Here is a 56,543-nt window from a genome sequence, read left to right on the forward strand (position 1 = left end):
TACTCGTGGGAGGGCTCGGCAGCGCGGCGTACGCCGCGACGCCTGGCGTCACCCCGTCCCCGGCCTTCTCCGCGCACCCGCCGAAACGGGGCGAGGTGCTGTACGGCGAGACCGTGACGCGCGACGACGACGGCCGGACGACGGTGCGCAACCACCAGCGGGGCCGGATCACCGAGGTCGCGGGCATGTCGATGACGGTCAGGAGCGCCGACGGCACCAGCTGGACCTGGGTGCTCGACGGCGACACCGAGGTGCGCGCGGACGGGAAGGACGACGCGTCCGTGGCCGACCTGAAGGCGGGCGACGACGTCATGGTCGCCGGCACGCGCGCGGGCGGCAGGCGGACCGCGTCCTTCGTGACGAGTCCGCCGCCGGACCTCGGCGAGCTGCGGGAACGCCTGAAGGACCTGCGGAGGGGAGGCCTGCCGCACCCGCGTGGCCTGGACCTGCCCGCGTTCCGGTCGTGACGGCGGCCCCGTGGCGCGGCGGTTCCGCTCTCGCCGCGCCGCGGGGCGACGTCCCGCGATCGGCATGGCATCGTGAGACTCCTGGATGGCCGAGGAGAGGAGCCCGCGTTCCATGGCCGAGGAGATCGTGCTGCAGGACACGCCGCATCGCCGGGTGGTGCGGGTGGGCGACACCGTGCGCAGGCCGGTCCAGCCCTGGACGCCGGCGGTCCACGCGCTGCTCCGGCATCTGGAGGATGCCGGGTTCCCCTACGCGCCGCGGGTGCTCGGGATCGACGAGCAGGGACGCGAGGTCCTCACCTATCTGGAGGGCGAGTCCGGGCCGCGGAGCTGGGCGAAGGTGGTCGGCGACGCCGGGCTGGAGTCGTGCGCCCGGCTGTTGCGCGCCTACCACGACGCGGTCGCCGGTTTCGATCCGCCGCAGGAGCTCGTCTGGCACACGGGGCAGCGCGGGCTCGACGGCGGCGAGGTGGTCTGCCACGGCGACTTCGGGCCGTGGAACATCGTCTGGCAGGGGGACGTGCCGGTCGGGATCCTCGACTGGGACTACGCCCGGCCGGCGGAGCGCCTGCACGACGTCGCCTACGCCCTGGAATACCTCGCGCCCTTCCGCGACGACGCCGAGTGCCTGCGCTGGCTGCGTTACCCCGAGCCGCCCGACCGCCGCCACCGGATGGAGTCGTTCGCCGCCGCCTACGGTCTCGCCGGCGCCGCCGGCCTGGCCGACCGGGTGGTCGAGGTCCAGCGGGACGTGGCCGCCCTCGTCCGCACGATGGCGGAAGCGGGGCACCAGCCGCAGGCCCGGTGGGTCGAGGAGGGATACCTCGACGAGGTGGGCCGCAGGATCGCCTGGAGCGTGGCCAACCGGGCGCTGTTCGACTGACGGGGACGGCGGCGGCAAACCCGATGAGCTGGGAGAACATCATGCGTTTAGGTCCGGGTAGAGGGCGACCGTAGCCTGAAGAAACGGGGAAACGGTCATGAGCCGCATCGGAGAATGGCTGAAGAAGGCGGAGAACCTGGCCAGAGGGCACTCCAAGCAGGCCGACCAGGTGCTCGACCGCGCCGAGCAGTACGCCAAGGAGCGCACCGGGCACAAGTACGACGACCAGATCAGCAAGGGAGCCGACACGGTGCAGCAGCGCTACGGCGGCGGAGGCGCCGCGGGCTCGGAGGAGGAGCAGCGGCGCGCCCAGCAGGGGCAGGAGCAGGCCCAGGAGCAGGCGCAGCCGGGCTCGCAGGAGCAGCGCAGGCCGCCGCAGGGCTGAGGGCGCTCAGCGTTCCTCGACGAAGCCGAGATAACGCTCGGCCGAGCGGCGCACGGCCGCCGCGCCGTCCGTGTGGACGACGCGGTTCCACCAGCCGCCGTAGACCCGGTCGAACGCGTACGGCTCCAGCAGCGACAGGGCGCGGCGCACGGTGTGCGGGCGTTCGGGGATGTAGTTGGGATAGCTGTACATGAAGCTCACCCAGCGACGGTCCTGGACGACCTGGACGATGTCGCCCGAGAACAGGGCGCCGTCGCCGCCCGACCAGTGCAGCACCTGCCCACCCGCGAAGTGCACTCCCGCGTTGATCAGCGTCAGGCCGTCCGCGATCTGGTGGGTGTCGCCCTCCCAGAGGACCACGGCGTCGTCGGGGCGGGCCACCCACGGACGGTCGGCGGCGTGGATGTAGATCGGGACGTCGCCGAAGGCCCGCGACCATTCGATCATGGAGCCGTAGAAGTGGGGGTGGCTGATCGCGATGGCCGCCAGCCCGCCCAGCTCCCTGACCTCGGCGATCAGCTGGTCGTCCAGGTAGGAGACCATGTCCCACATGACGTTGCCCGCCGGTGTGCGGACGAGGAGGGCGCGCTGGCCGATGGCCGTCGGCGGGGCGGTGCCGATGCCCACCACGCCGGGGCCCTCCTCCGCCACACGTCCGCGATGGCCCTCGTCCGCCAGCCCGGCCATGGTCGTCCACTGCTGGCCGTCCCATCCCACGTACTGGCGTTCGTCCTCGCAGATCGGGCAGTCGGCGCGCGGCTCGCCGTACTGGACGCCGCAGGTGCGGCAGATGGGCAGGTCGGACGGCATCTGTCCAGCCTAGGGCCGGCGGGCGGCGTCCTCCAGGACCCGGCGCGCGTCGCGCTCGAACGACGCCCGTGCCCCGAGCGTGAGCAGGCCGCCCACGACCATCGGGATCACCAGCAGGTACATGCCGGACACCAGCGAGCCGAGCCGGTCCGAGGCGATGCCGACGATGAGCGAGCCGAAGGCGCCGCCCGCCGTGATGAGCAGCTGCAGCACCGCGAAGCCGAGGCCCCGCGCGGCGGCCGGCACCACGTCGGCCACGCACGCCATCATGTTGGGGATCGCGATCGACATCAGGGAGCAGGCCAGCAGCACGAGCGCCGTCAGCGCGCCGATCGAGTCCATCGACAGCGCGAGCGCCAGCACCAGTGAGCCCGCGGTGATGCCGCCGCCGCCCGCGAGCAGCCGGCCGCCCTTGCGGCTGCCGTGCCACTTGCGGCCCAGCCACGAGCCCACCAGGGTGCCCGTCAGCGTGCCCGCGACCGTGATCAGGCCGCTCAGCGAGCCGGCGGTGCCCACGCCGACGTCGAAGCCGCGCACCATGAGCGTGGGCAGCCAGTAGAAGATGCCGGCCAGGCCGAGGGTGAGGAAGGACAGCCCGATGCAGACGAAGATCAGCGTGGGGATGGCCAGCACCTGCCTGAACTGCCGCCAGAACGGCGGCTTCGGCTCCGCCGCGGGTGCGGCGGGGGCGGGCTCGCCCTGGGCCACCAGCCGGTCCAGCTCGCCGCGGCGCGGCTCGCGCAGGAACCAGACCAGCAGTGCCGTGAGGACGCCGGGGACGACCATGACGAGGAACGCCGTGCGCCACGAGAACATCTCGGCCAGCACGCCGCCGAGCAGCGTGCCGACGCCGCCGAGGTAGGTGGTGACGCGGGTCAGCCCGTACGCCTTGGCGCGGCTGACCGGCGGGTAGTAGTCGGCGAGCAGGCTGCCGGCGGCCGGGTTGTCGATGTTCTCGGCCGCGGCCAGGAGCACCCGCATCAGGTAGAAGATGACGAAGCCGGTGGCCAGGCCGGAGCCGAGCGTGGCGATGGCCCAGACGAAGACGACCACCGCGATGATCCGCGTACGGCTGAACCGGTCGGCCAGGTAGCCGGCGGGCAGCGACACGATCGCGGCGGCCAGGGCGGCGGCCGTCGGGATGGAGCCGGCGGCGGTGTCGCTGAAGCCCCATTCGCGCTGGACGAGGGGGAGCACGCCCGACAGGAGGTTGTGCTCGATGCGGTCGACGAGTCCGACGATGAACAGAACGATCAGCGGTGCCCAGCCGAATGGCGCGCGGGCCTGCGCGTCGATGGCGCCGGAGCGTGGCGAGCCCAACGTACCGACCATGCCCACCCTTTCCCTAGGGAACTCTAGAATTGCGTTCTAGGGTGATGTTCTAGCCAGAGTGGCAGAAGTCACAGCATTCGTAAATGGGGGGTTTCGCGGAAATTTCGTGATCGGTCGGCTCCGGTACGGTGCTCGCATGGTCAAGGGAGCGTTGCTGGTCGCGGGCACCACGTCCGACGCGGGCAAGAGCGTCGTCACCGCCGGCATCTGCCGCTGGCTCGCCCGCCGGGGCGTCCGCGTCGCGCCGTTCAAGGCCCAGAACATGTCGCTCAACTCGTACGTCACCGCCGGGGGCGCCGAGATCGGCCGGGCACAGGCCATGCAGGCGCAGGCCGCCGGCGTCGAGCCCGTCGCGGACATGAACCCCGTCCTGCTCAAGCCAGGCAGCGACCGCCGCAGCCAGGTCGTGCTCATGGGCAGCCCGGTCGCGGACGTCGACGCGATGGAGTACGGCGCGCTCAAGGACCTGCTCCGCACCACGGCGCTGGAGGCGCTGGGCAGGCTCAGGAAGCAGTACGACGTGGTGGTGTGCGAGGGCGCGGGCAGCCCCGCCGAGATCAACCTGCGCCGCGGCGACATCGCCAACATGGGCCTGGCCAGGGCCGCGAACCTGCCCGTGATCGTGGTCGGCGACATCGACAGGGGAGGGGTGTTCGCCGCGTTCTACGGCACGGTGGGGCTCCTGGACGCTGCAGATCAATCCCACATCGCCGGATTTGTCGTGAACAAGTTCCGCGGCGCCCCCGAACTGCTGCAGCCCGGTCTCGACATGCTCGGACGGCTGACCGGACGCCCGGTCTACGGCGTGCTGCCGTGGCTCGACGGGCTCTGGCTCGACGTGGAGGACTCGCTGGCCCTCGACGGCCGCAGGGTCGCCGCCGGCCCGCCACACGGCCGGCAGACCCTGCGGGTGGCGGTCGTACGGCTGCCCAGGATCTCGAACTTCACCGACCTGGACGCCCTGGCCGCCGAGCCGGGGGTGGTGGTGCGTTTCGTGACCGACCCGGTCGAGCTGGACGACGCCGACCTGGTGGTGCTGCCCGGATCCAGGGCCACCGTCGACGACCTGGCGTGGCTGCGCGCGACCGGCCTGGCGGCGGCGATCAGCGAGAGGGAGGGGCCCGTGCTGGGCATCTGCGGCGGGTTCCAGATGCTCGGGCGGGAGATCGTCGACACGGTCGAATCAGGCGCGGGCCGGGTCGAAGGGCTGGGGCGGCTGCCGGTGCGGGTCGAGTTCGCGCAGGAGAAGCGGCTCGACCGGCCGGAGGGCGTCGCGTACGGGCAGCCCGTACGCGCGTACGAGATCCATCACGGCCAGGCGACCGTGGAGGGAGGCGAGCCGTTCCTCGACGGGTGCCGGGCCGGGCACGTCTGGGGCACCACCTGGCACGGCGCCCTGGAGAACGACGGGTTCCGCCGCGCCTTCCTGGCCGACGTGGCCGATCGCGCCGGGCGGGCCTTCGTGCCGGCTCCGGGCACCGACTTCGCCCGGCTGAGGGAAGAACGGCTCGACGCGCTGGCCGACCTCGTCGAGCGGCACCTCGACACCGCCGCCCTGCTCCGGCTCATCGAGCACGGCCCTCCGGAGGTGCCCGTCCTGCCCCCGGGCGCCCCCTGATCCACCCGCGAGGGCTCTCGCCGGGGGGCGCTCACGGTTCATGGACCGCGCCGCGGACGTGGTCCAGGTCTCCCTCGACCGGGGAGGTCGCGGGCATGGCCGCCAGGATGGCCTGGGTCCGGGCGGTGATGAGGTCGATCCCCGCGCGGTCGGTGAGCACGTACAGGTCATTCGCCCGGATGGCCCCGATCACGAGGTCACCGACGGTGTCGGCGGGGACGCCGAACCGCGCCACGGCGGCGTCGATCCTGGGCATGAGCTGGTCGATCCTGTCCTGTGCCCGCCTGAGTTCGGGGCCGCCATGCTGGGTGGCGACCAGGGAGCGGGAGGACCGGGCGATGTTCGAGGCGACACCGCCGGGACACAGGACCGTGACGCCGACGGGATGCCCCGCCGTTTCGAGCTGGTGACGCAGCGACTCGGACAGGCCCACGACGGCGAACTTCGACGAGGTGTACATCGGGCCGACTCCCGCGCCGATCAACCCGGCGGCGGAGGCGGTGTTCACGATGTGCGCGGGCCCGCCGCGGCGGAGCATGCGGGGCAGAAAGGTCTGGACACCGTTGACGACCCCGCCGAGGTTGATGTCCAGGGCGAGGTCCCACAACTCGTAGGTCATGTCCGCGGGCCGCTCCGGGAACGCCAGCCCGGCGTTGTTGCACAGCACCGTGACCGGGCCGAGCCGCGCTTCGGCCTCGTCCGCCGCGCGAGCGTAGGCCTCACGGTCGCGTACGTCGAGAGGGAAGGCGGCCACCTCGGTCAGCTCGGCCAGCTCGGCGGCGGCCTCGCCGAGCGCGGCGTCGTCGATGTCGGCTATCGCGAGCCTGCCGCCCTGGCGGGCGAGGGCACGGGCGATGCCGAGGCCGATGCCTTGCGCTGCTCCGGTGATGAACGACGTGGTGTTCGGGAAGTCCATGCCCGCACCCTAACACCAGAGTAGAGAGTCTCTACTTTTAGAGACCCTATAAGGCGATGTTCGGCGAACGAGACGCTCGACCGGTGGGTCGCAGCCGAGCGTCGTTCGCGGTCCGGGGTGCGGTCCGCCGGGCATGGGCAGGGCGTGCCGGCTACCTGCGTACCTCCCGCACCTGGACGAAGGCCGCGCAGATCAGTCGGTGAACGCCAGGCGTACGCCGAAGCCGACGATGACGACGCCGGTCAGCCGGTCGAGGAACCGCCGCACGCCGGGCGAGCGCAGGAACCCGCTCATCATCGACGCGAACCAGATCAGCACGACGCTCCACAGCAGCCCCTCGACCACGTGAACCCCGGCCAGCAGCAATCCCATGACCGCGTGCGGCGCCTCCTCCGGGATGAACTGCGGCAACATGGCCACGTAGAAGACGCCGACCTTGGGATTGAGCAGGTTGGTCACCAGCCCGCGGCCGAACCCCTTCCTGAACCCGGCAGCCTGCTGCTCCGGCAGCGCATGCGCGCCCGCCCCGGTCAGGATCATGCGCAGGCCCATCCACACGAGGTAGGCCACACCCGCCCAGCGCAGCACCTGGTAGGCCGTCTCCGAGGCCGCCAGCAGCGCCGACAGGCCCGCCGCCGTGAGCACACCCCAGATCAGGGTGCCGAACTGGATGCCCAGCGTCACCCCCCCCAGGCCGGCCCCCGGCCCGCCAGCAACGACGTCCGGAGGATGAGGGCCGTGTCGAGGCCCGGGGTGAGCGTGAGCAGGGCGACCACGGCGGCGAACGATAACACCGATCCAGCGATGTCCATGCCCGTCAGGGTAGGAGGAGGAGCTTTCCTGTCGTGCGGCGGGCCGCGAGGTCTTCGTGGGCCTGACGCGCCTCGGCCAGCGGGTAGCGGCGCGAGATGGTGATCGGGAGCTGCCCCGCCGAGATCCAGCCGAACAGGTCGGACGCGCGTTGCAGCAGCTCCTCGCGCCGCGCGATGTGGTGCACGAGCGTGGGCCTGGTGAGGAAGAGCGAGCCCTTCTGGTTGAGCGTCTGGGGATCGAGCGGCGGGACCGGGCCGCTGGCGGCGCCGTACAGGGCCATGAGGCCGCGCGGCCGCAGGACCTCCAGGCCGCCGTCGAAGGTCGTTCTGCCGACCCCGTCGTACACGACGTCGATCTTGCCGCGCAGGGCGTCGGTGAAGTCGTCGTAGCCCAGCACCTCGTCGGCGCCCGCCTGCCGGGCCAGCTTGGCCTTCTCGTCGGTGGAGACCGTCGTGTGGACCGTGGCGCCCTTGAGCTTGGCCAGCCGGATCAGCAGCTGGCCCATGCCGCCCGCCCCCGCGTGAACGAGCACCTGGTCGCCCTCGCCCACCTCGTGGGTGGAGTGGGTGAGGTAGTGGGCCGTCATCCCTTGGAGCATCGCCGCCGTCGCCACGTCGGCCGGCACGCCGTCGGGCACCGGCACCGCACGGGCCGCCGGCACCACCACCTTGCCGCTGTAACTTCCCATGACGTCAGCCCAGGCCACGGTGTCACCCACGGCGAGGTCGCGCACCCCTGGCCCCACGGCCGAGACCGTGCCGGCGCCCTCCAGACCGATGGACGTGGGAAGGTTGAGCGGGTAGGCGCCGGATCGATGGTAGATGTCGATGAAGTTGACCCCGGCGGCGGCGACGTCGACCACGACCTCGCCCTCACCCGGCACCGGGTCGGGACGCTCGGCGTACTCGAGAACCTCTGGGCCGCCCTGGGCGGAAACGACGATGCTCTGCATGCCCCTAGTCAACTCCCTCGCCGCCGCTCCGATCCAACCGGCCCCGTGCGGGAGTGGACGGGACCCGCCCGCTGACGGGGCCCGCACAGCAGGCACGGACGGGGGCGGACCGGCCAGGAACCGAACCGCGGGGGTCAGGCCGGCGGCGCCGGGGACATGCGGGCCAGGGCGCCCGCCTCCAGCGCCACCCAGATCGCCCCGTCGGGCCCGACCGTCAGCCCGTGCGGCTCGCCCTTGCGCACGCCGTCAGGCCCGTGGGCGAGATCCTCAGGAAGGCGGGGGAGCGGATGGTGATCGATGACGCCGTCGATCGTGATGCGGCCGAGGCGGCCGGCAGCCCATTCGGTGAACCAGAGGGCGCCGTCGGGGCCGGTGATGATGGCGTGCGGGCGGGCCTCCCGGTCGGGAAGGGCGAACTCGCTGATGTCGCCGGCGGTGTCGATCCGGCCGATCTGGCCCGCGCCGATCTCCACGAACCAAAGCGCCCCGTCGGGCCCCGGCGTGATGCCCACCGGCGCGCCGCCCTCCGTGGGGAGCGGGTGAACGGTCACCTTGCCGTCCATCGACACGCGGCCGATGGCGTTGCCCTGGTTGATCGTGAACCAGAGGGCGTCGTCGGGCCCCGCCGTGAGGAATGCGGGCATGCCGCCCTCCACCGGCACCTGGAACTCGCTCAGCGTCCCGTCGGCCGCGATGCGCCCGATCCTGCCGCTCTGCATCTGGGTGAACCACATGGCGCCGTCGGGGCCCGCGACGATGCCGTAGGGGGAGTCGGCCGCGTGCGCCGTCACCTGCCCGTCGGCGGTGATGCGGCAGACCCGCCCGCCCTTGCCCTCGGTGAACCACAGGTCCCCGCCGGGACCCGGCGTGATCACGGTCGGCAGGCCGTCGGCCGGGTCGAGCTGGTGGATCACCGGCTCCTGGCCGGGCACCAGCCTGCCGACGCGCCCTTCGTGGACGAGCGTGAACCACAGGGCTCCGTCCGCCCCTGTCGTGATGCCGTACGGTGCGCCGGCACTGATCCTGGTCAACATATGGTTCCCCCGATGAGTTCGATGTCGTCGCCTCGGAAGCGCCGGGCGAGGGCGCGGTCGTGTGACACCACGACGAGCGTGCCGTCGTAGGCGTCGAGCGCCTGCTCCAGCTCCTCGGCCAGCACCGGCGACAGGTGGTTGGTCGGCTCGTCGAGCAGCAGCAGGTCGTGCTCCCGCCCCAGCAGCCTGGCCAGCGCGAGCCTGCGCTGCTGCCCGACCGACAGGGCGCCCGCCTTCTGGTCGAGGGTGTGCGGCCGGAAGAGGCCGGTGGCCAGCAGGGCGGCCCTGCGCTCGTCGGCGTAGCCGAGGCCGTAGGCGTCGAGCACGGTCTGGCCCGGGTCGAACGTGACCTCCTGCGGCAGGAATCCGACCCCGCTCCCCGCGTGCTCGGCGATGGTCTGCAGCAGCGTGGACTTGCCCGCGCCGTTGGGGCCCCGGACCAGCAGGCGGTCACCGGCCCTGATCGTCAGCGAGTCGACCCGCAGCCGCTCGCCGACGCGTACGTCGCGCAGCTCCACGACCACGCGGGCCGCCGCGGCCCCGGCCGGGCCGGAGGAGACGGGTGCCGTCGGCGCGGTGTCGTGCTCGCCCGCCGCGGCCCCGGCCGCGCCGGAGGGCATGCGTGCCGTCGGCGCGCCGCCGAAGGTGCCGCGGAAGCGCAGCGGCTCCGGCGGGCGTGGGACCGGGTCGGCCTCCAGCCGGCGCAGCCGCTCGTGGGCGTTGCGGACCCGGCTGGCGACCGAGCTCTGCACCCGCCCAGCGTCGCGGTCGTAGGCCACCTTGTTGTTGTCGCGCATCACCCGCCCGGCGGCCACCCGGTGCGCCGTGGTGGCCGCGCGCTCGCGCACCTGGCGCACCTCCTCGCACCACGCCGCGTAGGACTGCTCCCAGCGCGCCCTGGCCGCCGCCTTGGCGGCGAGGAAACCGGTGTAGCCGCCGCCGAACCGGGTGATGGCGCCCCGCTCGACCTCGAGCACCGCCGTCGCCACCCGGTCGAGGAAGATCCGGTCGTGGGACACGGCGACCACCGCGCCCCTGTGCTCGCGCAGGCGGTCCTCGAGCCAGGCGAGCGCCGGCGCGTCGAGGTGGTTGGTCGGCTCGTCGAGCAGCAGCACGCGGGGCGAGGCGGCCAGCACGCAGGCCAGGCCGAGCCGCGCCTGCTCGCCGCCCGACAGGCTCGACAACACTCGGTCGCGGCCCACGCGGGCCAGGCCCAGCCCGTGGAACGCCTTGTCCACCCGCGCGTCCGCCTGGTAGCCGCCGCGCAGTTCGTACGCCGTGAGCAGCTCGCCGTACTCGCCCATGACTTCGTCAGTGAGTGACGACTCCAGCTCGCGCATCCGGCGCTCCATGGCGCGCAGGCCGGCCAGCGCGGCGTCGATCGCCTGCTGCACCGTGTGGGACGGCGGCAGGCCGAGCGTCTGGCCGAGGTAGCCGGCGTCGTCGGGCACGGTGACCTCGCCGTCGTCGGGCGCCTCGACCCCGGCCAGCAGCCGGAGGAGCGTGGACTTGCCCGAGCCGTTGTCGCCGACGACGCCCACCCGCTCGCCGGGGCCCACGGACATGGACGCGTCGACGAGCACGGCGCGATCGCCGTAGGCCTTGGAAACTCTGCGGAGGCTGATCAGGATAGAACTCCAATCGCAACTGATGTAGCTTTAGTGTGGCATGCGGGGACAGTTAATGCAACTGGAGTAGATTTTGCAGTCGAACAAGCGTCCAGGAGGGCGGAGCGCACGCGTGCGTGATGCCGTACGCAGGGCGACGCTCGCCGAGCTGGGCGAGCGCGGCTACGCGGGCCTGACGGTGGAGAACATCGCCGAGCGGTCAGGGGTGCACAAGACGACGGTCTACCGGAGATGGGGCAACGTCGAAGGGCTGATCTCCGACGCTCTCGAGCTGGCCACGGACGAGCCGTGGCCCGTCCCCGACACCGGTTCGATCGAAGGCGATCTGCGGGGCATCGTGCAGTTGGTGCGCACCGGGTTCGACGATCCGGAGCTGGGGCCGGTCTCGTCGGCGTTCGTGGCGGCCGCCATGCAGAATCCCGGCGCGGCGCGGGCGCTGCACGAGTTCTTCGATGCGCGGCACGAGCAGTCGGCCGAGGTGGTCAGGCGGGCGATCACGCGGGGGGAGCTGCCCGACGTCATCGACGTGCGCGAGGTGATCAGGGTCGCGGTCGCCCCCGTCTACTACCGGCTGTTCGTCGCGCACGAGCCGGTGACCGAGCAGGACGCCGACCGCGCCGCCGACGCCGCGCTCGCCGCCGCCCGCGCCGGCGTCCTCTGAGCGGGGCCACGGCCCGCTGAACGGGCGCGCTCAGGGCTCCTTCTGGGCGCGCAGCTCGAAGTCGTCGAACGTCGTCTTCAGCAGCGACGTGCCGTCCTTCGCCGTACGCGCGAACAATCCCACATTGCCGTTGCCGATCCCGTTGGGGTCGTCCACCTGGTGCACCCGCTGGTCGTTCACCCACATCGTCAGCCGCACCGCCGTCCCCCGCTGCTCGCACGACGCCACGATGCGGGCGGGCTTGCCGGGCAGCCCGTCGACCTGCACCGGCTGGGCCAGCGTGCCGCCGGCGCCGTCGAAGATGCGCCGGATCCTGGCCTGCCCCTTCGTGTCGAGCCCGAACTCGTAGTAGGTGCTGTCCTCGGGGTTGTGGCAGTAGACGCCGTACTCGCCGGCGCCCGCAGACTTCTTGACCTCGGAGGTGACGGCGACCACGACGGACGACGGCAACATCGGCGTGGGCGTGGCCGAGGGGTCGGGCGTGGTCGTGGGCTCGGCGACGAGGAAGGGGATGGGCGCCTCCGCCCAGCGCTCCTCATTGTACTTCTCCACGTCCAGCCCGTAGGTGCCGTCCGTGCGATATCCGTAGCTGGAGCTCTGGTCCGGGTCGTAGGTGCCGTTCCAGCCGCCGCTGGTCTGCGTGAAGTCCTCGCGGTAGAGGACGCGCAGGTCGTCGGGCGGCCCATCGGGGCCGAGCAGCGCCCACGCGGTCACCCCGCCGGCCACGACCAGCGCCGTGGCCGCCGCGATCCCCGCGATCAGCTTGCCGCGCCCCTTCGCCGCGCCCGGCCGCACGCCGGTGTAGGCGGCGGTGGCGGCCTGCTGCCAGGTCACCTGTACGGTCTGCGCCGCCTGCTCCGGCGCGGCCGAGCGCCCGACGAGATGGTCGAGCAGCTGCTGCGCGGTCGGCCGGGCGGCCGGGTCCTTCCGCAGCGCGGCGCCGACCAGCTCGCGCAGGCCGGGTTCGACGGCGTCGAGGTTCGGCTCGGTGTTGAGGACCTGGTAGACGATCGACGGCAGCGTGTCGCCGCCGAAGGGCGCCCGCCCGCTGGCCGCGTACGCCACCAGGCACCCCCACGAGAACACGTCGCAGGCCGGCGACACCGGATCGCCGCGCAGCACCTCGGGGGCCATGTAGCGGGGTGTGCCGACCAGCTCGCCGGTGCCCGTGACGCCGCCGAGCGTGTCGAGCGCCCGCGCGATGCCGAAGTCGATCACCCGCGGGCCGACGGGGGACAGCAGCACGTTGGACGGCTTGAGGTCTCTGTGCACGACCCCGGCGCCGTGGATGGCGGTGAGCGCGGTGGCGACGCTGACGGCCAGCGCGTCGAGGCTGGACCCGCGCAGCGGCCCCGACTGGTGTACGGCCTCCTCGAGGTTGGGGCCGGGCACGTATTCGGTGACGACGTAGAGCTGGTCGCCGTCGAGAGCGGCCTCGATCACCGCGGCCGTGCAGAACCTGCGCACCCGCCGGGCGGCGTCGGCCTCCCGGCGGAACCGCATGCGGAACTGCTCGTGCTGGGTGAGCTCCGGGTTGATCACTTTGACGGCGACGCGCTGCCCGGCGGGATCCTCGGCCAGGTGGACCGTGCCCATCCCGCCTCGGCCCAGCACGTTCAGCAGCCGGTAGCGCCCGATCTGGGATGTTTCACCGCTCACGCCGCGCTAGCTTACCGATACCGGCCTGCTTGGCGTAGATCCGTAGAAATCCCGTGTGCGCCTCGCGTACGCCAGCGCCGCCACGGCCAGCCCGGCGCCCCACACGAGGTAGGCGGGCACGGCGACCCAGTAGAACGCCTCCGGCAGGCCGCCCGCGCCGAACGGGACGCGCCCGCTGAGCCGTTCGGCCACCATCTGCCCGAGCCCGACCCCGAAGTACGCGAGCAGACCGCCCGACACGGCGACGCCCGGCCACAACACCAGCCGGCGCGGCACGGAGCGGCCGGCGAGCCCGGGTACCCAGCGCGGCCACACCCGCCCCCACCGGTGCACGAGCGCCAGCGGCAGCACCGTCCCGGCCAGCAGGAACCCGGCCTCGAACACCGCCGTCCCGCTTGCGAGGGGGGTGTTCCCGAATCCGACCGCCGCCTGCGCCGCCACCCGCGTCAGGAAGCCGCCGACGGCGGCGTAGGCACCCGCGTACGCCCAGAGCGGCGTGTGGCCCAGCCCTTTGAGCTCCACGGGCCGGTACGCCCGCGCGGCCCGCCACACGAGCAGGCCGCAGCCGACGCAGGCCGCCTTGCCGGCGGCGCCCAGCGGATGGACCGGGATCCCGGACCCGGGGACGACCGTGCCGACGACGTCGAGCAGCAGCAGAGCCCCCGACACCACGAACGCGCCGCCCACTGCCCACGCCACGGCGGCGAGCGCCGTCCTGGCCGGGGCGGCCGGACGGACGGTCATCATGGCCACGAGCGTCCCCGCCGCCGCGCCGCACAGGGCCACGGTTCCCCAGCCGGTGAAGACGACCAGGTCGGGACCGATCGGCGACAGGCGCTGCGGCATGTGCCCGAGCTGCCAGTAGACCCGGATCCCTCCGTAGAGGAGCACGGACGTGAGGGCGGCTGAGAGCTTCCTCATGGCCGCCATCCTGCGACGGCCCCGCCGGCCCGCGCCTCCCCATGAGGGGGCGTTCCCTTCCCCCGTACGGGGGAAGAAGGGCCGCCTCGGGGCAGGGGCGAACGACTTGCGCTTCGGGCGCTGAGAACATATGTTCGATAGGTAAGCGCCCGCCTTCCCCCGGGCGGCTCCACATACAGACCAGAGCCGCGGGGAGAAGCATCTTGAGCAGACTCTATGGCGATCCGATAGAGGTGTGGACCAGGGACGGGGAGCCGACCCAGTTCGTCTGGCGCGACCGCCTCTATCTCGTGCGCCGGATCCTCGACCACTGGGTGGTCGCGCGCGAGTGGTGGAAGACCGGCGAGGGCGATCCGGGCGAGCGCCGGTTCTGGCGGGTCGAGGCGGGCCCCGGCCGCGAGGTGGGCTCCTACGAGCTGCGCTACGACACCGCCGGCAACGGCTGGCTGCTGCTGAGGGCGTGGGACTGATGGCGCCCCCGTTCCCGCACCTCAACGTGTGCTCGGCCTACTCCATGCGCTACGGCACCGCCTTCCCCCGCGCGCTGGCGAGCCGGGCGGCCGAGCACGGCATGGACATCCTGGCGCTGACCGACCGCGACGGGCTCTACGGCGCGATCAAACACGTCCAGGCGTGCGCCGAGGCCGGCATCGCGCCGGTGCTGGGCGTCAACCTCGCGCTCGACGTCCCGGCGCCCAGCCTGCTGCCGGGGCTGCCGCCACCCCGCCGCCCCAGGACCGGCCCAGGCGCGGAGGACCGCGTCACGGTGCTGGCCCGCGGTGGCGGCTGGTCCCGCCTGTGCCGCCTGGTCACGGCCGCCCACCACGCCGGCGAGCGGGGCGCGCCCAGGCTGACCCGCGAGCTGGCCGGCGAGTGGGCGGGCGGGCCGGGCGGCGAGCACGGGTTCGGCGCCGACGACGGGCTCGTGGTGCTCCTCGGCCCCAGGTCCGACGTGGGCCGCGCGGTGGCCGAACGCCGCGACGAGCAGGCCAGGACGCTGCTCGGCCTGTGGCGCGCCGCGGTGCCCGGCGTGGTGATCGAGCTGGTCGACCAGTACGGCTTCCGCGACGCCATCACGGCCGTGCGCATGCTCGGCCTGGCCGAGTCGACGGGCGTGCCGGCCGTGCTGACCAACGCCGCCCGCTACCTCGATCCGGCCGACCACCAGGTCGGCGACGTGCTCGACGCGGCCCGCCAGCTCGTCCCGCTGCACCCTCGCCACCTCGACCGCACCACCTCCCACGCCTACCTCAAGAGCGGCAAGGAGATGGCGCAGGTCGCGGCCAAGGTCTGCGGCGCCGACCAGGAGCGGGTGGCGAAGGTGTGGCTCACCACCAGGCGGCTGGCCGAGGCGTGCGCGATCGACCCGAACCGGCTGCTCGCGCTCCGGAACGACCCGCCCGACCTGCACCTGCCCGAGATCGGCCGCGACCCGGTGCCGCTGCTGCGCCACCGCGTCGAGGACGGCCTGCTCGCGCGCGGTCTCGACCGCTCCGCCGAGGCCAGGCGGCGCCTCCAGGACGAGCTGGCCATCATCGAGAAGAAGCGCCTGTCCGGATATTTCATCGCCGTGGCCGGCATCACCGACATGATCCGCGGCATGGGCATCCGCTGCGCCATCCGCGGCTCGGGAGCGGGCAGCCTGGTCAACCACCTCATCGGCATCGGCGAGGTCAACCCGCTCGACCACGGCCTGCTCATGGAGCGTTTCCTGTCGGAGGGCCGCATCGGGCTGCCCGACATCGACATCGACGTCGAGTCGGCCCGCCGCCTCGACTGCTATAAAGCCATCTTCGAGCGCTACGGCGAGGCGCGCGTGGCCTGCGTGTCCATGATGGAGACCTACCGGGCGCGCAGCGCCATCCGCGACGTCGCCGGCGCGATGGGCCTGCCGCCGCACGAGATCGACGCCATCGCCAAGGCGTTCCCGCACATCAGGGCCAAGCAGATCACCGCGTCGCTGAACGACCTGCCCGAGCTGCGCGAGAGCCGGCTCGGCGACGCGGGGCTGGAGCGGGTGTTCCGGCTGGCGGAGAAGCTCGACGGCCTGCCCAGGCACATCGCGCTGCACCCGTGCGGCGTGCTGGTCGGCAACGCGGGGTTGCGCGACAGGACGCCGGTGGAGCGCAGCCTGCTGGAGTTCCCCATGTCGCAGTTCGACAAGGAGGACGTCGAGGAGGCCGGGCTGCTCAAGCTCGACGTGCTGGGCGTGCGGATGCAGTCGGCGCTGGCGTACGCGCTGGGCGAGATCAAGCGGGTGGACGACGTCGTGGTCGAGCTGGACACCCAGCGGGGGGACGACCCCGAGGCCCAGTACGTCCCCCACGACGACCAGGACACCTACGACATGATCAGCGCCGGCCGCACCCTCGGCTGCTTCCAGATCGAGTCGCCCGGGCAGCGCGAGCTGGTCGCCAAGCTGGAGCCGCGCAGGATGCACGATCTGATCGTGGACATCTCGCTGTTCCGTCCCGGCCCGGTCAACTCCGACATGGTCACCCCCTACCTGGAGGCCAGGCACGGGTGGCGCAAGCCGTACTACCCGCACGAGAGGCTGCGGGGAGCGCTGAAGGAGACGCACGGCGTCGTGGTGTTCCACGAGCAGGTGCTCAGGATCATCTCGGTGATGACCGGGCGCGACCTGTCGTTCGCCGAGCTGCTGCGGCGCACCCTGGACACCCCGGAGGGGCGCGAACGGGTACGCAGGACGTTCGTGCCCATGGCCAGGGCCAACGGGTTCGGCGACGCGGCCGTCGAGCGGGCCTGGAAGGTGCTGGACGCGTTCGGGGCGTTCGGGTTCTGCAAGGCGCACGCGGCGGCGTTCGCGCTGCCCACCTACCAGTCGGCCTGGCTGAAGCGGCACCACCCGGCGGCGTTCTTCGCCGGCGTGCTCACGCACGAGCCCGGCATGTACCCACCGCGCGTCATCATCGACGAGGCCAGGCAGTGCGGCGTCAAGATCCTGCCGCTCGACGTCAACCGGTCGGGAAAGGACTGGCTGGTCGAGCGGCTCGGGCCGCGCGTGCGGGTGCGCGTGCGCCCGTCCGAGCTGGGCGACGGCCCGGCCGGGCGGCGGGGCTTCCGCCAGGAGGAGATCGGCAAGGGGTACGCGTTGCGGGTGCCGTTCTCGGCGGTCAAGGGGGTGAGCGAGGCGGAGGTCGAGCGGATGGTCGCCGGCCAGCCGTACACCTCGCTGGCCGACTTCTGGGACCGCGCCCGGCCCTCCCGGCCCACGATCGAGCGGATCGTCCAGGTCGGCGGCCTGGACGCGCTCCACGACCTGCACCCCGGCGGGCCCCGCTGGCGTCCGGGCGAGCTGACCCGCCGCGACCTGATCGCCCAGGTCGGCGCGCTCGACCGGGTCTCGGCGATCGGCGTGCGGGCGGGCCCGCGCAGGTCCAGGCGCTACGCCGCCCCGCCCTCCCGGGAGGAACACCCGTCCGTGCAGCTCCCGCTCGGTTTCGGCGAGCACCTCCCGCCGGGCGAGCTGCCCGAGATGACGGAGACCGAGATGGTCGAGGCCGAGCTGGAGATCCTGGGCATCGACGTCAGCCGGCACGTCATCAGCTTCCACGACGAGCTGCTCGACGCGCTCGGAGTGGTACGTTCCAGAGAGCTTCTCGCCCAGCGCAACGGCGCGGAGGTGCTGGTCGCGGGGGTCAAGGTGGCGACCCAGACGCCTGCCGTGCGCTCGGGCCAGCGGGTCATCTTCGCCACGCTCGACGACTCGACGGGGCCGGTCGACCTGACGTTCTTCGAGTCGGTGCAGGGGCGGTGCGCGTCGATCGTGTTCGGCTCGTGGCTCATGCTGGCCAGGGGAGTGGTCAGGCGCACGGGCACGCGGGCGGTGTCGATGCGCGCGGTCGACTGCTGGAACCTGGTGGATCTCGACGCGCTCTGGCGCTCCCAGGGCATCGAGGCGGTCCGCGCCGTCATCACCCGCACCCCGGACGACCACGCTGGGGTCGGGGGCCGCGCCATCGAATATGCCAACGGGTTCAGGCTCTCGCCCTACTCCGACCTCGCCCCGGCCGTCACCGAACCGCCCAGGCGGCTCTGGCACGCCAGCCCGGGAAGCTCGGGCCCCACCGCCGCCTAGGCCGATGTCTCCTGAAGAACCCAGCAAAGCGGCCTGAGCCGGCTCACCGGGCTCGCCATGCCCAGGAACTTGTAGTCGACGGTCGCGATGTCCGGGATCTTCAGCCGCTCCGCCATCGCCAACACGATCCCGTCCACGTAGCCCAATGGTCCTGACACGAGCCGCTTGGACAGCTCTGTCGCGCGGGCACGGTCCACTGGAACAGGCGAAACGATCTCAAAATCCCCGCCATGGGAGTGGGACTCCACGGCTTCGAGGAACTGCACCTCCAACGTGGGGCCGTTGCGCACGTTGTTACGCAGAAAACTGCATACCTCGCCGAGCACCGGCTCCGGAATGACGAGTCGGCCCTGCCATTCGGCTAGCAATCGACTGCAACGGAAGAACTCTCTGTCGCGGTCGTTAATGTGGCGATCAGCGGACCGGAGTCGCAGAGGAGCGGTTTCATGCACTTCGCCGGGCGGAGTCGATGGCCTCGACGATCATTCGGTCGCGGTGCGCCTCAGCCATGATCTCGCGGTATCTGGACGAGAGGTCCGGCTGGTCGATGCTGGCCAGGCCGACCCATGGAAAACGTCGCCGGACAGCCTCGAGATCGATGAGTTCCTCAGGGTCCATGACTGTCAATCTAGACGATACGGTTCTTACTCGCCCGATTCGCTGTGAAGAGAATGGCCGCTCTTCGCTCATGGTGCGCTACTTTACGTGATGGCGCCAGTGGGAGGCGACGGAATTGACGTTCCCGGGCCTAGCCCGTGCGTCCGATCGGGGTGGAGCCGGAGGCCGGGCGGGGCTGGGGAGCGAAGGCGCGTACGGTGCCGGGCTCCGCCGGCCGGGGAGCGCCGGAGCTCCGCTGGAGCCGGGTGAGCTCGCGTACGGTGGCCGCGCACAGCAGGGCGGCCAGCGCCGAGCAGGACAGCTCCAGCATCCCCACTCCCGTCAGGTCGAGCTCCGACGAGCCGAGCGGCAGCCGCACGGTGACCAGCGCCAGCATGGCCAGCCAGCTCAGCCACCAGCCCGTCAGCAGCGCCAGCCACCGGCCGCGGCGGCCGGCGAGCGGCCGGGCGCCGCGCCACACCTCGTCGACCAGCACCACGGGGGCGATCAGGTTGACGCCGGGGATCAGCCAGGCGGCCGCCACGGGGCCGGTGGCGGCCGAGCGGTCGTTGGCCTGCCTGGCCCGCACGAGCCAGGTGACGTAGGCCGCGGCGACCGCGATGGAGGTGCCCGCCACCAGCATCATCAGCACCGCGAACACCGTCACCGCCCCGACCACGGCCTCCGCGTCGGCACCGGTCGGCCGGCCGCCGAACGTGGCGAGCTGGACGGCGAGGTCACGGCCCCGCGCCTGCTCGAAGATCACGAGAGCGCCGAGGGAGAGGACCTGGGCGACCAAGGTCACGTGTACGGCGAGGGCGGCTCTCGCGGGCGATGCCTGGGTGTGGCGCACGTTGTTCTCCCCCCGGGCCATGCGCTGAGGTTCTGATTCACTTGTATCCCGCCAGCCCTTCGCTTAATCAGCTCACCACGCCGGATTCCCACGCCCACGCCGCGATTTCCACCCGGTTCCTGACGCCGAGTTTGGCGAAGATGCTGCCCAGATGCGTCTTGACCGTCGACAGCGACACGAACAGCTCCGCGGCCACCTCCTGATTGGTGCGTCCCCTGGCGATCAGGCGCACGACGTCCAGCTCGCGCCCGGTCAGCGGGTCGTTCACGGGGGCCGGGGCCCGCCGGGGCCGGGCCACGTGCTGGAGCAGCCGCACGGTCACCGAGGGCGACACCAGCGCGTCGCCCGCCGCCGCGGCCCTGACGGCTTCGATCAGCAGCGTGGGCCCGCTGTCCTTGAGCAGGAACCCCGTCGCGCCGGAGCGCAGCGCTCCGTAGACGTACTCGTCCAGGTCGAAGGTGGTGACGATGACGACCCGCAGCGGGCTCTCCACGCCCGGGCCGGCCAGGACGCGGGTCACCTCGAGGCCGTCGAGCTTGGGCATCCTGATGTCGAGCAGGCACACGTCGGGCCTGAGCCGGCGGGCCTCCGCGACGGCCTCGGCGCCGTCGGCCACCGCGGCCACGACCTCCATGTCCGGTTGTGCGTCCAGAATCATCTGAAAGCCGGTGCGTACCAGTTGCTGATCGTCGGCGATGAGAACCCGAATAGTCACGCACCAACTCTAGAGATCGGCCGTTCGGCCGATGCGGTCCTGGCCGCCCGGCCGATCCGCCGCACCCCCGGCCGGCCCGAGGCTGGACGCCATGAACGACGTACTTGTTGGACGAGCCCTGGCCAAGAGGTTCGGGCAGACGGTCGCCCTGGGCGGCGTGGACATCACGGTACGAGCCGGCGAAGCCGTGGCGATCATGGGCCCGAGCGGGTCCGGCAAGTCGACGCTCCTGCACTGCCTGGCCGGGATCATGAAACCGGACTCGGGGGAGGTGCACCTGCTCGGCCAGCGCATCGACGCCATGTCCGAGCGACGGCGCAGCGCCCTGCGCCGCACCCGCTTCGGCTTCGTCTTCCAGTTCGGCCAGCTCCTGCCCGAGCTGCCCGCCGAGGAGAACGTGGCGCTCCCGCTCATGCTGGACGGGGTGCCGCGAGCGCAGGCCGTGCGCCGGGCGCGCGAGTGGTTCGGGCCGCTCGGCCTGCAGTCCATGGAGACCAGGCGGCCCGGCGAGCTGTCCGGCGGCCAGGCGCAGCGGGTGGCCATCGCCAGGGCGCTGGTGAGCCGGCCGGCCGTGGTGTTCGCCGACGAGCCCACGGGCGCGCTCGACCAGCGGACCGGCCACGACACGATGCGGCTGCTCGCGGAGGCGACCAGGCACAACGACGCCTCCCTGATCGTCGTCACCCACGACCCGGACGTGGCCGCGTGGTGCGACCGCACGGTCGAGGTGCGCGACGGCCTGATCCTGCCGAACGGGGTGCGCGCGTGAACCTCGGCCTGACCTGGCGGCTGCTGAAGGGCGGCGGCAAGGGGATGCTCGGCACCTGGCTCACCCTGGGCGCCGTCGCCGTGTCCACGGCGCTGCTGCTGTTCGCCGTGGCCGCGAACTTCGCCTTCGAGGCCAGGGGCGAGCGCGGCGCCTGGCGCAACCCGGTCCCGGCGACGTCCGGCGCGGTGGCCGTCCAGGCGTCCCGTTTCGACTACGTACGCGACCAGGCGATCACCGTCGTCGACCTGGGCGCGCTCGGCCGGGCGCCCGCGCCTCCCGGCATGCCGCGCTTCCCCGCCCCGGGCGAGGTGTGGCTCTCACCCGCGCTGGCCGAGCTGGCCGCGCGGCTGCCCGCGGCCGAACTCGCCGGCCGGTACCCCGATCCCGCCGGCGTGCTCGGCGACGAGGCGCTGATCCATCCGGACGAGCTCGTCGCCGTCGTCGGGCACCAGCCTGACGCCCCCGCGCTGACCGCTGCCCGCAGTGACGACTGGGTCATCGCCAAGCCGCCGGTCACGGTGGCCGATCTGGCGGGCACGCCGAGCGAGGACTCGGAGGCGTACCGGGTGCTCGCGCTCATTGCGAGCGTGCTCATGGTGGTGCCGCTGCTGGTCTTCGGCGGCGCCGCGGCCAGGCTCACCGTGGCCAGGCGTGACCAGCGGCTGGCCGCGCTGCGCCTGGTCGGCGCGACGCCGGGGCAGGTCGTCGCCATGACCGTGGCGGAGGCGATGATCGTGGCGCTGGCCGGCGCCCTCGTGGGGACGGTCGCGTTCGCCCTGGCCGTGCCGTTGCTGGCGGGCATCGAGATGCAGGGCGGCCCGTGGTTCGCCGCGGACCTGTTCCCCGGCCCGCTGGTCCTGGCCGCGGTGCTGGTCGCGGTGCCGCTGCTGGTGGGGCTCTCCGCGGTGATCGGATTGCGGCGCGTCGTGGTGAGCCCGCTCGGCGTGGCCAGGCGGGAGACCCCGCCCGCCATGCGGTTCGTGCGGGTGCTCGCCTTGCTGGCGGTGCTGGCCGTGTTCCCCATGCTGACCCGGAGCTCCAGCGTCTCGATCGTCGCCGTGGCGCTCGGCCTGGCGTTCCTCTGCGTCAACCTGGCCGGGCCCTGGGTCGTCGGCATGATCGGCAGGATCACGGCCGCGAGCGCGCGCAGGCCCGCCCGGCTGCTGGCCGGCCGGCGGCTCGTGGACGACCCGCGCTCGGCCTGGCGCACCGTGAGCGGCGTGGCGCTGACCGGCTTCGTGGCGGGCTTCCTCGGCCTGCTCAGCCCGGGGGCGTTCGAGGAGCAGGCCGGGCCGCCCCAGCTCCGGGTCACCGCGCCCGCCGGGCAGGCGGCGAAGGCGACCGAGCAGGCCCGCGAGCGGCTGGCGACGGCCAAGGTGCCGGCCACCGTGAAGGCGTCGGACGGGGTCGTCGTCGCGGCTCTGGGCAGCACCGCCGACGCGGCGACCGTCGATCGGGCGCGCACCGCGCTCGCCGGGCTCGTTCCCGGCCGCACCCCCACGACGAAGGACGACGACCAGCGGTTCGGCACGCAGATCCTGGCCGACGTCCGCGTGGGCACGATCGTCGTGCTGTCGGTGTCGTTCCTCGTGGCCATCGCCAGCGCGGGCATCACGGCCGCGTCGGCGATCCTGGACCGGCGGCAGACGTACGGGCTGCTGCGCCTGGCCGGCACGCCGCTGGAGGTGCTCGACAGGGCCCGCCGCGCCGAGACGCTCATCCCGCTGTCGGTGATGGGCGGCGGCGCGATCCTGGTGGGGGTGTTCTGCGCGACGCCGTTCATGCTGGGCGGGATCAGCACGGTGGGCGCGGTCACGCTGCTCGCCTGCGTCGCGGTCGGCTTCGCCGGCGTGGTCGGGGCGGGGGCGCTGAGCCGGCCGCTGCTGCGGTCGGTCACCACCGACCCGGCGCCGCGTCCCGACTGACCGGCGTGCCCGTAGGGCCGGTCAGCCCAGGACGAGGTCGCGCACCAGCTTCAGCGAGGGCTCGTCGCGCGGGCCCATGACCAGCAGGCTCGTGACGGGGCTGGCCCGCCAGAGCTCCAGCCGTTCCTTGATCCGGCCGGGCGGGCCGACGAGCGAGATGCCGTCGGCCAGCTCGTCCGGGATCGCCCGGAACGCCTCGTCCTTCTTCCCGGCCAGGTACAGCGACTGGATGTGCTCGGCGGCCTCGGCGTACCCCATCCTGCCGATGATGTCGGCGTGGAAGTTGCGGTGCTTCGCCCCCATACCGCCGATGTAGAGGGTCAGCATCATCTTCACGCCGTCGAGGGCGGAGCGGACGTCGTCGGAGATCACCACCATCACCATGGCCGCCACGTCGAAGCCCTCGGGGGCGCCCGCCAGCGACGCGCCGTACATCTCCTCGATCTTGGAGGGGAACGCGAACAGCGGCAGCCAGCCCTGGGCGATCTCGGCGGCCAGGGCCACGTTCTTCGGGCCCTCGGCCCCGAGGTAGACGGGGATGTCGGGGCGGAGCGGATGGGTGATGAGCTTGAGCGGCTTGCCCAGCCCGCCCGCGAGCGGGAGCGGGTAGTGCGGGCCGTCGCTGGTGACCGGCTCCTCGCGGCGCCAGACCTTGCGCATGATCTCGACGTACTCGCGGGTCCTGGCCAGCGGCTTCGCGAACGGCCGGCCGTACCAGCCCTCCACGACCTGCGGGCCCGACGCGCCCACGCCGAGCAGCAGGCGGCCGCCGGTGAGGTGGTCGAGGGTCATCGCCGTCATCGCCGTCGTGACGGGCGGCCTGGCCGAGATCTGGGCGATCGAGGTGCCCAGCTTGATGCGGCTGGTGCGCGCGCCGTACCAGGCCAGCGGGGTGAAGACGTCGCTTCCGTACGCCTCCGCGGTCCACACCGAGTCGTAGCCGAGCCGCTCGGCGGCGAGCACCGACTCCGTCGCGTCGTCGGCGCCGCGCTGCCAGTAACCGAGATTCAGGCCGAGCTTCATGATCCACCTCCGGAGGTAGATTCCATTCACCCCGGGGCGCTCCTCCGTGTCAATGGACATCTCGGGGGAAGTGGAAGCCTGTGCTGAAGGCCCTGTCACGACTCGTCTGCCTGCTGCTTCTCCTGCCGGCGGGCGGGATCGCGACGGCCGAGGGCGGCTCCCGGCCGAACATCGTGTTCGTGCTGGCCGACGACCTCGAAACCGGGACGCTCGGCTATTTCCCGAACATCACCCGGCATCTCCTCCACCGGGGCGCCTCGTTCGAGCGGTATTTCGCGACCAATCCCTGGTGCTGCCCGTCGAGGGCGTCGACGCTGCGCTCGCAGTACGTCCACAGCCATCGCGTATGGACCAACACCGCGCCGGAAGGCGGGTTCGACCGCTTTCATCGGCAAGGTCTGGAACGTTCCACCATCGGGACCTGGATGAAGCAGGCCGGCTACCGCACCGCCCTCATGGGTAAATATCTCAACCACTATCCCGGCGCCGCGGCCCGGGAGACGTACGTGCCGCCCGGCTGGGACGAGTGGGCCGTGCCGGTGCGCGAGCTCTACCAGGAGTACGGTTACCGGCTCAACGAGAACGGCCGCGTGGCCGACTACGGCTGGTCGGAGAACGACTACCTGACCGACGTGCTGTCCCGCAAGGCCCGCGACTTCGTCACGAAGTCGAAGCAGCCGTTCTTCCTCTACCTGGGGGCCATCCCGCCGCACAACCCGGCCAACCCCGCGCCCCGGCACGCCGGCGCCTTCCCCGCCGCCAAGGCGCCGCGGACCCCGTCATTCGATCAGGAGGACGTCAGCCGCGAGCCGCTGTGGATGCGCGAGCTGCCGAGGATCGGGCCGGCCGGGGAAAGGCGGATCGACGAGCGGTTCCGCGCCAGGCTGCGGGCCATGCTCGGCGTGGACGACCTCGTGGGCTCGCTGGTGAAGACTCTGCGCGAGTCGGGCAAGCTCGACGACACCTACCTCTTCTTCGCCTCCGACAACGGCTTCCACCTGGGCACTCACCGGCTCAAGCGAGGCAAGACTACCCCGTTCGAAGAGGCGGTCAGGGTGCCGCTCGTCGTCCGCGGCCCCGGCGTGGCCGCGGGCTCCAGGGTCTCGTCCCTGGCCTCCGTGGTGGACCTGCCGGCGACGTTCGCCGCGCTGGGCGGGGCCCCGCTGCCGCCGTTCGCCGAGGGGCGCTCGCTGGTGCCGCTGCTCGGGGGCCGGCCGCCGGCACAGTGGCGCAGGAACGTGCTCGTCGAGTTCGCCAGGCCGGCCAACAGGGAGTCGGCCCGGCAGACCCCCGTGCCGGGCTATCGGGCGTTGCGCACGGACCAGTACACCTATGTCCGGTACGACACGGGGGAGCGGCAGCTCTATGACCTGCACGAGGATCCGTACCAGTTGGACAACCTCGCGGGGAGCGCCGATCCCGCGCTGGTGGCCGGTCTGGAGCGGCGGCTGCAGGCGATGACGGCCTGCTCGGGCGCCACCTGCCGGCAGGCGGACATGGCTCAGTGACCGAACAACGACGGATACGCGTGCGCCAGGTGCTCCGAGACCGCCCTGGCGGCCTCGTCCGCGTCGCCTGCCTCGATGGCCCGCAGGATGCGTACGTGGCCGGCGCGCAGGATCGTGGTGTCCCCGAGGCGTTCGACCGCTTCGACCGCGTACCTCCGCATCGAGTCGCGTAGCGAGCGCATGATGGCCGCGATGAGCCGGTTGCCGGACGCGTCCGCGATCGCGCAGTGGAAGGCGGTGTCGTGCTCCACGAACTCCTCCGCCGTTCTCGCCCCGTCCATGCCGGAGAGCGCGGCGGCCAGCGCGGACGTGCCGGCCCGCGCCGAGGCCGCATGGGAGGCGGCCCACTGCTCGATCATGTGCCGGGCGTCGATGACCTCGCGCAGCTCCAGGCCCGCCATGCTGAGGTGCAGCCGGAGCAGGTCGGTCAGCGCCGTGTCGGGGCGGGAGGTCAGCACCGCGCCCGCGTCGGGGCCCCTGCCCACCTGCGAGGAGACCACGCCGAGCGACTCCAGGACACGCATGGCCTCGCGTACGGACGACCGGCTGACGCCGAGCTGCTCGGCCAGCTGGCGTTCGGCGGGCAGCCGGTCGCCGGCGGTGAGGCCGTCCTCCGCGATGCGCCGCTCGATCTGGGCGAGCACGTCCTCGAACGTCCGCGTCCGCTTCACGGGACGCCAGCCGCCGTCGCCCAACGGAACCTCCCCATGGTGGCCGAAAAGAGTACGGTTCGATATGGTCTGACCATACTGTGGTCGGACCATACCTCAGAGGGAGAGTTGTGCGAGTCGCTCTGTTCATCACATGCGTGAACGACACGCTCTTCCCCGGCACGGGCAAGGCCGTCGTGTCGCTCCTGCGCAGGCTCGGCTGCGACGTGGACTTCCCCGCCGCCCAGACCTGCTGCGGGCAGATGCACGTCAACACCGGCTACCGGGAGGAGGGCGTGCGGCTCGCGCGGCACTTCACTGAGGTCTTCGCCGGGTATGACGCGGTCGTGGCGCCGTCGGGGTCGTGCGCGGCCATGGTCCGCGAGCAGTACCCGAAGCTGGCCCGGCCGGGCAGCAGGGGAGCGGCGGCGATCGCCGAGGTCGCTCCGAAGGTGTACGAGCTGTCGGAGTTCCTGGTCGACGTTCTGAAGAAAGACGACGTTGGCGCATATTTCCCGCACCGGGTGACATATCACCCGACGTGTCACTCGCTCCGCGGGCTCCGCCTGGGCGACCGGCCGGCCAGGCTGCTGCGGAACGTCCGCGGGCTCGAGCTCGTGCCGCTGCCCGGCGCGGAGGAGTGCTGCGGCTTCGGCGGCACGTTCGCGGTCAAGAACCCGGCCGTCTCCGCCGCGATGGGCGCCGACAAGACCCGCAACATCCTGGACACGGGGGCCGAGGTGCTCTGCGCGGCGGACAACTCGTGCCTGATGCACATCGGCGGCACCCTCAGCCGCCAGAGGACCGGGGTCAGGACGATGCACCTGGCCGAGATCCTCGCATCGACAGAGGAGGCCCAATGAGTGCCACGTTCCTCGGCATGCCAGGAAATTTCCCGAAAAACGCCTCGCAGGCCGTACAAAACTCCCAGCTCCGCTACAACCTCCGCAAAGCCACCCACACCATCCGAGGCAAGCGCGCCGGCGTCGTCGCCGAACTGCCCGACTGGCAGGAGCTGCGCGCGGCCGGCAAGGCCATCAAGGACCACACCCTCCGCAACCTCGACCGCTACCTCGTCATGATGGAGGAGGCGGTGACCAGGGCGGGCGGCACCGTCCACTGGGCCAGGGACGCCGCCGAAGCCAACCGCATCGTCACCGGCCTGGTGCGGGCCACGGGCGAGCGCGAGGTCGTCAAGGTCAAGTCGATGGCCACCCAGGAAATCGGGCTCAACGAGGCGCTGGCCGAGCAGGGCATCGCGGCGTACGAGACCGACCTCGCCGAGCTGATCGTCCAGCTCGGCGACGACTTCCCCAGCCACATCCTGGTCCCCGCGATCCACCGCAACCGGTCGGAGATCCGGGAGATCTTCCTCGACAAGATGCCCGAGGTCCCGGAGAACCTCACCGACGACCCACCCGCGCTGACCGAGGCGGCCCGGCTTCACCTGCGCGAACGCTTTCTCAGGAGCAAGGTCGCCATCTCCGGCGCGAACTTCGTGGTGGCCGAGACCGGCACCCTCGTCGTGCTGGAGTCCGAGGGCAACGGCCGCATGTGCCTGACCCTTCCCGAGACGCTCATCAGCGTGGTAGGGATCGAGAAGCTCCTCCCCTCATGGCGGGATCTCGAGGTGTTCCTCCAGCTCCTTCCGAGAAGCTCCACAGGCGAGCGGATGAATCCCTACACGAGCATGTGGACGGGCGCCGTCGAAGGCCAGGACTTCCACCTGGTCCTGCTCGACAACGGCCGCACCGACGTGCTCGCCGACGAGGTGGGCCGCCAGGCCCTGCGCTGCATCCGCTGCTCGGCCTGCCTGAACGTCTGCCCGGTCTACGAGCGCGCGGGCGGCCACGCGTACGGCTCGGTCTACCCCGGCCCGATCGGCGCGATCCTCACCCCGCAGCTCAGGGGCATGTCGTCCGAGCTCGACGCCTCGCTGCCGTTCGCCTCCAGCCTCTGCGGGGCCTGCTACGACGTCTGCCCGGTCGCCATCGACATCCCGGAGGTCCTGGTGGACCTGCGCTCCAAGGCCCCTCACGCGGCCGCCGAGCGGGCGGGCATGAAGGTTGCCGGCTGGATACTCAACGACCACGTACGGCTCGCCGGGGCCCAGCGCGCGGCCACCCGCCTGCGCGGGCTGCTGCCGAAACGGCTGCCCGGGCCGGCGTCGGCGTGGACGGACACCCGGGATCTCCCCGAGATCCCGGCCGAGTCCTTCAGGGACTGGTGGAAGCGAGGAGGGCCGGATGAGCGCGCGTGACGAGATCCTCGCCAGGATCGGCCGGGCCGTGGCGGGCGCGGAGGACGTCGAGATCCCGCGCGGCTACCGCACGACCCAGCGGGTGGACGATCTCGTGGGGCTGTTCGCCGAGCGGGTCGACGACTACCGCGCGATCGTGCACGTCCTCCCCGAAGGCGACGTCCCCGGCAGGATCGACGAGCTCACCGGCGACCGGCGGATGATCGTCCCCGACGGCTTCGGCCGCGCGGGCGGCTGGTCCGACCTCGGCACGGCCGACGGCGTGATCACCGGCTGCGCCGTGGCCATCGCCGAGACGGGCACGATCGTCCTCGACCACGGCCCCGGGCAGGGAACGAGAGCGCAGACACTTGTCCCCGACTACCACCTGTGCGTGGTGCGGGCCGGCCAGATCGTGGCCGGCGTGCCGGAGGCCGTCGCCCGGCTCGACCCGTCGCGCCCGCTCACCTGGATCAGCGGCCCCTCGGCCACCAGCGACATCGAGCTCAACCGGGTCGAAGGCGTGCACGGCCCCAGAACGCTCGAAGTGATCATCAGTACCTGAGCACGGCGGCCACGTCGGCGACCGCGTCGGTGAACCACAGCTCCGCGTCCGTCATCGCGGCCGCCCTGACCAGCGCGGAGTCGGAGCGCTCCCGTACGGGCTCGGACACGCCCCAGCGCCGCAGCTCGTCCGGGTCGGTGGCGAGCTGGGTGCCGCCCTCGCCGATCCAGACCGGCTTCGGCAACTCACCGGGCGTGAGCACGGCCTGCACCCGGCCCTCGCGCAGGGCGTGCGCGACCCGCGCCATCCCGGTCGGCCCGCCCGTCTCCTGGTGACGTTCCAGCAGCTCGGCCCGCTTGCGGTCGAGCCAGCCGTCCAGCGCCCGCTCCACGTCCTCCTCGAACTGGCCGTGGTTGGAGCGGCTGCCGTGCTCGACCATCAGCACCCTGTCGGCGGTCTTGGTGCCGAGGTGCTGCAGCAGGTACGAGCGCGACTTGGCCTCGCCCGCCACCAGGATCAGCTCGGGACCGATGCGGCGCGCCTGCTCGTCGACCTCCTGCGCGACGGCCATGGCGTTCTTCTCCCAGGTCTCGTCCACCGCCCGCTCGTACCGCTTCTGCGACCAGCCGCCCTGGGAGGTCTTCTGCAGCGGCCACGAGGCCGCCTCCACGACAGTCTTGCGCGGCGACCCGGCGCCGAACACCGTCACCTCCGCCCCCGCGTGGTCCACGATCACCCGGATGTGCGGCACGTTCTCGCCGCGCCGCGCCAGCATGGGCGTGACGCACGGCAGCGGCGACCACAGGGCCAGCAGGTGAGGCGGCTCGGCCAGCGGCTCGGCCAGCACCACGTCCCCGTGGGCGGCGAACAGCGACCGCCCCGGCGTGGCCAGGCGTGCCTCCTCCTCCAGAGCGTCCAGCGTGGCCTTGCGGCTCTCGCCGTTCGGCTGCAGCCGGTCGCGCAGGCTGCGCCACTGGGCCTTGCGCTCGGGGATGGTGAGCGCGCCCAGGTAAACCGAGGCGTACGGGCCCTTCCGCTCGTACAGCGGGCGGATGAGGTCGAGCCGCACGTCACCACCTCCGCTTTTCCACGCCGAGCCCGAGCGCCTCCGCCACCTCCGCCACATTCGTGAAGCGGCGCTCCGGAAGGGAGTCCACCATGTCGGCCACCTGGTCCGGCGCGTCCACACGTGCGATGTGCCGAGCCAGGTCCTGTTTCGACGCGGGCCAGTGGGCGTCGCTCAGCCACTTGGCCAGATCGCTGCGGACGTCGACCCCCCGTTGCGTGATGCCCTCGGGGGTGCCTGGCTCGTGTCCTGGCGGGTACGACTGCGCCTCCTCGCCGGGAGCGGGCATGGCCTCGGGCTCCTTCCACTCCTCGGCGTGCGTCGTGCCACCGCCGCGGATCATGCCCTCGGTCTCGTGCTTCTGCTCTTCGTCCAGCCGGGGACCGTGCTTGTCGCTCCCACGTTCCATGGTTCTCTCACTCCTCTCAACTGCGCCCCTACCCCTGCTTTCGTGGGCAAACATCGCGAGTGTGTACCCTGCCGAGGGTGTTCGATCCCGACGTGAGCATCGCGACGGAACGGCTGACGCTGCGGCCGTTCGGCCTCCAGGACGCCGCGCGGATCCGTGCCATCGTCAAGCAACACGCCCGGTTCCTCCCGCCGGGCGCGCCCGACAGAGCTTCGGGCGTCCCCGCCTGGCTGGCCAGGGGCGTGCACGAGCTGCGCCGCTCGGGGCAGGGCATCCACCTGGCCATGATCGACGCCGAAGGGCTCGTCGTGGGCGCCATCAGCCTGTTCAAGACCTCGTGGAGCGCCGGCACGACCGAGGTCGGCTACGGGGTCCACCCGCTCTACCGCGGGCGCGGCCTCGCCACGGAGGCCGTACGCGCGCTGGTGGCCTGGACCTTCGAGGCCACCGCACTGCGCAGGATCGACCTGACCGCCGACATCGGCAACATCGCCTCGCTCCGCGTGGCCCAGAAAGCGGGCTTCACCTGGGAGGGCGTGCTGCGGGCCGCAGTGCTGGACGACGACGGCCCGCACGACCTCGTCATGTTCGGCCTGCTGCGCGAGGACCGCCGCGTCCCTTCCGACACCCTGCCCAGGACGGAGCTGCGCACGGAACGGTTGCTGCTCAGGCCGCCCGCCCCCGACGACGTCCCCGACCTGGCCGCCACGGCCGCCGACCCGGTCACCCAGGCCAGGACCGGCGTGCCGCGCGGCTACACCGAAGAGCACGCGCGGGAGTTCATCGACTTCTGCGAGCGCACCCGGATCAGGGGGGCGGGCATCGCCTGGACCGCGGTGGAGCAGGAGACCGGCCGCTACGCCGCGACCGTGGACCTCAGAGACGTCGACTGGTCCCACCGGACCGCGGAGATCGGCTACATGACCGCCCCCCGGGCGCGAGGCATGGGGTACGCGGGCGAGGCCGTGCTCGCGATCGCCCGCTGGCTGTTCGAGCGGCACGGCTTCAACCGGCTCCAGCTGCGCGTGGCCGTGCCGAACACCGCCTCCCAGCGCGTGGCGGAGAAGGCCGGCTTCGTCCGCGAGGGCGTCGCCCGCGCCTCGCTCGGCGGCGGCGACCTGGTGGTCTACAGCCTCATCCCGTCCGACCTGGCCTGAAGGCACACCGGACTTTCCCTTCCACCCTTTGTGAAACCACCCGGTAGCCGTCACCCTTGAGATGAGGGACGGTGAGGCGTGATGATCACGGTGGTCGGCTGGGACGGATCGGAGCTCTCCCCCAAGGCGGCGGAGAAACTGCGCGAGGCCCGGCTCGTCATAGGTCCCGACGCCATCCTGGGACAGCTCAAGCTCTCCGCGCCGGCCGTGCCCGACGGCTCGCTGCTGGAGACCCTCGACGACCATCTCGAACACGGCGAAGGGCCCGTGGTCGTGCTCGCGGAGGGCGATCCCGGCTTCTTCGGCGTCGTGCGCACCCTGCGGGCCCACGGCGCCAAGCCGGCCGTGCTGCCGGCGATGTCGCTGGTCACCCGCGCCTTCGCGTGCGCCGGGCTCAACTGGGAGGACGCGCTCGTCGTCGCCCCGTCCGGCCCTGCCGAGCTCGGCCGCGTCGTCAACGCCTGCCGCGCCCACCCGAAGGTGGCGCTGCTCGTGGCCCCCGGCGCCGGTCCCGGCGAGGTCGCCAGGGAACTGGCGCCCACCACGCCGCGCGCGCTCCTGGTGTGCGAGGACCTCGGCGGGCCCGACGAGCGCGTCACCCACAGCCGCATGGGGGAGGCCACGACCCGGCCGTGGAAGGACCCCGACGTGGTGCTCGTCGTCGACCCGCTCCACCAGCCCAAGGAGCCGAGCTGGGTCGCGGGGGCGCGGCCCGGGCCGGCCGAGTGGGCGCTGCCGTTCGAGAGCGCGCTGCCCGCGCAGGCCAGGGCGTACATCCTGGCCAAGCTCGGCCCCCGCCTCGGCGACCTGGTCTGGGACGTGGGCGCGGGCGCCGGCGAGATCGCCGTCGAGTGCGCCAGGCTGGGCGCGGCCGTCGTGGCCGTCGAACGCGACGAGGACTCGTGTGCCAGGCTCCGCGCCAACGTGCTCGAACACGGCGTAAAAGTGGCCCTGACCAGGGGACAGGCGCCGCCGGCGCTGGAGCCGCTGCCCGATCCCGACGCCGTCTACGTGGGCGGCGGCGGCCCCGACGTCATCGTCGCCTGCGCCGCCCGAGGCCCCCGCTCGCTCGTGTGCGTGGTCAGGAAGGTGGAGCAGGTGCCCGCCGTGCTCGGCCGCCTGCGCGAGCAGGGCTACCACGGAGAAGGCACCCAGATCCTGGCCTCGACACTCACCCACGACCCCGACGGATCCCACCACCTGACCGCCGCCGAGCCGGTTTTCGTCGTGCACGCGACACCCGCGCACACAACGTGACCTGTTCCCTACCGCTGTGCATCGGTTATCCTCGCGTGACTTTGTCTAGCGCACCGGAGAATCCCTCACAATGAAGCCGCCGCTCCTGCTGATCGGGCAGGGCTCACAGGATGACGCCTACGCCGCGGAGTTCGGCAGGTTCGTACACCGGCTCCGCTGCCGCCTCGACCAGACGGGCGCCGACGTCTCGGGCGGCTACCTCGAGCGCGCCACGCCCAGGCTGAGCGACTCCGTCGCCTCCCTGGTCGCCAGGGGGCACCACCGGCTCGTGGCGCTGCCGCTGAGCCTCAGCAGGATGAGCGACGACTTCCCCGCCGCGATGGCCCGCGAGCAGCAGCGCCACCCCACGCTGATGTACGACCACGGCCGTCCCCTCGGCCCCGACCCCCGCGTGCTCGCCCTGCTGGCCGAGCGGCTCAACGACGCCGCCACCGAGATCTCCAGGCCGCGCGCTCTCGAACTGGCGGGCGCCAGGCCGAGGCTGCGGGCCGTCGACTCGCTGCCCGCCGAGGAGCACCACGCGCACGTCGAGCCGGGTGACACCGCCGTCGTCCTGGTCGGCGAGGGCTCGACCGACGCGGCCGCCAACGCCGAGATCCACCGGGTCTCGCGGCTGTTCTGGGAGACGCACGCCTACGACTTCATGACGGTCGAGACCGCGTTCGTGTCCGTCACCCCGCCCGGGGTGCCCGGCGGGCTCGAGCGCTGCCGCCGCCTGGGGGCCAAGCGGGTGATCGTGGTGCCCTACCTGCTGTTCGCCGGCGGCCTGCTGGAGCGCGTGTGGGCGCAGGCGCTGGCGTACGGTGCGGGGCACCCCGATCTCGACATCCGCTGCGCCGAGGTGATCGGCGACTGTGAGACCCTGGCGGACGTCGTGATCGACCGGTACGAGGAAGCGCTCCAGCTCGTCCCGTGACCGCCGGTCCACCGCCCCTTGACAGAGGTTCACCCCCTCCAGCTCGTCCCGCTCCCGGAGGTCCACTCCAGCTCGTCCTCTGACCCGGAGGTTGCCGTGCTCGCAGAGACGCTCGCCGCGATCCGCCCCGCCGACCAGCGGGCACTCGCCGAGGCCCGCGCCCACCAGGACCGCCTCACCAAGCCGCGCGGCTCGCTCGGCGCGCTGGAGGACGTCGCGATCCGGCTCGCCGGCGCGGCGGGCGCCTGCCCGCCGCCCATGCCCGCACCCGCGGCGCTGGCCATCTTCGCCGCCGACCACGGCGTGCACGCCCGCGGCGTCTCCCCGTGGCCGCAGGAGGTCACGGTGCAGATGGTCGCCAACTTTCTCTCCGGAGGCGCGGTCGCCAACGCCTTCGCCGCCCAGGCGGGCGTACCGGTGACGGTGGTCGACGTCGGGGTCGCGGCCGACCTGCCCGACGCTCCCGACCTCGTCAAGCGCAAGATCGCGTACGGCACCGCGGACCTGTCCCGAGGGCCCGCGATGACCGTCGACCAGGCCGTCAGGGCGCTGGAGGCCGGCATCGTCGTGGCCAGGGGCCTGGTGGCCGAGGGCGCGCGCTGCCTGATCGCCGGCGACATGGGCATCGCCAACACCACGGCCTCGGCCGCCCTCGTCTCCGTCTTCACCGGCAAGGACCCTGCCGAGGTGACCGGCAGGGGCACCGGGATCGACGACGGGACCCACGAGCGCAAGGTCGCCATCGTCCGCGAGGCGCTGCACGTCAACGGCCTGTCGCACGGGGAGTCCCAGCCCGCCGCCGGCTCGTCGCCCAGCGAGGCGCTGCGGGCCCTCGCCGCCGTCGGCGGGTTCGAGCACGCCGCCATCGCGGGCTTCATCCTGTACGGCGCGGCGGCACGCGTGCCGGTGATCCTCGACGGCGTGATCGCGGGCGCGGGCGCCCTCGCGGCGGCCGCGCTCGACCCCGCCGCCACCGACCACTGCGTCGCCGGGCACCGCTCCGCCGAGCCCGGCCACGCCGCCACGCTCGACCACCTCCGCCTGCGCCCCCTGATAGACCTGGAGATGCGGCTCGGCGAGGGCACCGGCGCGCTGCTCGCGCATCCCATGATCTGCGCGGCCGTGCGGATGATGCACGACGTGGCCACGTTCGACGCTGCAGGGGTGACCGAGAAGCCCGTGTGACACCTGGAGGTGAGAGCTTGTCCCGCTACGGCCCCATGTACGGCCCCGACATCACGTTTCTCGGCGTCGACCGCTGCGACGTGGCCGATCCGGCGAGCTACGAAGGCGCCGACGTGGTGATCGTCGGCGCCCCGTTCGACGGGGGCACCTCCAACCGCCCCGGCGCCAGGTTCGGGCCGATGGCGCTGCGCCAGGCCTGCTATCTGCCGCACGACGGCTCCAGGCCCAGCCTGGCGCTGCGCGTCGACGCCCTGCGCGACCTGCGGGTGCTGGACGCGGGCGACGTCGAGTGTTACTCGGGCGACGTGGAGGGTTCGCTGGCCGCGATCGAGGAGGCGGTGCACCGCGTCGCCGCCTCCGGCGCCGTCCCGCTCGTGCTCGGCGGTGACCACACGGTCGCGCTGCCCGACGCCAGGGGCACCGCCAGGGCGTACGCGCCCGGCCGTACGTCGATGATCCACTTCGACGCCCACGCCGACACGGGGAACATCTCGTTCGGCCACCTGTACGGCCACGGCCAGCCGATGCGGCGCCTCATCGAGTCCGGCGCCATCAGGGGCGACAGGTTCCTGCAACTCGGGCTGCGCGGCTACTGGCCGGAGCCGGAGACGCTGGACTGGATGGCCGCCCGGAACATGCGTTCGTACGAGATGACCGAGATCGTCGCCCGCGGGCTCGAAGAGTGCCTCACGGAGTCGTTCCAGATCGCGCTCGACGGCTGCGACCAGATCTTCCTGTCCGTCGACATCGACGTGTGCGACCCGGGACACGCGCCCGGCACCGGCACGCCCGAGCCCGGCGGGCTGACGGCCAGGCAGGTCCTCGACGCGGTCCGCAGGATCTGTTACGAGCTGCCCGTGGCGGGGATGGAGGTGGTGGAGGTGGCGCCTCCGTACGACCACGCGGACATCACCGCCTACCTCGGTAACCGGGTTATCCTTGAGGCCTTGTCAGCGATGGCCAGACGCCGCAAGGACGATCAGGGCGGGCCGCGCTGGGATCCCCGTCAGCCGCTCCTTGACGGTCGTTAGCCCGCGCGCAGCACTTCGGCGCAGAGACAGCCGGTAGGTTTTACCTCCTAACACAACCTTCGCGAATGGGAGATTCCCCCCATGGGTCCCTACCTCCTCGGCCTGCGGCTTTCCGGCCGCCGGGTCCTCGTGGTGGGCGGCGGGCGCGTCGCGCAGCGGCGGGTCCCCGCGCTGCTGGAGGCCGGCGCGGAGGTCACCGTCGTGTCGCCGGGCGTGACCCCGGCCCTTGACGACCTCATCGCCGCGGGCAGGATCACCTGGCACGCCCGGCCCTACGAAGTCGGCGACTGCGACGGCGCCTGGCTCGTGCAGGCCTGCACCGACGACAGAGCGGTCAACACGGCCGTCGCCGCAGAGGCCGAGGCCAAGCGCGTGTGGTGCGTGCGAGCCGACGACAAGGACGCCTCCGCCGCCTGGACCCCGGCGACGGGCCGCGTCGACGAGATCAGCGTGGCCGTCACCGCGGGCGGCGATCCGCGCAGGGCCGCCGGCATCAGGGACGCCGTCGTCGGCGCGCTGCGCGACGGCACGGTCGACGCCCGGCGCAACCGCACCAAACCCGTCGGCGTCGCCCTGGTCGGCGGCGGGCCCGGAGACCCCGGCCTGATCACCGTGCGCGGCCGCCAGCTGCTGGCGCAGGCCGACGTGGTGGTGGCCGACCGGCTCGCGCCCCGCGCCCTGCTCGACGAGCTCGCCCCCGACGTCGAGCTGATCGACGCGGCCAAGGTCCCCTACGGCAGGGCGCTGTCCCAGGAGACGATCAGCGAGCTGCTGGTCGACCGCGCCCGGCAGGGCAAGTTCGTGGTCCGGCTCAAGGGCGGCGACCCGTTCGTGTTCGGGCGCGGCGGCGAGGAGATGATCGCCTGCGCCCACGCGGGCATCCCGGTGCTGGTGGTGCCGGGCATCACGAGCGCCGTCGCGGTCCCCGCCGCGGCAGGGGTGCCGGTCACGCATCGAGGCGTCAGCCAGGAGTTCCACGTGATCTCCGTGCACGTGGCGCCCGACGATCCCAGGTCCACCGTCGACTGGCCCGCGATGGCCCGTTCCCAGGGCACTCTGGTGCTGCTGATGGCCGTCGAGCGGCTCGCGAAGGTGGCCGAGGCACTCGTTCGAGACGGACGTGCCCCGGAGACTCCCGCAATGGTGGTGCAGGACGGTACCCTTCCGACCCAGCGGGCGGTCACCGCTTCGCTTTCCACCGTGGCCGACCGCGTGTCCGCGGCTGGGATCCGCCCGCCGGCGATCGTCGTCGTCGGTGACGTCGTGAGGGTCGGCCAGGAGGTCGAGATGGTTCGAGCGGAGCGCCTGCCGTGAACACGGCCATGGATGACGGGCGGCAAGGGTCACGCGGGGAGCAGACGATGAGCTTCCGCCCGGTGACTGACGATGACCTCGACGAGGTCCGGGACGACAGTGCCCCGGAGAGGGCACGAGAGGAGCCGGAGGCGGTGGACAGACGCGCACGTGAGCCGTCGGCCTCGCAGAAGCCTGCGGCGGCCGAGAATCCTTCCATTGCGCTCGAGCCCGCCGAGGAGCCGTCAGGGCAGTCCCTGTTCGAGAAGCCCGCCGCCCTGCGCGCCCCTTCGGTTCCCGACGACTCCGGCGCCGCCGAGCGCCCCTCCCTCTTCGTCAAGCCCGCCTCACTCGGCGGCCCGGGCCCGCGCAAGACCTCCCATGACGGCCCTTCCAGCCGCGGACCTGCCGCCCGCGAAGAGCAGCCCGCGGACGAGGGGTCTCCCGCCGCCGGCGGCCTGTTCACTCGTCAGCCCGCCGCCCGTCCCGGGTCTGGCGCCGGTTCCGGCTCCCAGCCGGGCTCCGGGCAGGGAGCCCGTTCCGGGTCTGGCGCCGGTTCCGTGCCCGCTGACCGTTCCGGATCTGGCGCCGGCTCCGGGCTGGAGGCCGGAGCCGAGCCGGGATCCGGACCCGCGGCGCAGGACACGCCACCCGCCGGCCCCAGCCTCTTCGCGCGCAGGCCCGCCGTCCGGGGCAGACCGGGAGCAGGGGATACGCCCCCCGCACGCGCTGCCGCCGGTGACACGGAGGCGGAGGGGCCGGGCGGCGAGAGCTCCGGTGCGCCGCTTCCCGGCGAGGGCGCCACTGCCGGCCGGTCGTCAGGCAAACGTTCCCCCGGCAAGCGTTCACCCAGCGGACGGCGGCCCGGCAAGCGGACCACCGGTGGGCGATCGTCGAATGAGCCGCACTCCAGCGAATCGCCGGCCGACGAGCCGGAGGCGGTCGACGTGCCCGCGGAGCCCGGCGGCTCGGTGGCGGGTGACGACCCGGGGGCGGTCGACGTGCCCGCGGGTGACGGCGTACCAGGAACGAGTGGCGAGCCAGGAGCGGCCGGCAAGCCGGAGCCGGCCGCTGGGGCGGCGGCGGTCGGTGAGGCGGGGTCGCGCGGCGATGCCGGGACCGTAGGCGATGTCGCCACCGGCAGCAGGGGCGAGGAGATCGTCGACGCTAGGGCCGGCGGCGAGTCCGGCGCCGGCGGTGACGGCGAGGCGGTCAGTGAGGCCGAGCAGGCCGGCGATCAGGACGCGGGCGGGCAGGCGGAGGAGTTGCCGGCGGAGGCGGCCGAGGCGCTCACGAACGCGCTCGACACCCTCCGCGAGAGCGTCGCCGACCTGCACTTCGGGCTCGATCTGCCAGGCGTGGACGAGGCCAGGCAGGCCCAGGCCGATCTGCTGGCCCAGCTCGAGGGCTACGTGCTGCCCCGGGTCAGGACCAGCGCCGCTCCCGCGCTCATCGTGGTCGCGGGTTCGACAGGCGCAGGCAAGTCCACCCTGGTCAACACGCTCGCCGAGAAGACCGTCTCGCGCACCGGCGTACGCCGCCCGACCACCGGCACCCCCGTCCTGGCCTGCCACCCGGACGACCGCGCGTGGTTCGCGGAGGGCGAGTTGCTCGGCGACCTGCAGCGTCTCGACGCGCCCACGCCCGACGCCGGGCCGGGCAGCCTGGTCGTCGTCTCGACCGAGAAGCTCCCTCAGGGCGTCGCGCTGCTCGACACCCCCGACATCGACTCGGTCGTGGAGGAGCACCACGACATCGCGCACCGCATGCTCGACGCCGCCGACCTGTGGATCTTCGTGACCACGGCGGCCCGCTACGCCGACGCCCCGGCCTGGAATCTGCTGCGCCTGGCCAAGGAGCGAGGCGCCCGGCTCGCCATCGTGCTGTCGCGCGTGCAGCCCCGGTCCGCCGACGTCGTGCTCAAGCACTTCGTCCGCATGCTCACCGAATACGGCATGGGCGACATCGACAGGTTCGTCATCAACGAGGCGAAGGTGGCTGACGGCAGGTTGCCCGACAGCGAGGTCACCGAGCTGCGGCTCTGGCTGGCCGAGCTCTCCGTCGACGAGGATCGCCGGGCGCAGGCTGTACGCGAGACGCTCAACGGCGTGCTGGACAGCTTCCGCACCCGCGTACCCGCGCTGGCCAAGCATCTGGAGGGGCAGGTCGCGTTCAGGACCGAGCTGCGCAGCGACGTGGAGGCGGCCTTCCGCGGCGCGTTGACGGAGATCGACAAGGCGTACAAGAACGGCTCGCTGCTGCACGGCGAGGTGCTGGCACGATGGCAGGACTTCGCCGGTTCCGGCGACCTCATGCGCTCGCTGCAGCTGCGCAGGCGCGGAAAGGCGGCCAAGCAGGCGCCCGAGCGCGTGCTGGCGTTCAAGGCGGCGATCCGCACGGGCCTCGAGTCAGTGATCGTCGCCGCCGCCCACCGGGCCTCCGAGGAGGTGGTGGCGCGATGGCGGCACCGCTCTGAGCTGGGCGCCAAGATCTCGGAGGGCCTCGACAGCCCTTCTGACAACCTCATCCGCCACACGGGCCGCGCCATCGCCTCCTGGCAGGACCACCTGGGCGAGCTCGTACGCACGGAGGGTGTGGCCAAGCGGTCGGTGTCGAAGCTGGTCTCGTTCGACCCCGACTCGCTCGCCCTGATCTTCATGGTCGCGATGTTCAGCGGGAGCAACGGCGAGGGCGTGCCGCATCGGCTGGTCAACGCCCTGCTCGGTGCCGAGTCCCTGCGCGGCATCGGCGCGAAGGCGCTCAGCGACCTGCGCACCAGGATCAGCATGCTGTTCGACGAGGAAGCCATGCGTTACGTGAAAGCGCTCGACTCCGCGGGCATCCCCGACGAGTCCGTCGCAACCCGCCTTTACCAGGCAACGTACAACCTCGAGGTCGCTCGATGACCACCACCACGACCACCAGGCCGGGGCTCGCTCCGCGGTTGACCGCGCTCACCAAGGTGGTGGAGCTGGGCCCGGGGCGGCTGGACAAGAAGCTGCTCGACGAGGCGAGCGGGGTGCTGGTGCGAGCCGGAGACCGGCTCAAGCTGTCGTCCGAGCACACCGTCGTCGCCCTCGCGGGCGGCACGGGCAGCGGCAAGTCGTCGCTGTTCAACGCGATCTCCGGGCTTGAGCTTTCGCCCACCGGCGTACGCCGGCCGACCACCGCACGTACCCACGCCTGCGTGTGGGGGCTGGAGGGCGCCGGGCCGCTGCTCGACTGGCTGCAGATCCAGTGGCGGCACCGCTTCTCCCGCGCCAGCGCCCTCGACAAGGGCGACAGCCAGCTGCACGGGCTCATCCTGCTCGACCTGCCCGACCATGACTCCATCAGGGCGCTCACCGACACCGAGGCCGACCGGCTGATCGGGCTGGCCGACCTCGTGGTGTGGGTGCTCGATCCGCAGAAATACGCCGACGCCTCCACGCACCGGCGCTACGTCACGGACCTGGCGGGGCACGACGCGGTCACCGTGTTCGCGCTCAACCAGGCCGACCGGCTCACCACCGAAGAGCTGGCCGAGCTGGTCATCGACCTCAACGACCTGCTGCGCCGCGAAGGCGTCGACCACCCCAGCGTCGTCCCCACCTCGGCGGTCACCGGGCGGGGCATCGAAAGCCTCAAGAGCGTCATAGCGACCGCCGTCTCCCGGCGGCGCGCCGCCATCCAGAAGCTCGAGGCCGACCTGCACCGCCTGGAGCAGCGCCTCGGCGAGGCCATGCCGCTCGGCGAGGCGCTCTCCGCGCCGTCGTCGGTCGACGAGGCCCGCCGGATGGGGCTGACCGACGCGCTCTGCGACGCCGTGGGCGTGCCCGCGGTGGGCGAGGCGCTGGAGAACGTCTACGCCGAGCGGTCCGGCCAGTGGGTCGGGTGGCCGTACCCTCGGTGGTTCGCGAAGCTGCGCCCCGATCCGCTGAAGGCCCTGCGCCTGGAGGACGTGAGCGCGGAGATCCGCGGCATCACGACCGGTTCCGTGAGCGCCCAGTCCGCCGAGGTCGCCAACGCCGTGCAGGCGCTCGCCGACGGGCTCTCCGCCGGCATGCATCCGGTGTGGCGCTCCGCGGTGCACCAGGCCGCCAGGTCGCGCTCCGGCCAGCTCCCGCAGGCGCTGACCGAGGACCTCACGGAGGTGGCGCCGCAGCTCGACCGGATACCTGGCTGGTGGCGCGCGCTCAAGGTGTGGCAGTACACCCTGGTGGGGGTGTTCGTGGCCGGGGTGGTCTGGCTGGTGGCCGGGCTGCTCATGCCGGGACAGCTGCCTCCGCAGCTGGAGTTGCTCGGCGAGGGCGGGGCGCTGCCCTGGGTGGGGCTGATGATGGCCTCGGTGCTGGGGCTGGGGGCGCTGTCGGGCATCGCCGCACGCAACTTCGTCGAGCTGGGCGCCTCCCGGGAGCGTGAGCGGCTGGAGCGGGAGATGAGGCGCAGGGTGGCCGCCGTGTCCGCGACGATGGTGGTGGAGCCGGTCGAGCGGGAGCTGGGCCGCCATCACTCCTTCTTCACCGCGTTGCGGGACCTGTCGGTCTGACCCTCCGTCCACAGGCTCTCCGGCCGCCCTTCCCTCCGTCCACAGAACCGCGTTCCGTACGCCGCCGCCATGCCTCCCCGCGGCACGCTGGGCCACAGATCGCGGGCACCCGGCCCGCCAGATGGGGAGGCACAGGGATGAATGACATCTACGTCACGCTGACCGGAAACGTCGCAGCAGAGCCGAGGCAATACAGCTTCGACGAAGGCACCAAGGTCACCTCGTTGCGGGTGCTCACCTCACACCGCTACTTCGACAGGAAGACGGGCCAGTGGACAGACGGTGAGAAGGTCTGCTTCACGGTTCGCTGCTGGCGCGCCCTGGGAGACAACGTCGCAGCCTCCATCCGCGCCGGCCAGCCCGTGGTGGTGTCGGGCAAGCTGCGCATCCGCGAGTTCGGCGCGGAGGGCGACCGGCGCTTCGTGCCCGAGATCGAGGCCAGCGCGGTCGGACACGACCTGCGCTGGGGCACCGGCGTCTTCGCCAAGCCCGAGCGCGGCGGCGGGCTCGGCTCGATGAGCAAGGAGATGCGCGAGCGCCTGGACGAGGAGACCAGCGACTGGGCCATGGGCTCGCGTCCCTTCCGGGCCCTGTCCCGCCCCGAGCCCACCCCGGCAACCGACACTCCCGGCGCCGTCACTCCGTCGAAGGGCGACACCGCCGGAGTTTCCGCCCGGTCGAAGGGCGACACCGTTCGCATCCTCGGGGCCGAAGCCGACCGGTCCGTCACCGGAGACGGGCGCTCTGACGACGAGGAGCACCAGGTGAAGTTGGAGGACCGCGTGGCTGCGTAGGCCCGCGCGCAGAGGGTCGCGCAGGGGGCATCGGCGCCGCCCGATGCCCCCTGTCCGGCACACCCGGCGCCGCCGAGCCCGGTGTTCAGGGTTGCCGGTGGGCCGGTGCGGAGGGTGTCTCCGAGGGCCGCGCACCGATGGTGGGCCCGGGATGGCGGGGATGCGGGGTGTCGCTGGGAGGCCGGTCGGGGCTTTCCGCATGTTGCGGGGACGGCGAGGAGGAGATGGATCACACGCTGGGAGAGCAGGCAGGCAGGCGTGGCTTGAGCGGAGGGGGAGGGGGCACCGGCGTGGCCCGAACTGGCACCCCGAGGGCGGCCGATGGAGTGTAGCTCTGATCAGGTGGCTAAGGCACCTGATAGGTCCAGGTCACGCCCCGCACCATGGCTGCTCCTTTCCAGCGCGGCTCCACAACACCGCCCGCTCGTGGACTGAGCGGGAGTGGGTCCATATCAACGTATCGGTTCCCATCGCGCAACGCACACTCCGCAATTATTGTGTTACACATCGTTAGTTAGGGAGGAGATGCGATGGCGGCTACCGGTCACGCCTCGATCAAGTCTCATGACGGTGTGTCAACACTCGCTGGTCGATGGCCGTTGCTTGGGCAACGCCGCCCGCTTGTGATCTATCTGTGCGCGATCGTCGGTCTCGATCTCGTCGCGATGGTGGTGCTCGGAGCGTCCACCTCGTTGCGGTGGCGGGATCTGCTGATGTTCTGCGCCCTCATGGGGTGCGGCGCGGTGTGCATCGAGGCGACCAGGCGTCTCGGCATGCCCGCCGGAGTCGCGCGAGACCTGCTGTCCGCCTGGTGGCTGCCCGTGGCGCTGCTGCTGCCGCCGGTCTACGCACTCTTCTCGCCGATCGTGCTGCAGATCCTGCTGCAGGTGCGCGTGAAGGCGACGGTGCTCTATCGGCGGGTGTTCAGCTCGGCCGCCATCGGCCTGGCAGGGTGTATGGCCTCCCTGGCTTTCCACCATGTCGTCGACGACCCGTGGGCGCTGTCGCAGGGCGACGGCGGGCCGATCTTCCACGCGGTGGCGGCGGCCGCGCTCTTCTCGCTGCTCAACATCTCCCTGATCGCGATCGCCGCGCACACCGCCGACCCCGAGACACCCTGGCGCGAGGTGTTGTGGAACAAGGAGAGCCTGCTGCTCGACATCGTCGAGCTCTGCCTGGGCGTCACGGTGTCGATCGGCTGCGGCGTCAACCCGGTGCTGCTGCTCCTCGCGCTGCCGCCGGTGGTGCTGCTCCAGCGCAGTCTCCTGCACGCCCAGCTGCAGGCAGCCGCCCGCACCGACGCCAAGACCGGTCTGCTCAACGCGGCCGCCTGGCAGCGCGAGGCCGACACCGAGATCGTCCGGGCGCGCCGCACCGGCGACACACTGGCGCTTCTGATCATCGACATCGACCATTTCAAACGTGTCAACGACGCCCATGGCCACCTGGTGGGCGATCAGGTGCTGGTGGGTGTGGCGGCCACGCTCCGCAGCCAGCTGCGCGACTACGACGTGGTGGGCAGGTTCGGCGGTGAGGAGTTCGTCGTGCTCCTGCCCGGGGCCGACATCCACGAGGCGCGCCGGGTCGCCGAGCGCCTGCGCACCCGCACCGGCCACATGGCCGTCCCCGCCGACGACACCCTGATCAGAGTCACCGTCTCGGTCGGCGTCGCGTTGATGAGCGTGCACGGCGACGACCTGATCGAGCTGCTGGCCGCCGCCGACCTGGCCCTCTACCGCGCCAAGGAGCTCGGTCGTGACCGCGTCTGCGTTCCTGTCGTCCAGCCGCCCCCACGACCGCTCCCCGACGACCCCGCTTCCTGACCGACCCTCCCTTGCCCGTCCCGGCTCCGGCGACGATGTCCGCGCGCTTCCATGGCACGTCCCGGATCGGCGCTCCAGCGGGTCGGCCCCCCGGCCCCGCACGGACGGCCTGGCTGTTCCGGCGGCCGTACATCTGCCTGGAGCGCGTCCGGTCGGAGGCCGACGGAGGGAGCGGCGGAAGCCTGGGCCAGGAGCCCCTAAGCTAGAGAGCATGCCGGAGTACATCTACACGCTGCAGCGCGTGCGCAAGGCGCACGGCGACAAGGTTGTCCTTGACGACGTCACCCTGTCGTTCCTGCCCGGAGCCAAGATCGGTGTCCTGGGGCCGAACGGCACCGGGAAGTCGACGCTGCTCCGGATGATGGCCGGCCTGGAGCAGCCGTCCAACGGCGAGGCGAAGCTCATGCCCGGCTTCTCGGTGGGCATGCTCCAGCAGGAGCCCCCGCTCAACGAGGAGAAGACCGTCCTCGGCAACGTGCAGGAGGGCGTCGCGGAGACGATGGCGATGCTCCAGCGCTACAACGAAATCGCCGAGCAGATGGCCACCGACTACAGCGACGAGCTGCTGGAGGAGATGGGCAAGCTCCAGGACCAGTTGGAGCACCGCAACGCCTGGGATCTCGACAGCCAGCTCGAGCAGGCGATGGACGCCCTGCGCTGCCCGCCGCCCGACGCCGACGTGACCAAGCTGTCCGGTGGTGAGCGCCGCCGGGTCGCGCTGTGCAAGCTGCTGCTCGAGGCGCCCGACCTGCTGCTGCTCGACGAGCCCACCAACCACCTCGACGCCGAGAGCGTGCAGTGGCTGGAGCAGCACCTGGAGAAATACGCGGGCACCGTGCTGTCCGTCACCCACGACCGCTACTTCCTCGACAACGTCGCCGGCTGGATCCTCGAGCTCGACCGGGGCCGTCCCTTCATCTACGAAGGCAACTACTCCACCTACCTGGAGGCCAAGGCCCAGCGGCTCAAGGTCGAAGGGCAGAAGGACATCAAGCGCAAGAAGCGACTGGAAGGCGAGCTGGAGTGGGTGCGCTCCAACCCGAAGGCCCGCCAGACCAAGAGCAAGGCCCGCCTCCAGCGCTACGAAGAGATGGCGGCCGAGGCCGACAAGCACCGCAAGCTCGACTTCGACGAGATCCAGATCCCGCCGGGCCCGCGCCTCGGCACCACGGTGATCAAGGCCGACGACCTCACCAAGGGATTCGGCGACCGCCTGCTGATGGAGAAGCTCACGTTCGACCTGCCCCGCAACGGCATCGTCGGCGTCATCGGCCCCAACGGCGTCGGCAAGACCACGCTGTTCCGCATGATCACGGGCTCGGAGACGCCTGACAGCGGCTCCATCGTGGTCGGAGACACCGTCAAGATCTCCTACGCCGACCAGACGCGCGGTGGCATCGACCCCGGCAAGAACGTGTGGGAGGTCGTCTCCGACGGGCTCGACCACATCAAGGTCGGCAACGTGGAGATGCCGTCGAGGGCCTACATCGCGGCCTTCGGCTTCAAGGGGCCCGACCAGCAGAAGAAGGCGGGGGTGCTGTCGGGCGGCGAGCGCAACCGGCTCAACCTGGCGCTCACCCTCAAGCAGGGCGGAAACGTGCTGCTGCTCGACGAGCCCACCAACGACCTCGACACGGAGACGCTGTCGTCGCTGGAGAACGCGCTGCTCGAATTCCCGGGCTGCGCGGTGATCACCTCGCACGACAGGTGGTTCCTCGACCGCATCGCCACCCACATCCTGGCGTGGGAGGAGGGCTCGAACTGGTTCTGGTTCGAGGGCAACTTCGCCGACTACGAGAAGAACAAGGTCGAGCGGCTAGGCGCCGACGCCGCCCGTCCCCACCGTGTCACCTACCGGAAGCTGCACCGAGAGTGATCCGCCTGACGGTGGATCTGTAAGGCGGGATCGGTCCGTATCGGGATCGGTCCCGGAGAAGAGCTTCGTCTTTACGGCACAGCCAGGGTCACGCCATCCGCCGACCGTGGCTGGTGGCGTCCAGGGTGACGCCCGCTGACCCGCACACCGGGCCCGCCGTTACGGCGGGCCCGTCGGCCGTCTGGGTGGTGACACGGCATGGGCCCGGGCGCGTTCGTGGGCATGTGCCGTCCGTGTTGTGCGCGTACGACCACCCAAGGGGAGCGCCGTGCGGCGCGCGCACTCACGGGTGAGAGCCGTGCGACCCTTCGGGCGAGCCGCTGAGCGCTGCGCCGGACGAGTCGCCGGGCGCTGGATCGATCGGTCACCCCGGGGTCGGCGGACACGCTTTCCGGCCGGACGAGACGGCGAGGCACGTGGTGAGCGGGACGGACGTGCTCGTGTCGGCGCCCGCCTGTCGAGTGGTAGCCGGCTCCGGAGATCCCCGGTGGTGATGGTGTCGGACGTCCGTCAGGGCGGTGCGAACCGCGGCCGCTAGAATCGGATTCTAGGATCGCCCCCACCCAAGGAGCCCGCGTTGGATCTCGAACTCGACGGCCTCGACGTGTCCTTCGACCACACCGCCGTGGCCGCTCCCCGGATCAGGGATCTGCTGCCGATCTACCGCGATCTGCTGGGCGGCCGGCACCTGGGCGGAGGTGGCGACCACCGGATCGCCGGCTACCGCACGCTGCAACTCACGTACGCGAACGGCGGCAAGGTCGAGCTCATGGAGCCCTTGTCGGGCTCGACGTTCTTCGACAGCTTCTTCGAGCTCACCAGAGGCAGGGGCGGCGTTCACCATCTGAACTTCCATGTCCATGACCTGGACGAGGCGGTTGCCAGGCTGACCGCCCGCGGCTACCGGCTGCACGGCCTCAACACGGCTGACCCGCGCTGGCGTGAGGTGTTCCTGCACCCGAAGGAGGCGCATGGGGTGCTGATCCAGCTCGCCCAGCCGGGGCCGCGCCTTCCCGGCGACACCCGTCCGACGCTCGACGAGGTGCTGTCGGGCCGGGGCAGGGACGGCGACGGCGTACCGAGCCCTTGAAGGGCTGCCCGATCTGGATTTAGAGTGAAATTCTAGAACCAGATGGGGGAGCCGATGAAGCCGGTACCCAAGCCCACGCCCGAGACCCAGCCGTTCTGGGACGGCACGGCCGCGGGCGAGCTCAGGATCCAGCGTTGCCAGACGTGCGCGCGACACTACTTCTATCCGCGGCCGAGCTGCCCCCACTGCGGCGGAGACCAGGTCGAGTGGGTACGCGCCAGCGGCCGCGCGACCCTTTACTCGTACGTGATCAATCATCGGCCCGCCCCCGGCTTCGAGGACGATGCCCCGTACACGATCGCGGTGGTCGAGCTGGAGGAGGGCGTGCGCATGATGAGCAACATCGTGGGCGTCCCCAGCACCCCCGAGAACCTGCCGCTCGACATGGAGTTGCGGGTGGTGTTCGAGCAGCGGGGGGACGTGCACGTGCCCCTCTTCGAGCCCGCCGCGGGCCGCAGATGACCGTCGTGATCGCGGGCGCCGCCGAGACCGATGCGCTGGGCCGCCTTCCCGGCCACTCGACCATGCGGCTCCACCTGGAGGCCGCGAGGAACGCGCTCGCCGACGCGCGCATGACGAAGGACGACATAGACGGCATCGCCACGGTCGGGACCCCGGGTCCGATCCAGATCGCCCACGCCCTGGGCATCACGCCCGCCTGGCTGGACGGCACGGGTGTGGGCGGCTCGTCGTTCCTCTTCCACGTACGCCACGCCGCCGCCGCGATCCGCGCCGGCCTGTGCCGGACGGTGCTGATCACCCATGGCGAGTCCGGCAGGTCACGGGTGGGAGCGGGCCGTTACGGAATGGGCCCCGACTCGCTGATCGGCCAGTTCGAGCTGCCGTACGGGGTGGTGGGCCCGCCGACGTCGTTCACGATCACGGCCCTGCGCCACATGAAGGAGACCGGCCTGACGCACGAGCAGCTGGCGGAGGTCGCCGTGGCCCAGCGCAGGTGGGCCCATCTCAACCCGCGCGCCCTCCACCGCGACCTGATCACGGTGGACGACGTGCTCGCGTCGAGGATGGTGGCGTACCCGTTCCACCTCCTGGAGTGCTGCCTGGTGACGGACGGCGGCGGCGCCCTGATCGTCACGTCGGAGGAGCTGTCCTGCCGGCCGCCGGTCTACCTGCTGGGTTCGGGGGAGTCGGCGGAGTCCCCGATCATCTCGCAGATGGAGGACTTCACCACGTCGAAGGCGTTCCGGCTCTCGGGCGAGGCGGCCTTCGCCGAGGCCAGGATCGGCCATGACGACGTGGACCACCTCATGGTGTACGACGCGTTCGCCCACGTGCCGATCTACGGCCTGGAGGACCTGGGGTTCGTCGGCAGGGGAGAGGCCGGCGCCTTCATCGCCGAGGGCCACACGTCACCGGGCGGCCGCCTCCCCCTGAACACGAACGGCGGCGGCCTGTCGTACACGCACACGGGGATGTACGGCATGTTCGCCATCCAGGAGTCGGTGCGGCAACTGCGCGGTGAGGCGGCGGCCCAGGTGCCGGGGGTGGAGGTCGGTGTGGTGCTGGGGAACGGCGGCATGTTCGCCTCGGCCGCCACCCTGGTCCTCGCCAACCGCCTTCCCTGACCCCGCAGCCCTCGCCGACCGCCCGGACCCCTGCTGACCCCGCTCCGGTCCTCGCCGAGCGTGCGGCCTCCCTGATCCGCTGGGTCCTCGCCGAGTGTGGCCTACCCCGGCCTGGCTTGGTGCGTCGTCGACCATCTCCTGTGCCCCCACCGGCCCTTGCCCCACATCCCGGTCCCAGCAGCGATAGGCGGTGTCACGGCGACCCTCAACCCTGGCGCGGCCCGCGACGGGAGATCATCCGGTCGGTGAGGACGGCCGGCACGACGGCCGCCGCCAGGGCCGCGCCGATCCACGTGACGGAGGTGATGCCCGCGCCGGCGTTGAGCGCCGCCCCGGCGAGCGCGGGGACGAGGCTGATGCCGAGCTGGAACGCGGAGACGGTGGTGGCCCCGGCAAGCGTCGGGGCGTCGGACGCGATGGCGAACACCCGCGCGTAGATGGCCGGGTTGAGGACGAAACCTGCGATCCCGAGGAGCAGGACGAGGGGGATGACGGCCGGCGTGTGCCGCGCGAGGACCCCGAGCAGGACGGAGGCGGCCAGGATGCCGATCGCCCCGATGAGCAGTGCGCGCGTGGGCCACCGATCGGCGATCCGGCCTCCGACGGTCAGACCGATGAAGGCGCCCACGCCGAACAGCGCGAGCACCGCGGGGACCCAGACCCCGGGAATGCCGGTGACCTCGGTCAGGAACGCCGCGAGGTAGTTGAACGAGATCATGTAGGCGGCCGTGCTCAGCACGGTGGCGGCGTATACCACCCACGGTTGCGGCTGTCGCATGGTGCGAAGCTCGCGTTCGACGCTGGGCTCCTTGGCCGCGGCCGTCGCGGGCAGCGTCAGAAGGGTCAGTACGGCCCCGGCCGCGGTGAGGGCCGCCACGCCCCAGAATCCGCCCCGCCACCCCGTGAGGTAGCTGAGCGACGCGCCCGCCGGGCCACCGGCGATCATCGCGAGGCCGCACTGGTTCGGCCCCGCGGGTGAGTCTTCGGTGGAGGTGCTCACCCTGTTCGGGCGCCAGGGGGAGTGCATGCACATGCGGGCCAAACCGCGCGCTCGGGCGCCGCGATCACTCCCCGATCAGGCCGAGCCTCGCGTGTCCCTTGATCAGGTTGCGCGCGATCGTGCGCCGCTGGATCTCGTCGGTTCCCTCGAAGATGCGCAGCAGCCGCAGCTCGCGGTACCACCGTTCTATCGGCAGCTCCTTCGTGTACCCCATGCCCCCGTGGATCTGCAGCACCCGGTCGACCACCTGGTTCGCCATCACGGCCCCGTTGAGCTTGGCGATCGACGAGGCGTGCCGCGCGTCCAGCCCTTCCCGCACCCGCCACGCCGCGTACAGCGTCAGCCACTTCGCCGCCTCGATCTCGACCTGGGAGTCGGCGATCATCCACTGGATGGCCTGGTACTCCGCGATCGCCCGCCCCATGGACCTGCGGATCTTGGCGTAGTCGACGGCCATCTGCACCATGCGCTCGGCGGAGCCGATGGCCCGGGCCGGGATCATGTAGCGTCCCTGCCCGATCCACTCCATGGCCAGCTCGAAGCCTCTGCCCGGCTCGCCCAGGATGTTCTCCTCCGGCACCCGTACGTCCTCGAACACCAGCGAGGCCGGGCCCCACTGTCCCATGGTGGGGATCGGCTCGGAGCGCCAGCCCATGTCCCGGTCCACCAGGAAGCACGTCACCCCGTACGGCTCGGCCACGGCGAACACCATGACGAAGTCGGCCTCGTTGCCGCCCGTGATGAAGGTCTTCTCGCCGTTGAGGATCCACTCGGCGCCGTCCCTGACGGCGCGGGTGCGGATGTTGCGGGCGTCGGAGCCCGCGCCCGGCTCGGTGATCGCGAAGCAGGAACGGCGCTCGCCCTCGATGGTGGGGAGCAGGTAGCGGCGTTTCTGCTCCTCGGTGCCCGCGTAGAGGATGTTGTCGGCGCTGCCGCCGAACGAGAACGGCACGAACGTCCTGCCGAGCTCCATGGCGATGATCGCGGACATGATCGGGCCCAGGGCGGCGCCGCCGTACTCCTCGGGGGTGTTGATGCCCCAGAAGCCCGACTTCCTGGCCTTGGTCCGTAGGTCGCGAAGGGCGTCCGCGTCCAGCGCAGGCCGGCCCTCGCGCTCGTTGCGCAGGACCTCGGGCTCCAGCGGCATGACCTCCTTCTCCACGAAGGACCGTACGGTGTCGCGGATCTGGCGTTCCTCGGTGGTGAGCGAGAAGTCCACGGCCGCCTCCCGGAAATTTCTAGAATATTTATCTAGGAAGAGGTTCTAGCCGATGAGGTCTCGTGTCAAGAACGGAATTCTAGAATTAGGCGCGGTAGGATGGCCGGCATGGCACGCAAGTCCTCGTGGGAGTGGAGCCGTACGGCCCAGACCCGCAAAAGCATGCTGCGGGCGGCTCGCGAGGTCTTCAGCGAGCACGGCTTCGCCGAGTCCAACGTCGCCGAGGTGGTCTCCCGCGCCGGGTCCAGCGTCGGCAGCCTCTACCACCACTTCGGCGGCAAGACCGAGCTCTTCCTGGCCCTCTACGAAGACCATCAGGCGGCGCACGAGCAGGCGTCGGCCGCCAGCGTGGCCAAGGCCAGGAAGTCCGGCGTCGACGACCCGGTCGAGCTGCTCATCGCCGGCGCCCGCGCCTATCTCGACGGGGCGTGGGAGCGGCGCGACCTGGTCAGGCTGTTCATCGACGGCGACGGGCCGCCGGGGTTCGAGCTGCTGCGCCGCACCCGAGGCAGGGAGTGGGTACGCCAGAACGCCGTCCTGCTCGGGGCCGGCGGCGACGCGCTCGCCCGGTTCACCGTGGCGGTGCTGACCAGCATCATCGGCGAGGCCGCCCGTGAGGTCGCCACCTCGGACACGGAGGAGGAGGCCAGGGAGGTCATCGAGGCGGCGATGAAGCTGATCCGCCGCCTCGATCCCCTCAAGGACATCACCGGCGACTGATCGTGGCGCGGCCTCGGTCGATCACCACGGTGCCGTCGTCCTTGGCGGTCCTGAAGTGCACGTCCTCGCCGTCCACCCAGATCGACACCGTGAGCGACTCCCCGGGGAAGACCGGGCTGGTGAAGCGTCCCGACATGGCCTGGAAACGGCCGGGGTCCGATCCGGCCACGGCGTGCAGCAGCGCCCGGCCCGTCACGCCGTACGTGCAGAGCCCGTGCAGGATCGGCCGGTCGAAGCCCGCCCTGGCGGCGAACTCGGGGTCGCTGTGCAGCGGGTTGTGGTCACCGGACAGGCGGTAGATCAGCGCCTGCTCCGGCAGCGTCGGGTAGGTCACCTTGTGGTCGGGCGCGCGGTCCGGCGCGGCCCACGCTTCACGCGGCCCCCGGTCGCCGCCGAACCCGCCCTCGCCCCTGATGAACACCGCGCTGCGGCTGGAGATGACCGGCTCGCCCGTGCCGAGGTCGACGGCCCGCGCCTCGGAGGTCACCAGCGCGCCCGAGCCCTTGTCGTAGATGCCGGTCACCTTCGAGGTCGTCCGCACGCCGCCCTCGGGAGGCAGCTCCCTGTGCAGCTCGAAGCCCTGCTCGGCGTGGACCAGCAGGGCCGGGTCGAAGTCGCCCAGCCGCCGCCCGAAAGACTGCCCGAAAGACTGCGCGGCCAGCACCGCGAACGTCGGCAGAACCCGCTGCCCCTTCTCCGTGGTGAACTCCAGCTCCGAGGTGCCCGCGCCGACGCCGAGCGCGTACAGCATGGTGTCCTTGGCGGTCCAGGTGCGCTCGTGGGCCGGGCCCTCGACACCGACGATGGAGTGGTCGAGCGGCATGTCAGTCCTCCCGTCCGGGGATGCGGCCATTGGTCATCGCGTTGGGCGCGGCCTTGTCGACCAGGGCGGGGATGACGCCGCCCAGCTCGGCCGGGTCCCACCGGGAGCCCTTGTCGACGCCCGGCCCGGCGTGCCAGCCCTCGGCGACGCTGATCGCGCCTCCGCGCACGTTGAACACCCGGCCGGTGACGCCGCGGGCCTCGGCGCTGGACAGCCAGACCACCAGGGGCGCGATGTCGTCGGGGTCGGCGCCCGGGGCGCCGGCGGGCATGAGGTTCTCGGTCATGCGGGTCAGCGCGGCGGGGGCCACGGCGTTCACGGTCACGCCGTAGCGCTCCAGCTCCTTGGCCGCGATGACGGTGAGGCCCGCGATGCCGGCCTTGGCGGCGCCGTAGTTGCCCTGCCCCGGGTTACCGTAGATGCCGGAGGACGAGGTGGTGTTGATGATCCGGGCATCCACGTGTTCGCCCGACTTCGCCTTGGCCCTCCAATAGGCGGCGGCATGGCGCAGCGGCGCGAAGGTGCCCCGGAGGTGCACCCTGATCACCGCGTCCCATTCCTCGGCCGTCATGTTGACGAGCATACGGTCCCGCAGGATGCCCGCGTTGTTGACCAGCACGTCGAGGCCGCCGAAGTGGTCGACGGCCGAGCGGATCAGCCGCTCGGCGCCGTCGAAGTCGGAGACGTCCTCGCCGTTGACGACGGCCTGGCCGCCCATGGCCTCGATCTCCGCCACCACCTCGGCGGCCGCTCCGGACGAGCCGGTGCCGTCGACCGCGGCGCCCAGGTCGTTGACCACCACCTTCGCCCCTTGCCTGGCGAACTCGAGCGCGTGCCCGCGCCCGATGCCCCTGGCCGCACCTGTGACGATCACCACGCGGCCTTCGACGATCCCGCCCATCCGAAACCTCGCTCCTCGACCTGCTGACGATTCGAATAATATTCTAGTATCTAAATCTAGAAAGGATAGGCCCTTGCCGGCTGCGACCCCCTTAGGCCACGCGTGGCGGACGTTGTCGGTCGTGAGCCTGGCGAGCGTGCTGACCGGTCTCGGCGGCAGCGCTATGAACGTCGCCCTGCCCGAGATCGCCAGGCACACCGGCGCCGACGCGACGGCCGCGGGCTGGATCCTCCTCGGCTTCCAGTTGACCACGACCGTGCTCATGGTGGTATTCGGGCGGCTTGCGGATCTGTTCGGCCGGCGCCGGCTGTACCTGCTCGGGCTGGCGACGTACACGGTGGCCGCGCTGCTGGCGGGCCTGGCGCCGAACGCGTGGGTGATCGTGGCCATGCGGGTGGTCCAGGCGGCGGGGGCGGCCATGCTGCTCACCAACAGCGCCGCCCTGGTCAGCGACGCGTTCCCGCGCGAGCGGCTGGGGGAGGGCATGGGGGTCTACGTGGCCTCGTTCTCGATCGCCGGGCTGATCGGGCCGACGCTGGGCGGGGTGCTGGCCGACGGCCTCGGCTGGCGCTGGGTGTTCTGGTTCAACGTGCCGATCGGGGTGATCTGCCTGGTCTGGGGCGCGCTCGTGCTGCGCAGGACCGTCCCCGACCGCCGCGACCGGGGGCTCGACCTGCCCGGCAGCGTGCTCGTGCTGGTCACCCTGGGCGGGCTGCTGCTGGCGCTGTCGGAGTTCACCCGGCTCGGCTGGGGACACCCCGTGGTGCTGGCCGGGCTCGCGTGCTTCGCCGTGGGGCTGCCGTTGTTCCTGGTCAGGGAGCGGCGGGCGGCGCATCCGGTTGTTGACCTGGGCCTGTTCCGCGACCGGGCCTTCTCCTTCGGCACGCTCGCGTCGTTCCTCAACGCCGTCGCGCGCATGGGCATGGTGTTCCTCGTCGCCCTCTACTTCCAGGCGGTGCGTGGTGACGATCCCGTGCAGGCGGGGCTGAAGGTGCTGCCGCTGGCCGTCGCGGCGATGACCGCGTCGGTGGCCTCCGGCTTCCTGCAGCGCCTGATGAGCGCCCGCACCCTGGCCGTGGCCGGAGCATCGGCGACCACCTGCGGGCTGGTGGTCATGCTGGTGGTGATGTCCTCGACCATGCCGTACGCGGCGGTGGCGGCGGGGCTGGTGCTGATCGGGCTCGGCTCGGGCGTGTTCATGCCCTCCAACACCACCGCCATCCTGGACGGCCTGCCCTCGGCGCGGCTCGGCATCGTCAACGCCATGCGGCTCATGCTGCAGAACACGGGGAACGTGGTCGGTACCGGCCTGGTCCTGTCGATCATCACCGCGCCGCTGCCCGCCGCGCTGCACGAGCAGGTGTTCGCGGGCACCCTCTCCCACCTGCACGGCGGCGCGGTCGAGCAACTCGTGACCGGCTACCGCTGGGCGCTCGCCGCCATGGCCACCGTCTCGGTGCTGACCGTGCTCGCCTGCCTGGCCCGCCGCAGATCCTCCTGACCGGGGCAGGTACGGTGACTGGCGTGGTTGAACGCACTCCGGCCCAGCGCCACCTCTACCCCCGAGCGGTGAGATTCGCCGACGTCGACTCCCAGGGGCACGTGAACAACGTGCGCTTTCTCGACTACCTGGAGGACGCCCGTTTCGGCATGTTCCACATCGATCCGCACAACGCGGGTGACGAGCCGTTCAAGGGCCTGGTGGTCACCCGGCACGAGATCGACTACCGCCGCCCGCTCGGCTTCCGCGCGGAGCCGGTGAGCGTCGAGACGTGGGTGACGGAGATCAGGCCGGTGCGCTTCACCCTCGCGTACGAGATCCGCGACGACGACGCGGTCTACGTCACCGCCACGTCCGAGCTCGCGGCGTACGACGTCGAGCGGGCCGCCCCGCGCAGGCTCTCGGAGAGCGAACTGGCGTACCTCAAACGTTTCTCCGCATGAAACGCTGGCTGATGCTGGCGCTGGGGGTCAACGCCCACGCGAGCGTCACGCTGGGGCTGTTCGGCCTTCCCCTCGTCATTCCTGAGATAGAGCGGCATTTCGGCGTTCCGCTGGCCGTGGCGGGGATCATGGTGAACGCGCCCTCCCTGGGCGTCCTGCTGGCGCTCGTGGCCTGGGGCGCGCTGGCCGACCGGCACGGTGAGCGGGTGATCCTGGGTACGGGCGTGGGCCTGGCCGCCGTGTTGTTCGGCGCCGTCGCGTTCGCCGACCAGATCTGGGCGGTGATCGGGCTCCTGGTCCTGGCCGGGGCCGGGGGCTCGGCCGCGATGGTCGGCGGCGGGCGCATCGTGCTGCGCTGGTTCGAGCCGCCGGAGCGCGGTCTCGCCATGGGACTGCGCCAGGTCTCCTTCACCCTCGGCATGGCCGCCGGAGCGTTCGTGCTGCCGCCCATCGCGCGGGCGCACGGCCTGGCCGGCGTGCTGTTCGTGTGCGCCGGCACGAGCCTGCTGGCCGCCGTGCTGGCCGCGATCTTCCTGGCCGAGCCGCCGCGCGCGATCTCCGGGTCAGGCGCGGCGCCGCAGGGCTCGCCGTACCGGCAGCGGGCGTTGTGGCGGGTGCACGCCACCAGTGCCCTGCACGTGCTGCCGCAGATCGTGGTCAGCACGTACGGCGTGACCTGCCTCGTACGCCTGTACGGCTGGGACGAGGTGGCGGCCGGACAGTTGTTCGGCGTGGCGGCGATCGCCGGGGCCGGGGTGCGCATCGCGGCCGGTCGCTGGTCCGACAGGGTCGGCCTGCGCATGCGGCCCCTGCTCCTGATCACGGTCTGCAATCTGGGCGTGATGGCGCTGCTGGTGACCGCTACGCTCTCGGGCGCCTGGCTCGGGCCCGCCGCGCTCGCGGTGGCCGCGGTGATGACCGTGGCAGGCAACGGGCTCGCCTACCTGACGGCGGGCGAGCTCG

53 protein-coding genes (2 of these 53 cut by a window edge) are annotated in these 56,543 nt (G+C 71.9%); 31 read left to right on the forward strand and 22 right to left on the reverse strand.

What is annotated here, in order from left to right; translation table 11 throughout:
* The 3 genes from ACTWPV_RS42265 to ACTWPV_RS42275 form a co-directional block, all read left to right on the forward strand.
* A protein-coding gene (locus tag ACTWPV_RS42265; RefSeq protein WP_443156097.1) for a DUF5666 domain-containing protein crosses the window boundary here: on the forward strand, positions 1–467 show its 3' portion. The gene continues 34 nt to the left of window position 1, outside the view; 467 of the gene's 501 nt are visible here — the last part of the coding sequence; the start codon falls outside the window, past its left edge; it ends in the stop codon at positions 465–467.
* Positions 468–579: 112 nt separating this feature from the next.
* A complete protein-coding gene (locus ACTWPV_RS42270) occupies positions 580–1,350 on the forward strand; it encodes an aminoglycoside phosphotransferase family protein (RefSeq protein WP_443156098.1) in 771 nt (256 codons plus the stop codon).
* Positions 1,351–1,447: 97 nt separating this feature from the next.
* Positions 1,448–1,735, forward strand: a complete 288-nt coding sequence (locus ACTWPV_RS42275) for an antitoxin (protein ID WP_443156099.1) — start codon at positions 1,448–1,450, stop codon at positions 1,733–1,735.
* Between the two features lie 6 nt (positions 1,736–1,741).
* On the opposite strand, the gene ACTWPV_RS42280 is transcribed toward ACTWPV_RS42275, so the two are convergent.
* Positions 1,742–2,545 carry an MBL fold metallo-hydrolase gene (locus ACTWPV_RS42280; protein ID WP_443156100.1) on the reverse strand — a complete coding sequence of 268 codons (804 nt, stop codon included), beginning with the start codon at positions 2,543–2,545 and terminating at the stop codon, positions 1,742–1,744.
* Positions 2,546–2,554: 9 nt separating this feature from the next.
* A complete protein-coding gene (locus tag ACTWPV_RS42285; RefSeq protein WP_347649084.1) occupies positions 2,555–3,877 on the reverse strand; it encodes an MFS transporter in 1,323 nt (440 codons plus the stop codon).
* Between the two features lie 136 nt (positions 3,878–4,013).
* Here ACTWPV_RS42285 and ACTWPV_RS42290 point away from each other — a divergent pair, with 136 nt between their 5' ends.
* A complete protein-coding gene (locus tag ACTWPV_RS42290; RefSeq protein ID WP_443156101.1) occupies positions 4,014–5,495 on the forward strand; it encodes a cobyric acid synthase in 1,482 nt (493 codons plus the stop codon).
* A 31-nt stretch (positions 5,496–5,526) separates the two neighbouring features.
* Here ACTWPV_RS42290 and ACTWPV_RS42295 read toward each other — a convergent pair whose 3' ends face one another.
* The 6 genes from ACTWPV_RS42295 to ACTWPV_RS42320 form a co-directional block, all read right to left on the reverse strand.
* Positions 5,527–6,411 carry an SDR family NAD(P)-dependent oxidoreductase gene (locus tag ACTWPV_RS42295; protein ID WP_443156102.1) on the reverse strand — a complete coding sequence of 295 codons (885 nt, stop codon included), beginning with the start codon at positions 6,409–6,411 and terminating at the stop codon, positions 5,527–5,529.
* Between the two features lie 192 nt (positions 6,412–6,603).
* Positions 6,604–7,095 (reverse strand): LysE family translocator, encoded by a 492-nt coding sequence (locus ACTWPV_RS42300; protein ID WP_347649081.1) that lies wholly within the window; start codon positions 7,093–7,095, stop codon positions 6,604–6,606.
* The gene (locus tag ACTWPV_RS42305; protein ID WP_443156103.1) at positions 7,092–7,223 is read right to left on the reverse strand and encodes a hypothetical protein; all 132 of its coding nucleotides are present in this window, start codon (positions 7,221–7,223) and stop codon (positions 7,092–7,094) included. The genes ACTWPV_RS42300 and ACTWPV_RS42305 overlap by 4 nt, the downstream gene beginning before the upstream one ends.
* A gap of 5 nt (positions 7,224–7,228) precedes the next feature.
* Positions 7,229–8,176, reverse strand: coding sequence for a quinone oxidoreductase family protein (locus ACTWPV_RS42310; RefSeq protein ID WP_347649079.1), 948 nt, complete (start codon positions 8,174–8,176; stop codon positions 7,229–7,231).
* A gap of 134 nt (positions 8,177–8,310) precedes the next feature.
* Positions 8,311–9,210, reverse strand: a complete 900-nt coding sequence (locus ACTWPV_RS42315) for a Vgb family protein (protein WP_443156104.1) — start codon at positions 9,208–9,210, stop codon at positions 8,311–8,313.
* On the reverse strand, positions 9,204–10,841 hold the full coding sequence (locus tag ACTWPV_RS42320; RefSeq protein ID WP_443156154.1) for an ABC-F family ATP-binding cassette domain-containing protein: 1,638 nt from the start codon (positions 10,839–10,841) through the stop codon (positions 9,204–9,206). The genes ACTWPV_RS42315 and ACTWPV_RS42320 overlap by 7 nt, the downstream gene beginning before the upstream one ends.
* Before the next feature lie 109 nt (positions 10,842–10,950).
* Between ACTWPV_RS42320 and ACTWPV_RS42325 the strand changes: the two genes are divergently transcribed.
* Entirely contained in the window at positions 10,951–11,499 is a 549-nt protein-coding gene (locus ACTWPV_RS42325) for a TetR/AcrR family transcriptional regulator (RefSeq protein ID WP_443156105.1), read from the forward strand.
* A 30-nt stretch (positions 11,500–11,529) separates the two neighbouring features.
* Here ACTWPV_RS42325 and ACTWPV_RS42330 read toward each other — a convergent pair whose 3' ends face one another.
* Together ACTWPV_RS42330 and ACTWPV_RS42335 are read right to left on the reverse strand one after the other, a co-directional pair.
* Positions 11,530–13,158 (reverse strand): protein kinase domain-containing protein, encoded by a 1,629-nt coding sequence (locus ACTWPV_RS42330; RefSeq protein ID WP_443156106.1) that lies wholly within the window; start codon positions 13,156–13,158, stop codon positions 11,530–11,532.
* 6 nt (positions 13,159–13,164) lie between these two features.
* Positions 13,165–14,079, reverse strand: a complete 915-nt coding sequence (locus tag ACTWPV_RS42335) for a hypothetical protein (RefSeq protein ID WP_443156107.1) — start codon at positions 14,077–14,079, stop codon at positions 13,165–13,167.
* Between the two features lie 203 nt (positions 14,080–14,282).
* Here ACTWPV_RS42335 and ACTWPV_RS42340 point away from each other — a divergent pair, with 203 nt between their 5' ends.
* Both ACTWPV_RS42340 and ACTWPV_RS42345 read left to right on the forward strand, forming a co-directional pair.
* On the forward strand, positions 14,283–14,549 hold the full coding sequence (locus ACTWPV_RS42340; RefSeq protein WP_132506970.1) for a DUF6504 family protein: 267 nt from the start codon (positions 14,283–14,285) through the stop codon (positions 14,547–14,549).
* A complete protein-coding gene (locus tag ACTWPV_RS42345; protein ID WP_443156108.1) occupies positions 14,549–18,178 on the forward strand; it encodes a DNA polymerase III subunit alpha in 3,630 nt (1,209 codons plus the stop codon). The genes ACTWPV_RS42340 and ACTWPV_RS42345 overlap by 1 nt, the downstream gene beginning before the upstream one ends.
* Here the strand turns inward: ACTWPV_RS42345 and ACTWPV_RS42350 are convergent.
* From ACTWPV_RS42350 to ACTWPV_RS42365, 4 genes are all read right to left on the reverse strand, one after another.
* The gene (locus tag ACTWPV_RS42350) at positions 18,175–18,630 is read right to left on the reverse strand and encodes a type II toxin-antitoxin system VapC family toxin (RefSeq protein ID WP_443156109.1); all 456 of its coding nucleotides are present in this window, start codon (positions 18,628–18,630) and stop codon (positions 18,175–18,177) included. The genes ACTWPV_RS42345 and ACTWPV_RS42350 overlap by 4 nt on opposite strands.
* Entirely contained in the window at positions 18,623–18,796 is a 174-nt protein-coding gene (locus ACTWPV_RS42355) for a hypothetical protein (RefSeq protein ID WP_443156110.1), read from the reverse strand. The genes ACTWPV_RS42350 and ACTWPV_RS42355 overlap by 8 nt, the downstream gene beginning before the upstream one ends.
* Positions 18,797–18,926: 130 nt before the next feature.
* Positions 18,927–19,649 (reverse strand): DUF4328 domain-containing protein, encoded by a 723-nt coding sequence (locus tag ACTWPV_RS42360; RefSeq protein ID WP_443156111.1) that lies wholly within the window; start codon positions 19,647–19,649, stop codon positions 18,927–18,929.
* A gap of 46 nt (positions 19,650–19,695) precedes the next feature.
* Positions 19,696–20,343, reverse strand: coding sequence for a response regulator transcription factor (locus ACTWPV_RS42365; RefSeq protein WP_347649071.1), 648 nt, complete (start codon positions 20,341–20,343; stop codon positions 19,696–19,698).
* A 91-nt stretch (positions 20,344–20,434) separates the two neighbouring features.
* Here ACTWPV_RS42365 and ACTWPV_RS42370 point away from each other — a divergent pair, with 91 nt between their 5' ends.
* A complete protein-coding gene (locus ACTWPV_RS42370) occupies positions 20,435–21,112 on the forward strand; it encodes an ABC transporter ATP-binding protein (RefSeq protein ID WP_347649070.1) in 678 nt (225 codons plus the stop codon).
* A complete protein-coding gene (locus ACTWPV_RS42375) occupies positions 21,109–23,037 on the forward strand; it encodes an FtsX-like permease family protein (protein ID WP_443156112.1) in 1,929 nt (642 codons plus the stop codon). The genes ACTWPV_RS42370 and ACTWPV_RS42375 overlap by 4 nt, the downstream gene beginning before the upstream one ends.
* A gap of 21 nt (positions 23,038–23,058) precedes the next feature.
* On the opposite strand, the gene ACTWPV_RS42380 is transcribed toward ACTWPV_RS42375, so the two are convergent.
* Positions 23,059–24,060 (reverse strand): LLM class F420-dependent oxidoreductase, encoded by a 1,002-nt coding sequence (locus tag ACTWPV_RS42380; RefSeq protein WP_443156113.1) that lies wholly within the window; start codon positions 24,058–24,060, stop codon positions 23,059–23,061.
* 80 nt (positions 24,061–24,140) lie between these two features.
* On the opposite strand from ACTWPV_RS42380, the gene ACTWPV_RS42385 reads away from it, so the two are divergent.
* Positions 24,141–25,568, forward strand: coding sequence for a sulfatase family protein (locus ACTWPV_RS42385; protein WP_347649067.1), 1,428 nt, complete (start codon positions 24,141–24,143; stop codon positions 25,566–25,568).
* On the opposite strand, the gene ACTWPV_RS42390 is transcribed toward ACTWPV_RS42385, so the two are convergent.
* Positions 25,562–26,239: a FadR/GntR family transcriptional regulator gene (locus ACTWPV_RS42390; RefSeq protein ID WP_443156114.1), complete on the reverse strand. Its 678-nt coding sequence runs from the start codon at positions 26,237–26,239 to the stop codon at positions 25,562–25,564. The two genes, ACTWPV_RS42385 and ACTWPV_RS42390, sit on opposite strands and share 7 nt — an antisense overlap.
* A gap of 110 nt (positions 26,240–26,349) precedes the next feature.
* On the opposite strand from ACTWPV_RS42390, the gene ACTWPV_RS42395 reads away from it, so the two are divergent.
* The 3 genes from ACTWPV_RS42395 to ACTWPV_RS42405 are packed head-to-tail and all read left to right on the forward strand — an operon-like array spanning position 26,350 to position 29,022.
* Positions 26,350–27,081, forward strand: coding sequence for a (Fe-S)-binding protein (locus tag ACTWPV_RS42395; protein WP_347649065.1), 732 nt, complete (start codon positions 26,350–26,352; stop codon positions 27,079–27,081).
* Positions 27,078–28,478 (forward strand): lactate utilization protein B, encoded by a 1,401-nt coding sequence (locus tag ACTWPV_RS42400; protein ID WP_443156115.1) that lies wholly within the window; start codon positions 27,078–27,080, stop codon positions 28,476–28,478. Before ACTWPV_RS42395 ends, ACTWPV_RS42400 begins: the two co-directional genes overlap by 4 nt.
* A complete protein-coding gene (locus tag ACTWPV_RS42405; protein WP_443156116.1) occupies positions 28,465–29,022 on the forward strand; it encodes a LutC/YkgG family protein in 558 nt (185 codons plus the stop codon). The genes ACTWPV_RS42400 and ACTWPV_RS42405 overlap by 14 nt, the downstream gene beginning before the upstream one ends.
* Here ACTWPV_RS42405 and ACTWPV_RS42410 read toward each other — a convergent pair.
* Both ACTWPV_RS42410 and ACTWPV_RS42415 read right to left on the reverse strand, forming a co-directional pair.
* Positions 29,012–30,031: a baeRF2 domain-containing protein gene (locus tag ACTWPV_RS42410; protein WP_443156117.1), complete on the reverse strand. Its 1,020-nt coding sequence runs from the start codon at positions 30,029–30,031 to the stop codon at positions 29,012–29,014. The genes ACTWPV_RS42405 and ACTWPV_RS42410 overlap by 11 nt on opposite strands.
* Position 30,032: 1 nt before the next feature.
* Positions 30,033–30,437, reverse strand: a complete 405-nt coding sequence (locus tag ACTWPV_RS42415; RefSeq protein ID WP_443156118.1) for a DUF2795 domain-containing protein — start codon at positions 30,435–30,437, stop codon at positions 30,033–30,035.
* Positions 30,438–30,514: 77 nt separating this feature from the next.
* On the opposite strand from ACTWPV_RS42415, the gene ACTWPV_RS42420 reads away from it, so the two are divergent.
* The 14 genes from ACTWPV_RS42420 to ACTWPV_RS42485 all read left to right on the forward strand — a co-directional run bounded on the left by ACTWPV_RS42420 (position 30,515) and on the right by ACTWPV_RS42485 (position 48,973).
* Positions 30,515–31,594 (forward strand): GNAT family N-acetyltransferase, encoded by a 1,080-nt coding sequence (locus tag ACTWPV_RS42420; RefSeq protein ID WP_443156119.1) that lies wholly within the window; start codon positions 30,515–30,517, stop codon positions 31,592–31,594.
* Positions 31,595–31,675: 81 nt separating this feature from the next.
* Positions 31,676–32,851, forward strand: a complete 1,176-nt coding sequence (gene cbiE, locus ACTWPV_RS42425; protein ID WP_443156120.1) for a precorrin-6y C5,15-methyltransferase (decarboxylating) subunit CbiE — start codon at positions 31,676–31,678, stop codon at positions 32,849–32,851.
* Positions 32,852–32,921: 70 nt separating this feature from the next.
* The gene (locus ACTWPV_RS42430) at positions 32,922–33,767 is read left to right on the forward strand and encodes a sirohydrochlorin chelatase (RefSeq protein ID WP_443156121.1); all 846 of its coding nucleotides are present in this window, start codon (positions 32,922–32,924) and stop codon (positions 33,765–33,767) included.
* Between the two features lie 96 nt (positions 33,768–33,863).
* Positions 33,864–34,952, forward strand: a complete 1,089-nt coding sequence (gene cobT / locus ACTWPV_RS42435) for a nicotinate-nucleotide--dimethylbenzimidazole phosphoribosyltransferase (RefSeq protein WP_347649057.1) — start codon at positions 33,864–33,866, stop codon at positions 34,950–34,952.
* A gap of 17 nt (positions 34,953–34,969) precedes the next feature.
* The gene (gene speB, locus ACTWPV_RS42440) at positions 34,970–35,983 is read left to right on the forward strand and encodes an agmatinase (RefSeq protein ID WP_443156122.1); all 1,014 of its coding nucleotides are present in this window, start codon (positions 34,970–34,972) and stop codon (positions 35,981–35,983) included.
* Positions 35,984–36,064: 81 nt separating this feature from the next.
* Positions 36,065–37,297 (forward strand): uroporphyrinogen-III C-methyltransferase, encoded by a 1,233-nt coding sequence (cobA, locus tag ACTWPV_RS42445; RefSeq protein ID WP_443156123.1) that lies wholly within the window; start codon positions 36,065–36,067, stop codon positions 37,295–37,297.
* 62 nt (positions 37,298–37,359) lie between these two features.
* Positions 37,360–40,182, forward strand: a complete 2,823-nt coding sequence (locus ACTWPV_RS42450; protein WP_443156124.1) for a dynamin family protein — start codon at positions 37,360–37,362, stop codon at positions 40,180–40,182.
* Positions 40,179–41,804, forward strand: coding sequence for a GTP-binding protein (locus ACTWPV_RS42455; RefSeq protein WP_347649053.1), 1,626 nt, complete (start codon positions 40,179–40,181; stop codon positions 41,802–41,804). The genes ACTWPV_RS42450 and ACTWPV_RS42455 overlap by 4 nt, the downstream gene beginning before the upstream one ends.
* Positions 41,805–41,941: 137 nt before the next feature.
* A complete protein-coding gene (locus ACTWPV_RS42460; protein ID WP_347649052.1) occupies positions 41,942–42,598 on the forward strand; it encodes a single-stranded DNA-binding protein in 657 nt (218 codons plus the stop codon).
* A gap of 623 nt (positions 42,599–43,221) precedes the next feature.
* Entirely contained in the window at positions 43,222–44,421 is a 1,200-nt protein-coding gene (locus ACTWPV_RS42465) for a GGDEF domain-containing protein (RefSeq protein ID WP_347649051.1), read from the forward strand.
* A 211-nt stretch (positions 44,422–44,632) separates the two neighbouring features.
* Positions 44,633–46,297: an energy-dependent translational throttle protein EttA gene (gene ettA / locus ACTWPV_RS42470; protein ID WP_347649050.1), complete on the forward strand. Its 1,665-nt coding sequence runs from the start codon at positions 44,633–44,635 to the stop codon at positions 46,295–46,297.
* 577 nt (positions 46,298–46,874) lie between these two features.
* Positions 46,875–47,387 (forward strand): VOC family protein, encoded by a 513-nt coding sequence (locus tag ACTWPV_RS42475; protein WP_347649049.1) that lies wholly within the window; start codon positions 46,875–46,877, stop codon positions 47,385–47,387.
* Positions 47,388–47,441: 54 nt separating this feature from the next.
* On the forward strand, positions 47,442–47,849 hold the full coding sequence (locus ACTWPV_RS42480; RefSeq protein WP_347649048.1) for a Zn-ribbon domain-containing OB-fold protein: 408 nt from the start codon (positions 47,442–47,444) through the stop codon (positions 47,847–47,849).
* Positions 47,846–48,973, forward strand: a complete 1,128-nt coding sequence (locus tag ACTWPV_RS42485) for a thiolase C-terminal domain-containing protein (RefSeq protein ID WP_443156125.1) — start codon at positions 47,846–47,848, stop codon at positions 48,971–48,973. The genes ACTWPV_RS42480 and ACTWPV_RS42485 overlap by 4 nt, the downstream gene beginning before the upstream one ends.
* 205 nt (positions 48,974–49,178) lie before the next feature.
* On the opposite strand, the gene ACTWPV_RS42490 is transcribed toward ACTWPV_RS42485, so the two are convergent.
* Together ACTWPV_RS42490 and ACTWPV_RS42495 are read right to left on the reverse strand one after the other, a co-directional pair.
* Entirely contained in the window at positions 49,179–49,973 is a 795-nt protein-coding gene (locus ACTWPV_RS42490; protein ID WP_443156126.1) for an MFS transporter, read from the reverse strand.
* A 64-nt stretch (positions 49,974–50,037) separates the two neighbouring features.
* The gene (locus ACTWPV_RS42495) at positions 50,038–51,192 is read right to left on the reverse strand and encodes an acyl-CoA dehydrogenase family protein (RefSeq protein WP_443156127.1); all 1,155 of its coding nucleotides are present in this window, start codon (positions 51,190–51,192) and stop codon (positions 50,038–50,040) included.
* Between the two features lie 108 nt (positions 51,193–51,300).
* Here ACTWPV_RS42495 and ACTWPV_RS42500 point away from each other — a divergent pair, with 108 nt between their 5' ends.
* A complete protein-coding gene (locus ACTWPV_RS42500; protein ID WP_347649045.1) occupies positions 51,301–51,912 on the forward strand; it encodes a TetR/AcrR family transcriptional regulator in 612 nt (203 codons plus the stop codon).
* Here ACTWPV_RS42500 and ACTWPV_RS42505 read toward each other — a convergent pair.
* Positions 51,899–52,735 carry a MaoC/PaaZ C-terminal domain-containing protein gene (locus tag ACTWPV_RS42505; RefSeq protein ID WP_443156128.1) on the reverse strand — a complete coding sequence of 279 codons (837 nt, stop codon included), beginning with the start codon at positions 52,733–52,735 and terminating at the stop codon, positions 51,899–51,901. The two genes, ACTWPV_RS42500 and ACTWPV_RS42505, sit on opposite strands and share 14 nt — an antisense overlap.
* Before the next feature lies 1 nt (position 52,736).
* Complete coding sequence (locus ACTWPV_RS42510) at positions 52,737–53,636, reverse strand: SDR family oxidoreductase (protein ID WP_443156129.1); 900 nt, start codon at positions 53,634–53,636, stop codon at positions 52,737–52,739.
* 121 nt (positions 53,637–53,757) lie between these two features.
* On the opposite strand from ACTWPV_RS42510, the gene ACTWPV_RS42515 reads away from it, so the two are divergent.
* The 3 genes in view from ACTWPV_RS42515 to ACTWPV_RS42525 are tightly spaced (at most 23 nt apart) and all read left to right on the forward strand, a layout consistent with a single transcriptional unit that may run on beyond the window.
* Positions 53,758–55,137 (forward strand): MFS transporter, encoded by a 1,380-nt coding sequence (locus tag ACTWPV_RS42515; protein WP_443156130.1) that lies wholly within the window; start codon positions 53,758–53,760, stop codon positions 55,135–55,137.
* Positions 55,138–55,160: 23 nt separating this feature from the next.
* Positions 55,161–55,580 carry an acyl-CoA thioesterase gene (locus tag ACTWPV_RS42520; protein WP_347649041.1) on the forward strand — a complete coding sequence of 140 codons (420 nt, stop codon included), beginning with the start codon at positions 55,161–55,163 and terminating at the stop codon, positions 55,578–55,580.
* A protein-coding gene (locus ACTWPV_RS42525; RefSeq protein ID WP_443156131.1) for an MFS transporter crosses the window boundary here: on the forward strand, positions 55,577–56,543 show its 5' portion. It continues 197 nt past the right edge of the window; only the first 967 of its 1,164 coding nucleotides appear in the window; its start codon is at positions 55,577–55,579; the stop codon falls past the right edge of the window. The genes ACTWPV_RS42520 and ACTWPV_RS42525 overlap by 4 nt, the downstream gene beginning before the upstream one ends.

Origin of the sequence: Nonomuraea sp. KM88 (genome assembly GCF_052245635.1) — a bacterium.
GTDB lineage: Bacteria > Actinomycetota > Actinomycetes > Streptosporangiales > Streptosporangiaceae > Nonomuraea.

Bases quoted from the DNA above. Each gene is read 5' to 3' on its own strand.
- ACTWPV_RS42305 (WP_443156103.1), bottom strand. From the start codon at position 7,223: ATGGACATCGCTGGATCGGTGTTATCGTTCGCCGCCGTGGTCGCCCTG.
- ACTWPV_RS42455 (WP_347649053.1), top strand. From the start codon at position 40,179: ATGACCACCACCACGACCACCAGGCCGGGGCTCGCTCCGCGGTTGACC.
- cobA (WP_443156123.1), top strand. From the start codon at position 36,065: ATGGGTCCCTACCTCCTCGGCCTGCGGCTTTCCGGCCGCCGGGTCCTC.
- ACTWPV_RS42415 (WP_443156118.1), bottom strand. From the start codon at position 30,437: ATGGAACGTGGGAGCGACAAGCACGGTCCCCGGCTGGACGAAGAGCAG.
- ACTWPV_RS42405 (WP_443156116.1), top strand. From the start codon at position 28,465: ATGAGCGCGCGTGACGAGATCCTCGCCAGGATCGGCCGGGCCGTGGCG.
- ACTWPV_RS42280 (WP_443156100.1), bottom strand. From the start codon at position 2,545: ATGCCGTCCGACCTGCCCATCTGCCGCACCTGCGGCGTCCAGTACGGC.
- ACTWPV_RS42335 (WP_443156107.1), bottom strand. From the start codon at position 14,079: ATGAGGAAGCTCTCAGCCGCCCTCACGTCCGTGCTCCTCTACGGAGGG.
- cbiE (WP_443156120.1), top strand. From the start codon at position 31,676: ATGATCACGGTGGTCGGCTGGGACGGATCGGAGCTCTCCCCCAAGGCG.
- ACTWPV_RS42400 (WP_443156115.1), top strand. From the start codon at position 27,078: ATGAGTGCCACGTTCCTCGGCATGCCAGGAAATTTCCCGAAAAACGCC.
- ACTWPV_RS42290 (WP_443156101.1), top strand. From the start codon at position 4,014: ATGGTCAAGGGAGCGTTGCTGGTCGCGGGCACCACGTCCGACGCGGGC.
- ACTWPV_RS42500 (WP_347649045.1), top strand. From the start codon at position 51,301: ATGGCACGCAAGTCCTCGTGGGAGTGGAGCCGTACGGCCCAGACCCGC.
- ACTWPV_RS42370 (WP_347649070.1), top strand. From the start codon at position 20,435: ATGAACGACGTACTTGTTGGACGAGCCCTGGCCAAGAGGTTCGGGCAG.
- ACTWPV_RS42345 (WP_443156108.1), top strand. From the start codon at position 14,549: ATGGCGCCCCCGTTCCCGCACCTCAACGTGTGCTCGGCCTACTCCATG.
- ACTWPV_RS42485 (WP_443156125.1), top strand. From the start codon at position 47,846: ATGACCGTCGTGATCGCGGGCGCCGCCGAGACCGATGCGCTGGGCCGC.
- ACTWPV_RS42360 (WP_443156111.1), bottom strand. From the start codon at position 19,649: ATGGCCCGGGGGGAGAACAACGTGCGCCACACCCAGGCATCGCCCGCG.
- ACTWPV_RS42430 (WP_443156121.1), top strand. From the start codon at position 32,922: ATGAAGCCGCCGCTCCTGCTGATCGGGCAGGGCTCACAGGATGACGCC.
- ACTWPV_RS42270 (WP_443156098.1), top strand. From the start codon at position 580: ATGGCCGAGGAGATCGTGCTGCAGGACACGCCGCATCGCCGGGTGGTG.
- ACTWPV_RS42275 (WP_443156099.1), top strand. From the start codon at position 1,448: ATGAGCCGCATCGGAGAATGGCTGAAGAAGGCGGAGAACCTGGCCAGA.
- ACTWPV_RS42460 (WP_347649052.1), top strand. From the start codon at position 41,942: ATGAATGACATCTACGTCACGCTGACCGGAAACGTCGCAGCAGAGCCG.
- ACTWPV_RS42505 (WP_443156128.1), bottom strand. From the start codon at position 52,735: ATGCCGCTCGACCACTCCATCGTCGGTGTCGAGGGCCCGGCCCACGAG.
- ACTWPV_RS42295 (WP_443156102.1), bottom strand. From the start codon at position 6,411: ATGGACTTCCCGAACACCACGTCGTTCATCACCGGAGCAGCGCAAGGC.
- ACTWPV_RS42355 (WP_443156110.1), bottom strand. From the start codon at position 18,796: ATGGACCCTGAGGAACTCATCGATCTCGAGGCTGTCCGGCGACGTTTT.
- ACTWPV_RS42380 (WP_443156113.1), bottom strand. From the start codon at position 24,060: ATGAAGCTCGGCCTGAATCTCGGTTACTGGCAGCGCGGCGCCGACGAC.
- ACTWPV_RS42315 (WP_443156104.1), bottom strand. From the start codon at position 9,210: ATGTTGACCAGGATCAGTGCCGGCGCACCGTACGGCATCACGACAGGG.
- ACTWPV_RS42480 (WP_347649048.1), top strand. From the start codon at position 47,442: ATGAAGCCGGTACCCAAGCCCACGCCCGAGACCCAGCCGTTCTGGGAC.
- ACTWPV_RS42510 (WP_443156129.1), bottom strand. From the start codon at position 53,636: ATGGGCGGGATCGTCGAAGGCCGCGTGGTGATCGTCACAGGTGCGGCC.
- ACTWPV_RS42310 (WP_347649079.1), bottom strand. From the start codon at position 8,176: ATGCAGAGCATCGTCGTTTCCGCCCAGGGCGGCCCAGAGGTTCTCGAG.
- ettA (WP_347649050.1), top strand. From the start codon at position 44,633: ATGCCGGAGTACATCTACACGCTGCAGCGCGTGCGCAAGGCGCACGGC.
- ACTWPV_RS42285 (WP_347649084.1), bottom strand. From the start codon at position 3,877: ATGGTCGGTACGTTGGGCTCGCCACGCTCCGGCGCCATCGACGCGCAG.